The sequence below is a fragment of the Mesorhizobium sp. WSM4842 genome (assembly GCF_055901575.1).
In genome coordinates this window covers 6752988-6810658 of record NZ_CM148372.1, presented here as the reverse complement: position 1 = coordinate 6810658, position 57671 = coordinate 6752988, and the positions used below count along the sequence as shown (strand labels likewise).

At 58.1% G+C, this 57671-nt stretch carries 37 protein-coding genes and 19 pseudogenes (1 of these 56 only partly in view); 40 read left to right on the top strand and 16 right to left on the bottom strand.

The genetic code is table 11. The features are described from left to right. The first annotated feature begins 580 nt into the window (after nucleotides 1-580). Both AC0NIE_RS32955 and AC0NIE_RS32950 read left to right on the top strand, forming a co-directional pair. Nucleotides 581-799 carry a helix-turn-helix domain-containing protein gene (locus tag AC0NIE_RS32955; protein WP_473489559.1) on the top strand — a complete coding sequence of 73 codons (219 nt, stop codon included), beginning with the start codon at nucleotides 581-583 and terminating at the stop codon, nucleotides 797-799. Between the two features lie 603 nt (nucleotides 800-1402). Beyond that, a pseudogene (locus AC0NIE_RS32950) lies at nucleotides 1403-1666 on the top strand (transposase); the annotation flags it as partial. Between the two features lie 2 nt (nucleotides 1667-1668). Here the strand turns inward: AC0NIE_RS32950 and AC0NIE_RS32945 are convergent. Both AC0NIE_RS32945 and AC0NIE_RS32940 read right to left on the bottom strand, forming a co-directional pair. After that, a pseudogene (locus AC0NIE_RS32945) lies at nucleotides 1669-1891 on the bottom strand (recombinase family protein); the annotation flags it as partial. A 9-nt stretch (nucleotides 1892-1900) separates the two neighbouring features. Beyond that, nucleotides 1901-2026, bottom strand: coding sequence for a hypothetical protein (locus tag AC0NIE_RS32940; protein ID WP_473489560.1), 126 nt, complete (start codon nucleotides 2024-2026; stop codon nucleotides 1901-1903). A gap of 366 nt (nucleotides 2027-2392) precedes the next feature. On the opposite strand from AC0NIE_RS32940, the gene AC0NIE_RS32935 reads away from it, so the two are divergent. The 12 genes and pseudogenes from AC0NIE_RS32935 to AC0NIE_RS32880 all read left to right on the top strand — a co-directional run. After that, entirely contained in the window at nucleotides 2393-2608 is a 216-nt protein-coding gene (locus AC0NIE_RS32935; protein WP_473489561.1) for a hypothetical protein, read from the top strand. 186 nt (nucleotides 2609-2794) lie between these two features. Further along, the gene (locus AC0NIE_RS32930) at nucleotides 2795-3274 is read left to right on the top strand and encodes a hypothetical protein (RefSeq protein ID WP_473489562.1); all 480 of its coding nucleotides are present in this window, start codon (nucleotides 2795-2797) and stop codon (nucleotides 3272-3274) included. Nucleotides 3275-3685: 411 nt separating this feature from the next. Continuing rightward, nucleotides 3686-4921 (top strand): ATP-grasp domain-containing protein, encoded by a 1236-nt coding sequence (locus tag AC0NIE_RS32925; protein ID WP_473489563.1) that lies wholly within the window; start codon nucleotides 3686-3688, stop codon nucleotides 4919-4921. 693 nt (nucleotides 4922-5614) lie between these two features. Continuing rightward, on the top strand, nucleotides 5615-6955 hold the full coding sequence (locus tag AC0NIE_RS32920; RefSeq protein WP_473489564.1) for a site-specific integrase: 1341 nt from the start codon (nucleotides 5615-5617) through the stop codon (nucleotides 6953-6955). Continuing rightward, the gene (locus tag AC0NIE_RS32915) at nucleotides 6952-7200 is read left to right on the top strand and encodes a hypothetical protein (protein WP_473489565.1); all 249 of its coding nucleotides are present in this window, start codon (nucleotides 6952-6954) and stop codon (nucleotides 7198-7200) included. Before AC0NIE_RS32920 ends, AC0NIE_RS32915 begins: the two co-directional genes overlap by 4 nt. After that, nucleotides 7160-7849 carry a tyrosine-type recombinase/integrase gene (locus AC0NIE_RS32910; RefSeq protein ID WP_473489566.1) on the top strand — a complete coding sequence of 230 codons (690 nt, stop codon included), beginning with the start codon at nucleotides 7160-7162 and terminating at the stop codon, nucleotides 7847-7849. The genes AC0NIE_RS32915 and AC0NIE_RS32910 overlap by 41 nt, the downstream gene beginning before the upstream one ends. 51 nt (nucleotides 7850-7900) lie before the next feature. Further along, nucleotides 7901-8908, top strand: a complete 1008-nt coding sequence (locus tag AC0NIE_RS32905) for a tyrosine-type recombinase/integrase (RefSeq protein ID WP_473489567.1) — start codon at nucleotides 7901-7903, stop codon at nucleotides 8906-8908. A 104-nt stretch (nucleotides 8909-9012) separates the two neighbouring features. Then, nucleotides 9013-9237, top strand: a pseudogene (locus AC0NIE_RS32900) (transposase domain-containing protein); the annotation flags it as partial. Nucleotides 9238-9382: 145 nt separating this feature from the next. Then, nucleotides 9383-10000 (top strand): annotated as a pseudogene (locus AC0NIE_RS32895) (transposase); the annotation flags it as partial. A 435-nt stretch (nucleotides 10001-10435) separates the two neighbouring features. Further along, nucleotides 10436-11464 (top strand): IS110 family RNA-guided transposase, encoded by a 1029-nt coding sequence (locus tag AC0NIE_RS32890; protein ID WP_065012380.1) that lies wholly within the window; start codon nucleotides 10436-10438, stop codon nucleotides 11462-11464. A 251-nt stretch (nucleotides 11465-11715) separates the two neighbouring features. Further along, on the top strand, nucleotides 11716-12495 hold the full coding sequence (locus AC0NIE_RS32885; protein ID WP_473489995.1) for an IS110 family RNA-guided transposase: 780 nt from the start codon (nucleotides 11716-11718) through the stop codon (nucleotides 12493-12495). A gap of 296 nt (nucleotides 12496-12791) precedes the next feature. Continuing rightward, nucleotides 12792-13348: pseudogene (locus tag AC0NIE_RS32880) on the top strand (transposase family protein); the annotation flags it as partial. A gap of 387 nt (nucleotides 13349-13735) precedes the next feature. Here the strand turns inward: AC0NIE_RS32880 and ectB (AC0NIE_RS32875) are convergent. Continuing rightward, nucleotides 13736-15010: a diaminobutyrate--2-oxoglutarate transaminase gene (gene ectB, locus AC0NIE_RS32875; RefSeq protein WP_473489996.1), complete on the bottom strand. Its 1275-nt coding sequence runs from the start codon at nucleotides 15008-15010 to the stop codon at nucleotides 13736-13738. Between the two features lie 325 nt (nucleotides 15011-15335). Continuing rightward, a pseudogene (locus AC0NIE_RS32870) lies at nucleotides 15336-16163 on the bottom strand (IS110 family RNA-guided transposase); the annotation flags it as partial. A gap of 523 nt (nucleotides 16164-16686) precedes the next feature. Here AC0NIE_RS32870 and AC0NIE_RS32865 point away from each other — a divergent pair. Further along, nucleotides 16687-17178: an SET domain-containing protein-lysine N-methyltransferase gene (locus AC0NIE_RS32865; protein WP_473489994.1), complete on the top strand. Its 492-nt coding sequence runs from the start codon at nucleotides 16687-16689 to the stop codon at nucleotides 17176-17178. An 807-nt stretch (nucleotides 17179-17985) separates the two neighbouring features. Here AC0NIE_RS32865 and AC0NIE_RS32860 read toward each other — a convergent pair. Further along, nucleotides 17986-19203, bottom strand: coding sequence for an IS110 family RNA-guided transposase (locus AC0NIE_RS32860; protein ID WP_473489744.1), 1218 nt, complete (start codon nucleotides 19201-19203; stop codon nucleotides 17986-17988). Nucleotides 19204-19466: 263 nt separating this feature from the next. Between AC0NIE_RS32860 and AC0NIE_RS32855 the strand changes: the two are divergent. The 4 genes and pseudogenes from AC0NIE_RS32855 to AC0NIE_RS32840 all read left to right on the top strand — a co-directional run. Continuing rightward, nucleotides 19467-19625, top strand: a pseudogene (locus AC0NIE_RS32855) (transposase); the annotation flags it as partial. 100 nt (nucleotides 19626-19725) lie between these two features. After that, the gene (locus tag AC0NIE_RS32850; RefSeq protein WP_473489745.1) at nucleotides 19726-19872 is read left to right on the top strand and encodes a hypothetical protein; all 147 of its coding nucleotides are present in this window, start codon (nucleotides 19726-19728) and stop codon (nucleotides 19870-19872) included. 377 nt (nucleotides 19873-20249) lie between these two features. Then, nucleotides 20250-21476, top strand: coding sequence for an ATP-grasp domain-containing protein (locus AC0NIE_RS32845; RefSeq protein ID WP_473489742.1), 1227 nt, complete (start codon nucleotides 20250-20252; stop codon nucleotides 21474-21476). A gap of 222 nt (nucleotides 21477-21698) precedes the next feature. Continuing rightward, complete coding sequence (locus AC0NIE_RS32840; RefSeq protein WP_473489740.1) at nucleotides 21699-22220, top strand: GNAT family N-acetyltransferase; 522 nt, start codon at nucleotides 21699-21701, stop codon at nucleotides 22218-22220. A gap of 823 nt (nucleotides 22221-23043) precedes the next feature. Here the strand turns inward: AC0NIE_RS32840 and queC are convergent. The 5 genes and pseudogenes from queC to AC0NIE_RS32815 all read right to left on the bottom strand — a co-directional run bounded on the left by queC (nucleotide 23044) and on the right by AC0NIE_RS32815 (nucleotide 25866). Further along, nucleotides 23044-23832 (bottom strand): annotated as a pseudogene (queC, locus tag AC0NIE_RS32835) (7-cyano-7-deazaguanine synthase QueC). 4 nt (nucleotides 23833-23836) lie between these two features. Further along, a complete protein-coding gene (gene queD, locus AC0NIE_RS32830) occupies nucleotides 23837-24190 on the bottom strand; it encodes a 6-carboxytetrahydropterin synthase QueD (RefSeq protein ID WP_473489739.1) in 354 nt (117 codons plus the stop codon). Continuing rightward, the gene (gene queE, locus AC0NIE_RS32825) at nucleotides 24187-24822 is read right to left on the bottom strand and encodes a 7-carboxy-7-deazaguanine synthase (protein ID WP_473489738.1); all 636 of its coding nucleotides are present in this window, start codon (nucleotides 24820-24822) and stop codon (nucleotides 24187-24189) included. Before queE ends, queD begins: the two co-directional genes overlap by 4 nt. 235 nt (nucleotides 24823-25057) lie before the next feature. Next, a complete protein-coding gene (locus tag AC0NIE_RS32820; RefSeq protein ID WP_473489737.1) occupies nucleotides 25058-25519 on the bottom strand; it encodes an iron-sulfur cluster assembly scaffold protein in 462 nt (153 codons plus the stop codon). A gap of 26 nt (nucleotides 25520-25545) precedes the next feature. Then, entirely contained in the window at nucleotides 25546-25866 is a 321-nt protein-coding gene (locus AC0NIE_RS32815) for a HesB/IscA family protein (RefSeq protein WP_473489736.1), read from the bottom strand. A gap of 995 nt (nucleotides 25867-26861) precedes the next feature. Here AC0NIE_RS32815 and ectB (AC0NIE_RS32810) point away from each other — a divergent pair. From ectB (AC0NIE_RS32810) to AC0NIE_RS32785, 6 genes and pseudogenes are all read left to right on the top strand, one after another. Further along, nucleotides 26862-28121 (top strand): diaminobutyrate--2-oxoglutarate transaminase, encoded by a 1260-nt coding sequence (gene ectB / locus AC0NIE_RS32810; RefSeq protein WP_473489735.1) that lies wholly within the window; start codon nucleotides 26862-26864, stop codon nucleotides 28119-28121. Then, a complete protein-coding gene (locus AC0NIE_RS32805; RefSeq protein WP_473489734.1) occupies nucleotides 28111-28953 on the top strand; it encodes a 2OG-Fe(II)-dependent halogenase WelO5 family protein in 843 nt (280 codons plus the stop codon). The genes ectB (AC0NIE_RS32810) and AC0NIE_RS32805 overlap by 11 nt, the downstream gene beginning before the upstream one ends. 158 nt (nucleotides 28954-29111) lie before the next feature. After that, nucleotides 29112-29624, top strand: coding sequence for a GNAT family N-acetyltransferase (locus AC0NIE_RS32800; protein ID WP_473489733.1), 513 nt, complete (start codon nucleotides 29112-29114; stop codon nucleotides 29622-29624). A 123-nt stretch (nucleotides 29625-29747) separates the two neighbouring features. Further along, nucleotides 29748-29852 (top strand): annotated as a pseudogene (locus AC0NIE_RS32795) (transposase domain-containing protein); the annotation flags it as partial. Nucleotides 29853-30289: 437 nt separating this feature from the next. Continuing rightward, nucleotides 30290-37579, top strand: a complete 7290-nt coding sequence (locus AC0NIE_RS32790; RefSeq protein WP_473489732.1) for an SDR family NAD(P)-dependent oxidoreductase — start codon at nucleotides 30290-30292, stop codon at nucleotides 37577-37579. After that, nucleotides 37576-37905, top strand: a complete 330-nt coding sequence (locus tag AC0NIE_RS32785; RefSeq protein WP_473489731.1) for a hypothetical protein — start codon at nucleotides 37576-37578, stop codon at nucleotides 37903-37905. Before AC0NIE_RS32790 ends, AC0NIE_RS32785 begins: the two co-directional genes overlap by 4 nt. Before the next feature lie 440 nt (nucleotides 37906-38345). Here the strand turns inward: AC0NIE_RS32785 and AC0NIE_RS32780 are convergent. Further along, nucleotides 38346-38542 (bottom strand): annotated as a pseudogene (locus AC0NIE_RS32780) (IS110 family transposase); the annotation flags it as partial. Nucleotides 38543-39002: 460 nt separating this feature from the next. Next, entirely contained in the window at nucleotides 39003-39917 is a 915-nt protein-coding gene (locus tag AC0NIE_RS32775) for a LysR substrate-binding domain-containing protein (protein ID WP_473489730.1), read from the bottom strand. Nucleotides 39918-40901: 984 nt separating this feature from the next. On the opposite strand from AC0NIE_RS32775, the pseudogene AC0NIE_RS32770 reads away from it, so the two are divergent. From AC0NIE_RS32770 to tnpC, 3 genes and pseudogenes are all read left to right on the top strand, one after another. Next, nucleotides 40902-41255 (top strand): annotated as a pseudogene (locus tag AC0NIE_RS32770) (transposase); the annotation flags it as partial. Between the two features lie 59 nt (nucleotides 41256-41314). After that, on the top strand, nucleotides 41315-41623 hold the full coding sequence (tnpB, locus tag AC0NIE_RS32765; protein ID WP_473489729.1) for an IS66 family insertion sequence element accessory protein TnpB: 309 nt from the start codon (nucleotides 41315-41317) through the stop codon (nucleotides 41621-41623). Nucleotides 41624-41653: 30 nt separating this feature from the next. Beyond that, nucleotides 41654-43216: pseudogene (gene tnpC / locus AC0NIE_RS32760) on the top strand (IS66 family transposase). A 372-nt stretch (nucleotides 43217-43588) separates the two neighbouring features. On the opposite strand, the pseudogene AC0NIE_RS32755 reads toward tnpC, so the two are convergent. Beyond that, nucleotides 43589-44534 (bottom strand): annotated as a pseudogene (locus AC0NIE_RS32755) (IS630 family transposase). A gap of 38 nt (nucleotides 44535-44572) precedes the next feature. Between AC0NIE_RS32755 and AC0NIE_RS32750 the strand changes: the two are divergent. From AC0NIE_RS32750 to AC0NIE_RS32735, 4 genes are all read left to right on the top strand, one after another. Continuing rightward, nucleotides 44573-44875, top strand: a complete 303-nt coding sequence (locus AC0NIE_RS32750) for a LexA family protein (protein ID WP_473490060.1) — start codon at nucleotides 44573-44575, stop codon at nucleotides 44873-44875. Nucleotides 44876-45339: 464 nt separating this feature from the next. Then, nucleotides 45340-46182, top strand: a complete 843-nt coding sequence (locus AC0NIE_RS32745; RefSeq protein ID WP_473489650.1) for an enoyl-CoA hydratase/isomerase family protein — start codon at nucleotides 45340-45342, stop codon at nucleotides 46180-46182. Nucleotides 46183-46454: 272 nt separating this feature from the next. Next, nucleotides 46455-47651 (top strand): acyl-CoA dehydrogenase family protein, encoded by a 1197-nt coding sequence (locus AC0NIE_RS32740; protein WP_473489649.1) that lies wholly within the window; start codon nucleotides 46455-46457, stop codon nucleotides 47649-47651. Nucleotides 47652-47697: 46 nt separating this feature from the next. Next, a complete protein-coding gene (locus AC0NIE_RS32735; protein WP_473489648.1) occupies nucleotides 47698-48843 on the top strand; it encodes an acyl-CoA dehydrogenase family protein in 1146 nt (381 codons plus the stop codon). 733 nt (nucleotides 48844-49576) lie between these two features. Here AC0NIE_RS32735 and AC0NIE_RS32730 read toward each other — a convergent pair. Next, nucleotides 49577-49974: pseudogene (locus AC0NIE_RS32730) on the bottom strand (thioesterase family protein). A gap of 473 nt (nucleotides 49975-50447) precedes the next feature. On the opposite strand from AC0NIE_RS32730, the gene betB reads away from it, so the two are divergent. From betB to AC0NIE_RS32695, 7 genes and pseudogenes are all read left to right on the top strand, one after another. Next, nucleotides 50448-51902 (top strand): betaine-aldehyde dehydrogenase, encoded by a 1455-nt coding sequence (betB, locus tag AC0NIE_RS32725; RefSeq protein WP_473489647.1) that lies wholly within the window; start codon nucleotides 50448-50450, stop codon nucleotides 51900-51902. A 249-nt stretch (nucleotides 51903-52151) separates the two neighbouring features. Beyond that, nucleotides 52152-52268 (top strand): annotated as a pseudogene (locus AC0NIE_RS32720) (3-methyl-2-oxobutanoate hydroxymethyltransferase); the annotation flags it as partial. Beyond that, a complete protein-coding gene (locus AC0NIE_RS32715) occupies nucleotides 52252-52473 on the top strand; it encodes a tyrosine-type recombinase/integrase (RefSeq protein ID WP_473489646.1) in 222 nt (73 codons plus the stop codon). The pseudogene AC0NIE_RS32720 and the gene AC0NIE_RS32715, both read left to right, overlap by 17 nt. Then, a pseudogene (locus AC0NIE_RS32710) lies at nucleotides 52422-52816 on the top strand (transposase); the annotation flags it as partial. The gene AC0NIE_RS32715 and the pseudogene AC0NIE_RS32710, both read left to right, overlap by 52 nt. Before the next feature lie 406 nt (nucleotides 52817-53222). Beyond that, nucleotides 53223-54701: pseudogene (ltrA, locus tag AC0NIE_RS32705) on the top strand (group II intron reverse transcriptase/maturase). Nucleotides 54702-54838: 137 nt separating this feature from the next. Beyond that, a pseudogene (locus AC0NIE_RS32700) lies at nucleotides 54839-55121 on the top strand (hypothetical protein). A gap of 360 nt (nucleotides 55122-55481) precedes the next feature. Further along, nucleotides 55482-56507, top strand: coding sequence for an NAD(P)H-dependent flavin oxidoreductase (locus AC0NIE_RS32695; RefSeq protein ID WP_473489645.1), 1026 nt, complete (start codon nucleotides 55482-55484; stop codon nucleotides 56505-56507). Here the strand turns inward: AC0NIE_RS32695 and AC0NIE_RS32690 are convergent. Further along, on the bottom strand, nucleotides 56482-56751 hold the full coding sequence (locus AC0NIE_RS32690) for a hypothetical protein (protein ID WP_473489644.1): 270 nt from the start codon (nucleotides 56749-56751) through the stop codon (nucleotides 56482-56484). The genes AC0NIE_RS32695 and AC0NIE_RS32690 overlap by 26 nt on opposite strands. A 203-nt stretch (nucleotides 56752-56954) precedes the next feature. Next, nucleotides 56955-57084 (bottom strand): annotated as a pseudogene (locus AC0NIE_RS32685) (IS3 family transposase); the annotation flags it as partial. A 311-nt stretch (nucleotides 57085-57395) separates the two neighbouring features. Between AC0NIE_RS32685 and AC0NIE_RS32680 the strand changes: the two are divergent. Then, on the top strand, nucleotides 57396-57671 hold the 5' portion of the coding sequence (locus tag AC0NIE_RS32680) for a MaoC family dehydratase (RefSeq protein WP_473489643.1). Its footprint extends 597 nt past the window's final position; the window shows 276 of its 873 coding nt (coding positions 1-276); the start codon lies at nucleotides 57396-57398; the stop codon falls past the right edge of the window.

Below are 57671 nucleotides of genomic sequence, written 5' to 3'. Positions count from 1 at the left end.
CTTAACACGTTCTATTTTCTTGTAATTTCCACGAAACGCAAAAAACATAAAATTAACACAAGATAATTCTTGTCCGAAGTTAATGTGATATAGCTTGGCGACCCCGTATAGCAACATTGCCGCTTGTGCATACCTTTGGCAATAATCCAAAAATGACGTGATGAGTAAACTAATGAGATGCGCAACGTGTAGTTTCGGGGTAATAGTGATTAGAACCTGAAATGATCCGACTGCCTTTGTTTTGAGCAAGCCGACGCATGTTTCTGGCGCAGAGGCGCTCGCGTAGCATTGTTCGATGACTCGATAAGACATGGAATGTCGTGCACAACAGTTATTCATGCATTTGGACCGTCCATGGGACCCTTATACACGCGGACAAGAAACTTAAAAGTCGGTCTGGCCCATCCGAGCTCATGCTGGATTCCCGGTGAACGACAGGAGCGTTCAGATGTATGCCATTAAAACACGGGACCTCCAGAAAAAGCACCCGCTATTTCGATCGATAGGATACGCGCTAGTTCAAACGTAGAAACCAAAGATATGCGCTTCTTTCATAAGACGGATTGTTGGTTGGGAAAAGATGGATGACAACGAAAAGACGGTTAGTCTATCTGTGAGGGAAAAGGAATGTATTCTGTGGGCGGCGAGAGGGAAATCATCCTGGGAAATAGGAATGATTCTCGGAATTTCCCTAAACACTGTGAACTTCCACATGAAAAATGTGATGCGAAAATTGGATGCGCCCAGCAGAACGGTTGCTGCGATAAAAGCGGTAAACTGCGGAATTATCCATTTGTGAAAGTGCTGGCAGTGAATGCGCAAGGCCAAAAGTGCGACGAGCTAGGCAGCTCGAAAAGCCTCCCTATTCGAGCGCCCCTGTGATTTCATGTGTGCGCCCCCCCGCCCGGTTCTGCAAGTGGGTTTTGAACAGCGCAGAGCATGGGATCGAGTGCGGTCATCTGTCAGGCCGCACAACTCTGCCCGTTCGCATGGCTGCGGGCCGGTATGAGATGGGCGGATCAGGTTCCAAATCACTGTGGGCGAGCTAGTCTCTCCTGTTCCCTGTCAAGGTTGAAGGCAAGAAGGCTCGCCTGCTTGGCAGGTTTGCCATGCAGTCGAAATCGGCTGAAGCTGGATAGGGCTGGGGTGGAGCTCAGAGACAACGGTCGATCAGACTCTCATCCGCGGGTTGGGCACCGGCCTTCCGTGTCTTCGTCTCGGGGCTGTCCTCGGTCTAGAGGGCGGGGATATATCCTGAAGGTTCTGCAAAAAGTTCTGAAGAGAGAACGGCGGCTGCTCTGAGGTAGGGGCGGCCATGGCACGCTGGTGACGTTGCGATTCACCGATCCCGTGGAAAGGGAAGTGCCATGACCAAGCAAGAAGTTAAGCTCAACGGCCAGAGTTGAAAGCGCTGCTGCTGTCGGACGCGGACGGCTTTCGGCGGGTTTTGCAGAGTGTGGTGCACGAGGTTCTGGAAGCCGAGATGACGGAGGCGCTGGGGACTGAGAAGGGCGAGCGGACCGCGGAGCGGGTCGGCTACCGGTCCGGCTACTACGAACGCCGGCTTGTGACACGGATTGGCGTGCTGGAGCTACGCAAACCGCAGGACCGAGCCGGCCGGTTCTCGACGGAGCTGTTTGAGCGCTATCAGCGCTCGGAGAAGGCATGACCGGTGCACAGATCGTCGACGAGTCGTTCGAAACCGGGGCGCTCGACGGCGCCGCTCGCGCTGCGGCCCAGATCCTCGTCGATCACCTCTACATTTGGAACCCCCACCCCGCGCAACGTCGACCAGCTCATATTGCCGGCGTTGACTCTCAAGGTTGGCATGAACCTGTTGGGCCGTCGACTGTCTGACGTAGACGACGGCCTTGCGCCTCAGGAGGGCCAAGGGAAGAGATTACCGCCCGTCATCGGTCATCTCCTTCTCCGCGACGCCTGCAGCCGCCGTCAGCAGCTTGGCGAGGCTCGCGACTGTGCGCTGCGCTTTCGTCAGCCCGTCCTGGGCTCCGGAGTTGAGTGGCATGATCAATTGCCACGATGCTGGCAGCCGCTTGGTGGGGCAGTCTCTTCATCGATGACCTCCTGAGCGTTCGAACCGCCCTCAAGGCCACTACGAAATCCCCATGGATCAAGAGGTTGTGAAGCTCAGTCAGCGCATCCACGGTAACCCGAGTGCTACCCAAGCTGAACGCTTCGCAAACGTCGCGGTCCAACATCCATGCGGGAACGACAATGTAAAGTCCGGTCGGGGCGGGAAGGCTCTCCTGGCCGGCATGCTCATCTGTTGTTATTGCGGCCGCCGCCTGTGCGTCGTTTATGTAGGCCGCCGCATCGGGTACATATCTATCGTTGCGACCGTTCGAACCTTGCGCTGGCGCGACCCCGATGCATGACCGCCAATGGCGGTCGAGCCGACGCCGCGATCTCGCAAGAGGTTTTGCGTGCCGTGGCATCCATGGCGATCGAATCAGCTTTGGAGGCGGAGCGGATCCATCTTGAAGGCGAAGCGCAGCGACGGCAGATGATCGAACTGGATTTGCAGCAGGCCCGCTACGAAGGCCTCGCTTGCCGAACGGCGCTATGCGGCCTGCGGTCCCGACAATAGGCTCATAGCTGCTCAGCTTGAGAAGAGCTGGGAGGCGACGCCTCGCCGTGTCGAAGCCTGCGAAGCCCGGCTCAACAATCGGCCAGTTCGCGATGACCCCGCCACGCCGGATTTTGCCGGCCTGGCTCAGGATCTGAGGGCTGCATGGGACGCTCCCAACGTCGACATGCGTTTTCGGCAGCGCTCGTGCGCGCACTGATCAAGGATATCGTCGTTATTGTGGACGATAATGCGAGACAGGTCGAACTCACCATATACCGGCAAGGCGGACAGCATTCGCAGGCTCACATTCGCAAGCCAAAATCCGGCGAGCACACCAAACGCACGCCCGAGGAGGCGATGGCCATCATCCGATCGATGGCGACGCGCTGGTCCGACGCAGATGTCTCCGCCACGCTCAACCGCATGGGGGTGCGGACCGGTCAGGGAAAGACCTGGATAGGGCATCGCGTCAGCTCATTGCGCCGGGTGCACAAGATCGAGAGCCACCGGTCGGCCTGCAACACCGGCGGAGAGTGGCTCACCATGTCTGAAGCCGTCACCAACCATAAAATCCGGCGTGCCGTCGAAGCCGGCTCTTGCCCACCGAGCAAATCATGCCCGGCGCCCCCCATCAAGTCCGCGCAGCGGACCTCGAAAAGCCCGCCGTCGCCAACAGTCCATTGAGTCCAAGCTACTACAATTTACACCGCGCCATTCAAGACATCGTCACAGCGCACTGCCACCATGGCGCTTGCCTCTGGGATTATGACAGCCGAGGACCGCCGCCATGCTTTCGAGCGACACGGCAGCTAGGATTGCAAAAAACAACGTCGCGAAACCGTACGCAATAGGCTCAGTCGAAGCAGGATCACTGACGTGTCGACACTCCTTTCCAATAATCATCCAGGCTCATGCTACACGGCTAGCATCAAACGTCGTAACACGCCCTTCAACTATATTTACAAAATGTTTGCGACTGTCGATTGCTGATAATGGTACCTTCGCCGCAAAGTGTGAGGTCAGGCACGTATTAAAGAGCTGACGCCGATTCACGCTCAGGCCACCGCACTGCACGAAACATTGGAGTTGGCAGCAATGGCAAAAAGAGCACTCATCCTCGTTGAGGGTCATCGCCGCATGGGCCTGCAATATGTCCAAGCTGTCCAGCGTCTGGGTGTGCTACCAATCACTCTGTGTGCCGATCCGTCCCGCTACGACTATCTCGCGGCGGAAGTCATTGAGGCAATCCGTGTCGATACAGACAATCTCGATGCCCTGATCCATGAATCTTCCCGGTTGTGTGCAACCTACGACGTTGCTGGCATTACCGGCATTTCGGACGTCGAGGAGTCGGTCTATGCGACAGCTGCCAAGCTTTCTTGTCATTTTGACCTACCGGGACCGAACCCCGCAGCGATTGAACGATGCTGCGACAAATTCACTCAACGTCAGTTCCTCAAGGAGGCCGGCGTTCCAATGCCGGCTTATCGCCTGGCAGCGAATGCGACAGAAGTAGAAAGCTCTGCCGCGGAGATCGGATTGCCGGTGGTTCTTAAGCCAGCCGTAGGCAGCGGCAGCGTCGGCGTCCGATTGTGCCGCAACGGCGATGAGTTGGCCGAGCATACGACCTATCTATTGGGCGGGAGCCACATTTGGCCGTCTTCGCCGAGGATACTCGTCGAAGAATTCGCACAAGGCCCGCTTTATTGGGCCGACATAATGGGAGATCAGATCATTGGAATTGGCATCGCTGACTGCGGCCCTCCACCGCATTTTGTCTTTCGTGAGGGCACCATTCCGGCCCCTCTGAACGATGACGAGCAGGAGCGTATCGCCGTTGTTTCGCTGAGCTGTTTGCGAGCTCTGGGCCTTGGCTGGGGGCCAACGGGCATAGAATTCCGATGGACGAAGCGTGGTCCAGTCGTCATTGAAGTCAATCCGCGGCTTCATGGCGCGCCCACTCCCCAACTGATTCAGCTGGCTTACGGTGTCGATCTCATCACCGAGCACATCAAACTTGTCATCGGGGATGAATGCGATTTACGCAGAAAGCGTTCGCAGGCTGCGGCCGCGCGATGTCTAAATCCTGATCGCGATGGCTCCCTCGATTGGATTGGGGGCGTTAGCCAGGCAGCTGCCATACCTGGTGTCGCCGAGGTCAATTTTTTTGTTGAACCCAAGACCCCGATCGTCAGGAAAGGCGATCTTCGAGACATTGTGGGACATATCATCGCCGTTTCACCTACCCGCGCTGAGACCGAGGCGATACTTCAGCGCGCCGTCGCGTCGATCGATTGGATGATCACCCCATTTCCGACCCTAGGCGAATAGAAGTGGCAAGAAGCCGCTGCTGGCCACCAAGCGGGGTCACCCTCGATCGTTGCTGGAGCAGCGCGCCTTTGGGCAGATCCGCTGGCAGACGAGGTGCGTGCGCGGGGTGTGGCGGCGCGATGACTTGGAGACGACCAAGAAGTGTCCAAGGCGCTCTGGGCCAAGATCGCGCAGGAAGGCAGCTGATGCTCACCGCTAACCACTGCGGCGCTGGAAAGCAAGACCGAAATGGAGGGCGTGGCGAGATCGCGAGTTGAATGTCCCGGCTATCGCGGCGGCCAGCGCTTCCCCAAGACCGGTGCTGGAGAGTTCTAATGGCTTTGGGCAGGGACGGTGACCTTGCACTCTGATCTAATCTGGCTTGAAGTTCGTCATGGCCCATCGCTGGCCAGCAAGCACGTAACGCCCCCGCGCTGCTTGAGCCCGGCCGCGAATTCACGCCAGCTCGAATGGCTTTCCCGGTTGGCCAGCTGACGCCCAGAGCCCGGCGCCGGCCCCCCAGTCCACCCGATCGCCACCAGCACCGGCTGGCTGGCGATCACGCCGGCGCCGAACGGTCCGCTCGAAATGGGAATGCCATCGACCAAACGACAACCTCGCGCTCCGACATGGGCAGAATGTCTGCGAGATGGCTATCGGCAGAAATTATGCTCAGGCCCGGATTATGCGCAGTTTGTGTGCGCGACGTTCGGGATGCGAGCGGATGCCGGGCATCCCCCAGCAGGCCGGGCGACCGTAGGTTTACATAATCCTGATCTCCTCTGCGCGCCAACCGTAGAGGAGATCGTCATGAACCAAATCAAACTGCAGCCGGCGCCCCGTCAGTGGCTTGAGAACAGCCCGTTGGGGCCATTCTCGGAGCGCTATCTTGAGCATCTGGGCCGTGCCCGCTATGCGCCCAGCACCGCACGTGTTTATCTGTGCTGCATTGCCCATTTCGCCCACTGGATCTCGACCGAACGGCTCGCGTTAGAGTCCATAGGCGAAGCCGCGCGAGTTCGGTTTATCAGCGAGCATCTTCCCGTCTGTGACTGCCCTTATCCGGCCCGTCGCTTGCCGCACGAACTCAGGGCGGCCATCACGCATTTGCTTGCAGTGCTGCGTGCCGAAGGCGCCATTCCCGCAACTACCGCACACACCACACATGGCGGGGAATTGGCGGCATTCCGGGCCTACATGCGCGATGTCGGCGGGTTAGCCGTCAGCACACGAGCGAGGCGCGAGCGGATTCTTCGACGCTTTCTTGAGGAACAGTTTCCGGAAGAGGAGATCTCTATCGCCGGCCTTGAGCCGGCGCGTGTGAGACGCTTCATCCTCGGCGAACTGCAGGGCTGGACGACCGCCACCATTCGCATTGTTGGGGGTGCGATCAGCCGCTATCTCCGGTTTCGGCAGATGATGGGCGACGACGTTCAGCATCTACTCGGCGCAATCCCTCGCGTTGCATGCTGGCGGCTGAGCAGCTTGCCGGATGTGCTTTCCGACACGCAGATTGAGATTCTGCTCGCTTCATTCGACAAGGATTTCCCATCGCGCCGGAGGGCCTACGCCATGGTCCGGTGCCTGACCGATCTTGGGCTCCGAACCAGTGAGGTTGTGCAACTGCAGCTCGGCGACATCGATTGGCGGCAGGGTACGATACGCATTTCCCGGTCAAAGGGCCGGCGTTTCGACGTCCTTCCCTTGCCGCCCGAGACGGGTGACGCGATCGCTGCGTATCTGCGGCATGAACGTCCACCGAGCACGAACCGCGCAATATTCGTACGCCACGTCGCGCCCTATGACCTGCCGATCCAAAAAGACGTTGTAAGGCGCGCCGTTTTCGCCGCCTACAAACGTTGCGGCTGGTCCCAGACACGCGTTCATATCCTCCGGCACACCGTCGCCAGCCGCATGCTGAACGCTGGTGTGCCCATGAAGCAGATCGCCGATATCCTGCGCCATCGGAGCATCGACACCTCCATGATCTACACGAAGGTCGACCTTCAGCGGCTCGCGGCGGTCGCTATGCCGTGGTCGGGGAGTGTGGCATGAGCCGGTCGCTGACCATGCAGGCGCGGATCGACGCCTATCTTTTGGAGCGACGTCGCCTTGGATTCTCGCTCGAGACCTCTGGCATAATGCTGCGGTCGTTCGCTCGCTTCGCCGATCTGTCCGGCCATCGCGGCCCGCTGACGACGACGCTCGTGGTCGCTTGGGTTCAGGGGGAGGCGCGGAACGCGACGCACAACCTCCTGGGTGCGCCGCCTCGAAGTGCTGCGGCCCTTTGCCGAGCATGAGAGACGTCTCGACCCACGGAACGAGCTTCCCGCAAGCAGCATATTCGGCAAAGCGCACCAACGCCGGACGCCACATATCTACACCGACCAGGAGATCGTCGCGCTGCTGCAGGCGGCGCGGCGGCTGCAGCCGCAACACTCCATTCGACCGGCAACATACGAGACCATGTTGGGGCTGATCGCAGCCACGGGATTGCGGATTTCCGAGGCACTCAAGCTCCGATGCGGCGACGTCGACATTGCCGGCCGATGTCTGACCGTGCGCATGACCAAGTTCACCAAGTCAAGGCACGTACCATTTGATGCCAGCGTCGCCGCTGCGCTCTCGCGCTATGTGGCACTCCGCGCCCGCTACGCTCCGGCCGAGTCGGATGCATCTTTCTTCGTCGGCGCCTCAGGGCAAGTGCCGTCCAAGCGGCAGGTCCATTGGACATTCCAGCAGTTGCGTCGGGACGCAAATATTGTTGCTCGTGGGGCCTATGACGAGGTTCGCATTCACGATCTGCGCCACACCTTCATCTGCCGGCGAGTGCAGCGCTGGCAGAACGAAGGCGCGGATATCGACAATGCCATCGCCGCGCTGGCCACCTATGTCGGCCATGCCAAGGTCTCCGATACCTATTGGTACCTGACCGGCATCCCGACCTGATGGTCGCGGCCGGCGATCGCTTCGAAGCATTTGCGGCGGAGGAGCGCTTTCATGGGTGAGCAGACAACACCGTCGTTCGCCGCGCTGGTGCAGCGCTTCTTCGTCGAGCATCTGGGCCAACATCGCGCCGTCAGCCCGCGGACCATCTCGGCTTACCGCGATACGTTCCGACTGCTTCTGGCGTTTGCCGAGACGTCAATCGGCAAGCCTCCGAGCAAACTCGCGCTCACCGATCTGAACGCGCGACTGCTGCTCGATTTCCTCGACCATCTGGAGAAGGTTCGCGGCAACAGCGTACGGAGCCGGAACGCGCGGCTTGCCGCGCTGCGAACATTCCTCAAATACGCGGGACATCATGATCTTGACGCCCTCGGGATCATAGAGCAGGCGCTCGCCATTCCGATGAAGAGGGCCGATCGCCCGCTGATCGGCTTCCTGACGCGATCGGAGATCCAGGCCATCCTCGACGCTCCCGACGATGCGACATGGGCGGGGCGGCGGGATCGGGTGCTGTTCAGTCTCATGTACAACACCGGCGCACGCGTCTCCGAGATCATCGGAATCCGCTGCCGTGATATTGTTCTTGAAGGCCAGCCCGCCGTGCACCTGCATGGCAAGGGGCGCAAGGAGCGGTGCGTTCCCTTATGGCGCCCGACAGCCGCCCTTGTTCGGCGATGGCAGCGATCGCTGGGAGCAAACGCACAGGACGGCTTCCTGCTGCCAAACCGCGCAGGCGCGAAGATGACCCGCTCCAACGTCACGCAACGGCTGGATCTCGCCGTCGCTGCAGCACGGCGCCATCTTCCCTCTCTCGCTGGCCGCTTGATCTCGCCCCATGTGATCCGGCACACGACAGCAATGCATCTGCTGCAGTCCGGTGTCGACATCACCGTCATCGCGCTTTGGTTGGGGCATGAAGACACCGCGACCACGCACATGTATGTGGAGGCCGATCTATCCATGAAAGAGCTGGTGCTCGGGAAGTTGCAGCCCCAGGAGGCCAGGCTTAGACGCTACCGACCGCCCGACAATTTGATGCGCTTCCTCGAAGCCCTCTGATTATGTCAAGGTCACCGAGGTGGAAACGGCGACTGGCCCACATCCGCCTCGGCCAACTGCGCATAATCCGGGCCTGAGCATAATTGCGCTTATGCATACCTTTTCTTAGGCGCAAGTCCTGGCTGTTCTGCGCGTCCGATCGCGGCGGACAACGCGCTGCCGTTCTCTACAGCCTGATCGCCAGCGCCAAGTTGAATGACATCGACCCTCAGGCCTGGCTCGCCGATATCCTGGCGCGCATCGCGGCCCACCCAGCACAGCGGATCGATGATTTGCTGCCGTGGAATTGGCGATCCGCAAAACTGCGGACCCACCCAGCGGCGGCCTGATCATGCAGAGCAATAAGGTGCATCACGTCTCCACCGTCGAGCGTGTCGCCAGGAACCTTGGCGTCGGCGGAGCGCTCATCCAGGACCTGACCCTCGGTCTCGAGGATTCACTCGGTACGGCGGCGGCGAATCGAGGGGACGGCGAATGTCCAGGCTACGGGAGAAGCGCGAGACGGGAGAGCAGGACCGGTTCCGCTCCAGGCTCGACCAGATCATCAACATGAAGCACGAGCTGGTGCGGCTGGCGCAGGCGATCGACTGGCCGGTTCTGGAGGAGGGTTTCGGCGCCGTCTATTCGGACGGCCCTGGCATGCCGCCGCTGCCGACCCGGCCGATGGCGGGGTTGGCGATCCTCAAGCACACCTTCAACCTGTCCGACGAGGTGCTGTGCTAGCGCTGGGTGGAGAACCCCTATTTCCAGTATCTCACCGGCGAGGTGTTCTTCTGCCATGCGCTGCCGTTCGACCGCTCGCCGATGACGCGCTGGCGCAGCCGCATGGGCGAGGAGCGGATCATGGCGCTGTTGCAGGAGAGCCTGAGCCTTGCGGTCAAGACGGGGCGATGAAGCCGGTCGACACGCGCCAGGTGATTGTCGACACCACCGTGCAGCCGAAGAACGTCATGTTCCCGACCGACGCCAAGCTCCTCCACCGGGCACGCGAGCGGCTGGTCAAGAGGAAGGGGGCTCCATTTGCGCCAGAGCTATGTGCGGGTCTCCAAGCTGGCGCTGATCAGCCCCCAGCGCTATGCCCAAGCCAAGCAGATGGGGTGGATGCCAGCCTTCTCCGACGGCATCGCGATGTGCCAAGTTTGTGGTGTTACAGCCACGCAAAGGAGAGGCAGGCATCCATGGAAAAGGTTACCATCATCGGGGTCGATCTGGCAAAGAACGCCTTTCAGCTGCACGGGGCGGCAGCTGATGGACCGGTTGTATTCCGCAAGAAGCTGTCGCGCCTGCAGTTTTGTAGGTTCATGGCGGTCATCCGACATGTATATCGTGGCGATGGAGGCGTGCGGCAGTTCCCACTATTGGTCTGGCGAGATGGCCCGGCTTGGCCATCAGCCGAAGCTGATTGCTCCTGGCTATGTCAAACCGTCATCAAGCGGCAGAAGATGGGATGGTTGCCGCCCTCCCCAGACGGCATCGCAATGTGCCAAGGTCGTGGTGTTCAACGCCACATGAAGGAGAGGACGGCAAATGAAAGATACTATGATCGGGGTGGACCTGGCAAAGAACGTTTTCCAGCTTCACGGCGCGACAATGACGGGGCATCTGAGATTCCGTAAGAAGCTGACGCGGTCACGGTTCCGGCAGTTCATGGCATGCCAGCCGCCTGCTGTGGTTGTGATGGAAGCATGCGGCAGCGCGAGCTACTGGGCTCGAGAAATGGTCAAGCTTGGCCACGAGGTGAAGCTGATCGCACCTCAATATGTGCGGCCCTTTGTCAAACGGCAGAAAAACGATGCTGCCGATGCTGAAGCAATCGTCGTTGCAGCACAGCGCCCGGAGATGCGTTTTGTACAGCCGAAGTCGGAAGATCAGCAGGCATGCGCTGTGTTGTTCCGAGGTCGGGAGCGCCTCCTCCATCAGCGCACCGAGCTTGTGAACGCTCTGCGTTCGGTGCTGTACGAATATGGTCACATCATTCCGAAAGGGATCGCCCATATCAAGCGGATTGAGACTATTCTGGAGGAGCCGAACAGTGACCTGCCTGCTCTGGTGCGCGAGGAATGCTTTGATCTGCTCGAACAGATTGCTGAAAAGACGGCCCGGATCGACGTCAAAACGGCAAAGGCCAAAGCCCTTTCCCTGGCGACCGATACAGCGCGGCGCCTGCAGACAATGCCTGGTGTCGGGCCCCAGACCGCGTTGGCGATCAGCGGCTTTGCTCCGCCGATGGAGAGCTTCAAACGCGGGCGGGACTTTGCGGCCTGGCTTGGGCTCGTGCCACGTCAATACACCTCCGGCGGCAAGGAGCGACTTGGACGCGTGTCGAAGGCTGGCCAGACCGATATCCGGTCTTTGTTGATCATCGGCGCCATGTCACGCCTGACAGTGCTGGCCCGCAAATCCATCGTCGAGGGTTCATGGCTGGCACGGATGCTGCGTCGCAAGCCGCTCATGCTGGTCGCGATCGCGCTTGCGAACAAGATGGCGCGGGCGATCTGGGCGATGATGACAAAGAAAGAGGATTATCGAAATCCGGCGCGAGTTGTGGCTGCATGACGCATATGCATCACCACACAAACTGGCGCCGGTGAAAAAGGTGTAGGAAGTCGATGACCTGAATGGGCACAATGATCGAAAAGATCTGGATTGGGAAAACCAGCCGTCGTTCCCGAGCTTGAAAGCTCTTGCAGAAGATTTGGACCCGATCCGCAGATCACCATACCGGCCCGCGGCTTCTTGAAAGGCCGCAACGACAGGCCTGAGAGAAGAACGCACTCGATCACCGGCACATCAGGTTGGAAGGCTTCTTGCATCAAGGGCGGCAACCAGAGAAGAACGACGCAGCGGATGCGGAGGCGATCGTCGAGGCGGCGCAGCGGCGCTTCGTCGAGACCAAGAGCGAGGAGCAGCAGTCCCGGGCATTGTGTTTCGCACCCGCGAACAGCTGGTCAATCAGCGCACCGAGGGTCAACGCCTTGCGCGCGCACCTTTACGAGTTCGGCCATGTTGCTCCGCAAGGCATCGGCCACCTGAGGCGTCTGGGAGAGGTCGTTGAGGACGAGAACACGGAACTGCCGGATCTGGTCCGCGAGATCTGCGGCGATCTGTTGGACCAGATCGACCAGCTGACCGGTCGGCTCGACGCACTGAAGAAGACGATCGACGCGCTGTCCAGGAAAGGTGAAACATCGCAACGCTTGCAGACCATGGCTGGTATCGGCCCCATCGCCGCCCTTGCCATCGAAATCTTCGCGCCGCCGATGGCGACCTTCAAATGCGGGCGTGACTTTGCCGCCTGGCTTGGGCTGGTCCCGCTGCAGAAGTCGACCGGCGGCAAGCAACGACTAGGCAAGACCTCGAAGATGGGCCAGCGCGACATTCGCCGTCTGCTCATCGTCGGCGCCATGGCTGTGGTGCAATGGGCATCCCGGAAGGGTGCGCCCGAGGGGTCCTGGCTTGCCCGCATGATGGCGAAGAAGCCGCGCATGCTGGTGGCGATTGCGCTGGCCAACAAGATGGCGCGTGGCATCTGGGCGATGCTGACGAAACAAGAGGATTACCGGAATCCGGCGATGGTGCGGGCATGATCATTCAGCAGCACACCTGAAGCCGGGACGTCGGGGATGTGATGAAGGCAAGAACCGCATTGGCAAACGATCGATCAGATCGGGGTCAGGAAAACCAGTGTTTGAACGAGAGCCGCATGAGCTCGCCAAGCAGATTTGGACCTGATCCGCGCATCACCATACCGGCCCGCGGCATGGGAAATGGCCGCACCCGAAAGGCCTGACACAAGTCCGCTCTCGATCACGCGTTCAAAGGTTCAAATCTTCCTTGCAAAACGGCTGGCATCCACACAGTGGGCCAACAAGGCGCTGCACAGCTCAAGACCTATCTCGGCCGGACCATTCGCGACATCGCTCGCCAGATCGCCGGCGATGCGGGGCTGGACGCGCTCTTCAAATGGCCGCTCTACCAGGCCGCCACCGTTCTCGAGCAACGTCAGCGCCAGCGCGGCCGCAAGATCTACAGCCTGCACGCGCACGAGGTGGAATGCATCGGCAAGGGCAAGGCGCATGCGCCTTACGAATTCGGGGTGAAGGTGTCGGTGGCCACCACGCTGAAGCGCTCCAGGGGCGGCCAGTTCGCCCTGCATGCAAAAGCGCTATGACGGCCACACGCTTGCAAGCGTCATCCCCGACATGGAAAGACCGTCGGCAACGAGATCGGCCGCGTCCTCGCCGACACCGGCTATCGCGGCCACAACGCACCGCAGAGCCACAAGTCAGGGTCTTCACCAGCGGCCAGAAACGCCGCGTCACCCCAGCCATCAAGCGCCAGATGCGCCGCCGCTCCGCCATCGAGCCCGTCATCGGCCACATCAAGGCCGAGCATCGGATGGGCCGCAACTACCTCGCCGGCCAGCAGGGCGACGCCCTCAGACACCGGCCGAGTTCGCCGCCACCTTCAATCCGCGACGGTCGCTCGCGCTTCCCTATGCCAAAGGCTCCGCGTCAGCGCCCGTCGCTTCACCCGCCCAGCAGGGCACAACTCACGCCGGAAACGAACTCGAAACTGGATAGAAACTGGGGGCAAGGTCAGCCTCTATCTGGTCCCGTCCGAGATCAGGCACGGCGTCCACAGATATCAAAACTTACATCGAAGCCGTCAATGCCGATCCAAAGCCCTTCAGATGATGTAGGTGTGCGCTCACAGTTATTCGGAAGAGAGCTTCCCTGCCTTCACCGACCGGATTCTGGCTCACCGGCGGTCCAACAGGCCTGCCCGACGGTGTGAGGCGGCGTCGCGAGGCATCCCCTATCCAGATCAATCCTGAAGCTCAACAGGTCCTATCTGTTTCAGTGTCCCGGCCAACGACTCCTCAAATATGTCGAGCCCGTGATTTAGTGTCTCAAAGTCGATCGTAAGTGCAGGTAAGAATTTCACGACCCGACCAACGGGTCCGCATCGTTCAATAAGCAATCCTTTCTCGAATGCCGATCTTGCCGTCTCCCACGCGATTTCGGCCATTTGGCAATCAAACCCAAACGCCATGCCTCGCCCTCGAACAGCAAATCTGTTCCCATAGTTGAGTGAAATGGCTTCCAGACGGCGGTGCATAAATTCTCCTGTTCGCTGTACTCCCTGCGAGAACGTCTGATCTCGCCAATAGAGATTTATCGCTGCAGTTGCAGACACAAGTGCAAGGTTATTTCCTCGAAACGTGCCCGTGTGTTCTCCTGGCTGCCACGCGTCGACCTCCTCTTTGATCAACAAAACCGATAGTGGCAGACCGTACCCACTTAGCGATTTCGATAACACGACAACATCAGGCGACAGGCCTGCAACTTCGAAGCTAAAGAATTCACCTGTACGACCGCAGCCCATCTGGACGTCGTCGACTATGAAAACAGCGCCAAGATCTTTTGCTATCTCCTGAATTGATTGCAACCACTCGCTACTTGCAACGTTTATACCACCCTCACCTTGTATAGACTCAACTAGAACGGCAGCCGGTAAGTTGATTCCGCTGCTCTTGTCCTCCAAAATTTTACGGATGTAAACGGATGTATCCACGGACGGACCTAGATAACCATCATATGGCATAAATGTAACGCCAGGCAAAGCAACACCGCTTGCGTCTCGATAAAAACGGCTACCAGTTGCAGCAACCGCTCCTAGACTTAACCCATGAAATCCACGCGTGAAAGAAATTATATTCTCACGGCCTGTGACTTTGCGTGAGAGCTTTAAGGCCGCCTCAATAGCGTTCGCACCTGTTGGCCCGGTGAATTGGAACCGGTAGCTCAGCCCTCGTTCTTGCAGAATAACAGAGCTAAATGTCTCCATAAACTCGAGTTTCTCAGGAGTAGCGACATCAAGCCCATGGACGACGGCATCGGACGCCAGGTAGTCCGTAATGGCCGCTTTGATCTGATGATTGTTGTGTCCGTAATTCAGTGCTCCAGCGCCAGACAGGAAATCAATGAGACTTCGACCATCCTCCGTCAACATAATAGAGCCGCGCGCCCGACTGAAAACGGTTGGAAAGGAACGTGAGTACAACCGGACGTTCGATTCCAGAGCTTCCAAGGCCTGCATATTGCTAACCCCACCAATCACTTCACTCATGGTCATCTCATCCTCAAGTAACTGGTCAAGGAGAACACAGCAGAAGCATGCCCACCTGGCCGAGCGGGGTTACCTCCCGGAACGGCCATGCTAACCTACGTGACAGTCGGAAAAGTCGAACCTACTAACGCTAGTAGTGCTCCGCGATTCAGATGATCGACGTGAACGGTCCGGCTCCTGGGTGGGCTGGCTGGATCCTCACCGAACAAGGTGGGCAACACAGCCGGGCCGAGCAGTGGTGCGACGGCGATGACGTTGTGTGGTCTTCATCAGAAGATCGGCCGCCCAGTGAGTTGATCGGCGCTTTCGGGGTGAAGCGGAGTACAGGATGGGCACTGACCAGGACAAGGCGGGTCCTGCCAAGATGGTCCTTGCCGCCCGATGAGTTCTGACGCGGCACCAGATCTATCCAGGCCGGCAGCCTCCGGCCGGATTTGAAGAGCGCTACGTCTGTCATGGTTGCGGCGATAGCGCTTGCAGTGATCGGGCCGATTCCCGGAACTGTCTCTAGGTGTCTGCTCAGATTATTCGAGCGATGCCAGGCACGAATCTGGGGATCCATCCCGCTGACCTTCTCGTGCACTTCCCGCAATTGCCCGATAGCGGAAGAAGCGCCGATCGCGCAACCGGCAGGATGAGTGCGTGGTCATCTTCAGCCATCGCGATCACATTTCCGACGCCAGCAACACCCTGGCGGTTCACGATATCGAACCCCGCCAGATGGCCGTTCACCGGGATTGCCATTGGCCGGATCAGGAGCTCGCGCAACCCGATACAGCACCAGTACGCTCTGTTGCTCCTCGCTCTTCACCGGAACAAGCTCATCATCGGCCGCGCCACCGCCTCGCAGATCGCCTCGCATTCCTCCCATAAATTCTTCTGCCGCTTCATAGGGCGTGATGTAGGATGCAGACACCAGCCGAACGTCGTGACCCAGCGACATGAGAGGCCGAGCCCAGTGCTGCTCCGTCGCGCAAGCCTAATGCCGATCAGGCACGGCGGCAATGATTGAGCATCATTGCGGCGGAGCATGCGACGGACATGTTGCATCAGCGCCATCGACCCCGTGGACCTGAAACAGCCCGCTTGGCGTATCCAGGCCAATTTTCGTAATCCTCTCCAGGTACGGTTCTCCCTCATCTGACTCTCGACAGCCACACCTGGTACCCTGCGATGCCGGGAGTGGGGGCCGTCCCTCGCATCAAATCAGGAGGTCTGAAGTACTCCCGGTCCATCCGCTCAGCGCCTTCAGCCTCTCGGCGATCGGTGGCAGGACCGGCGCAACACCACTATTGACCTCAACCTCGTTCACCCACTCATTGATCATCGCCGCTGAGAAGCCGATTTCCGCCGCGATCGAGGATACCAATCATCACAATGAATTGTCGCCTTCGCGATCCAAACCTTCCATCGGTGCGCGCCCTCAGATGACTCCAAGTTTGCAGCCTCCACGAACCCTGCCTGGCTCACTCAAACCGAGTGGCTAAAGTGCCCCACCCTTCCTGGTAGGTGATGACGAGCTTGAGAATGGAGTAGTTTAGCTCTCGAAACTAAGTTTGGAAACGAGGTCTGCGCCAAGAATGACGGACAGGTTGCAGGTGAGCGGAACTGATGCCCTCGTTGGCCGATTATAGGCAGAATTACCGGTGAATATTACCCTGGAATTCAACGGCGGCTACTCGGCTTGTGAATACGACGCGCCATGCTCAGCAACGAGAGAGGCCACAATGGTCGACCGGACCTTTGATCGAAGCAACGCAGTGTATGTCAAAAATGTGACCCAAAAAGGTCGGAGCGTATTTGCAAACGTTCCATTCAAGGCCGGAGAGCTAATAGAGCGTGCTCCAACATGGGCATTCGACGATGGGACAGCAAGTTTGATAGATAAGACGGAATTATTACAGTATTACTTCGTGCGGAAACTCGAAGTGGATCTTATGACAAGATACGTTGTCTTCGGCTTTATCTCGATCGTGAATCACTCGTCAGACCCAAATGCAAAAGTCGTTTGGGTAGATTCCGACTGCGGCGCGTGGGCAAGCATTGTTGCAATAAAGGATATAAAAGTGAATGAAGAGATAACGCACAGGTATGCGAACGTCTCTGCTTATCCTAGCTCTATAAAATTCGTCGAATGAGTTAGACGGATCGCCTAAACTCAAACATCATCGTCTGTTGTATCTGGCGCAATTTGCAGGCGTGGCACACTCTGAACTGCGCAGGGGCGTTTCGCTGTAGCCACTGCCTCGCTCATCGGCCAGCCTTTCGGCTTCCGTGATGTGGATCGGAGATGTAGCCGTTCTTCGCTGGCGAGGCGTCGTTCTTTTTGGGCCGATAAGCCGCGTGGCCCTCAGCGTCGAGCCGGTGTTGCGAAGCTGCGCCACCATTGTCTTCAGTCCCTCTCAATGCGGAAGTTCCGACCCGGGGCGATCTAAAGAAGGTACCTTCCCGAAGGAACATCGCCAAGCTCCACTCGACGGATGACATCGACAAGCCTAACTTCGGCTTTTTGGCTTTTTCGACGGATGACATCGACAAGCCTACTTCGGCTTTTTGGCTTTTTCGACGGATGACATCGACAAGCCTAACTTCGGCTTTTTGGCTTTTTCGACGGATGACATCGACAAGCCTACTTCGGCTTTTTGGCTTTTTCGATTCCTGTTCGTTTCTTTGCTCGGCTCCAGGGTGAGCTGTTTCTTCGCCCCGGCCTGCAGGATTTCCCGTGCGAGCGTGTCGAGACGCAGTCAAGGCTGGCCGGTGCGATGCCGCCACGGCCGGCTGCGAGGTTTCCAGGCCACGCTTTGACGGCGTCGAGCACGGCGCCATTCTGGAGCGGACCGAGGCGTCGGTCGTGCCGCCACATTTCCTTGTGCTATATTTGTCCGGCACGGACGACCACGTGGCAAAGAGTGGTGCGAGAGGATGAGAGTGCCGCCACGCAGCCGTTATAGTCGTTCCTCGTTTGTGGCGTCCGTGCGCCGCTTCGGCCCGCGTGACCGCCAATGCCGAACCATCAGCTCGTAGGCACGTTCGGCATTCTCGGCCGCGGCTTTCTCGCTGTTTCGCAACTCCTTCACGTTGTAGGCGTAAGCCGAACCGCGGCGACCGACACCGCGCTCGCCTGGCGCGCCAGCCTTGAGAGCGAGCTGCCTCTGCTTTGCCGCCACCAGCGCCGGGCGAGCCCAGAAGTAGTCCTGCTCCTTTGTCAGCAGATGCCAGATCAACACGGCGAGCTTGCGGGCGACCGCCACGGCTGCGACCTGATGGCCGCGCTTGTTGCGAATGCGCAGGAAGAAGGCCCTGAGCGGTCCGGGCGCCTTCGCCGCCGCCCAGGCGGCCTCGACCAGCATGGCGCGGGCATGGGAACGCCCATGTTTGCTGATCCGGCCATATTGCGCCAAGCCAAGACCGGATTGGCGCACACGCGGATTGAGGCCGAAGTAGCTCACCAGCTTCTGCGGCTCGCGGAACCGCCGGATGTCGCCGACGGCGGCGATGATACCGCTCGCGACGATGGCATTGACGCCGGTGATCGTCTGAAGCCGCCGGACTTGCCTATCATCAACCGCTTCCCGGGCGATTTCCCGATCGAGGTCAGCCAGATCCTCGGCCAGGCGGTCGATCTCGCGGATGTGGCGGGCGATAGCGGCCCGCTCGTCGTCGGGAAGCACCTGCCGCTCGAGCCAGGCGCGACCCCGACGGTTGAACAGATCGGCATGCGGGCACTTCGGCACGAGGTGCGCCTGCAGGATGCCATGCACCTCGTTCTTCACGCGTGTGCGATGCCGCACGACCTGGTTGCGCCGCGCGACGAGGCGGCGAAGCCGCTCAGTCCGCTCATCGGGAATCCAGACCTCAGGCAGAAAGCCGCTAGCATGGAGCTGCGCCAGAACGCCGGCATCGATCTTGTCGGTCTTGATCCTGGCATGGGCGATCGCCTTCACCTGCATCGGGTTGGCGACAATCACCCGGTCGACATAGGGCGACAGAACCCGCACCACCGCCATGGCGTTGCCCGTAGCCTCGATGACAATCTCATCCGTCCGTCGCAAACTGCGGCCAAACCCTTCCAGTCCGGAGCGGGTCATGTCGACCCGTCCGTGATGGCGCAACCGGCCGTCTTCCCAAACCACCACCTCCGCAAAGGTGCGGTGGATGTCCATTCCAATCACACATCTCATCGGCTCCCTCCTCAAACAGTCGGGAGCCTGCGGGCGACGCGACACCTACGGATCCGCGCTCTCGGCGCAACCGGGCAGGTCGCAGGGGCGGCCAGCTACTAACGCGAGCTCGCAGCTCATCGAATACATCGGCCTGCCCGCACTTGGCGTGCTCCCGGTGCCCCTGTCCCGGATGGTCGCACCATACGCCGAAAATCGATCATCTCCAGCGGGGATAGGATGGCACCGTCATGATCATACCGGTTACCAATCCGATCGAGCGTCTCAACGGCGAGATCAAGCGGCGCACCGAGGTCGTCGGAATCTTCCCGAACGACGACGCCATCGTCCGCCTGGTTGGCGCAATCCTGCTCGAACAGAACGACGAATGGACAGTGCAGCAGGCCAGATACATGACTCTGGAAAAATCGATCGCAACCGAGCCGGCCTGTGGGGCGGCATCCAGTCCGGAAGATGGAAGGTCCCGCCGTACGGCTGCCGAATCAAAAGTTGGCGGATGCCGTCATGCTCATGCTCACCGACAACGACAACGGTCTGCCCAGCCAGCGGATGGAATGGATAGGTGACGACAACGTCGAAGCCCGGATTCCCGGCATTATGACGCTGCTTCCGATGAAGGCGACCGTAATTGGGCCCGTTTCGCCAGCCTGATCGGCACATGCAAGATGAACCGCGTTGAACCATACGCCGATCCGCCGAGGCATAGATGATTGGCTTCTAAACGCCGCTGATTGACCTGGTGCGACACGGGGAGCACAAGTTCCTCAGCTTGGCGTGGTGGGGAGGTTGGCCACGTGGCTATTTCCGCCGGCGGGCGCGCGGCTTCACGCCGAGATCAGGCTGAACGGGCATGCACTGCAATGCCCTTTTCACCACCGCGTTAGGAGGTCGGTGCAACAAAATAGGAAACAAATTTAAAGAATATTTTGCGATATAAGGCCCACGGAAATGATAAGTTACTTCTGGTACGAATCGAGTCACGGCAACATACGTAAACACGTAGCAAGGCATCGTGGGCGTCAAAGAAAATGTTAAAACGCGCTATCATATTTCTCGAAGGTGCAAGTAATAGTCCTCTATACAACAAAGCGGCTAGAAGCATTGATCTTAACCCAATTACCATCTCTGCTGATCCGGAGATATTTGAGTATCTCGCGGCGTTAGGAATTGAGGCGATCCGTGTCAATAGCAACGACTTCGATTCGATGATCCGAGAATGTATCCGGCTGCGCTCGACCTATGAAATAGCTGGTATTACCAGCGCCCAGGAGTCGGTCTATGCGATGGTTGGCCACCTCTGTCAGTACTTCGATCTGCCGGGACCGAACGCCATGGCGGTTGAACGGTGTTGCGACAAATTCGTTCAACGTCAGCTGCTCGCTGAGGCTGGCCTTCGAGTACCTGCATATCGTGTGGTAGCGAATGCGACGGAGGTTGAACGCTCTGCCACCGAGATCGGCCTGCCGGTAATTCTTAAGCCAGCCATCGGAATTGGCAGCAGTGGTGTCCGATTGTGCCGCACTCTTGATGAGATAGCCGAACATACGGTCTATCTGTTAGGCGGGAAGCACAAATGGCGGTCCTCACCAAGGATACTTGTTGAAGAGTTCGCAGAAGGCCCGCAGTATAATGTAGAAATTATGGGAGATAAGGTTATAGCGATTGGCGCTGCGAACTACGACCCACCCAACTTCTTCTGTCGTGGGCACCTATATCCGGCCCCTTTGACTGACAAAGAGTGCAAGCGTATCTCAGATCTTTCGCTGAGCTGTTTGCGAGCTCTCGGGCTCGGTTGGGGGCCCACAAACATTGAACTTAGGTGGACGAACCACGGTCCAACCGTCATTGAAGTCAATCCGCGTCTTGCGGGTTCGCCCGTTCCTAACATGGTCCAACTGGCTTACGGTGTCGATCTCATCACCAACCACATCAGGCTCGTTGTTGGTCAGAAATTGGATTTGCGCGAAAGGCAGTCACACGCTGCGGCCTCGCGGTACCTACTTCCCGAGTGCGATGGCACTCTCGACTGGATCGATGGCGGGAGACGGGCGGCTGCCGTATCGGGTATTGCCGAGGTAAAATTGTACGTTGAACCCAAGACGCCGATAATCATGAACGGCGATTCCGGAGACCGCATCGCACATGTCGTCGCTACTTCGCCCAGCCGTGCTCGGACAGAGGCGATACTGCAGGATGCCGTCGACTTCATCGATTGGTCGATAACTCCATTTCCGACCCTATCTGGAGCGGATTAAGCGTGAACCATTCGGGCTGTGTTGTTGTAGGCCGAGATGAAGCGCCGACGATCCGCCGAGACACGCTCGTCCTCCGCCTGCAACGTCGCGACGCAGCAGTGGCGCAGCCCTGCAGGCAACTGATGGAATTCGATCCACATTGCCCCTCTTGGCACTTCGAAAGTCCATGGTCATCGTTAATGCGGGTTAGGCGCTTGCAAAGCGTTCAGATTGGAAATATTCATGATCACGTATCAGACTGAACGTTTAATTCTCACCTCCATCCGACCCGAACACACGGCGGAATTGTTCCAGTTGCATGCCGACCCCGTGGTTCAGAAGATAGTCTATGATAATACTCCGCAAAGGATTGAGGATGTACGCAAGTGGGTCGAAAGGTCTTTGGCCCAGTGGCGCAAGAACGGCTTCGGCACCTGGATCTTATACGAGAAATGCAGTGACAGTCCGGTTTTCATCGGTCGCTGTGGCCTTCGCGACCACGCAGACACAAATAATATCGAACTCTCTACTTCATTGCTCGGACGCGGAGTTGGACGAGGTTTGGGGCTGGAGGCCGCACGATTCGCCATCACGCACGCTTTGCGAAGTTCGGCCAAGGAAAAGGTAGTCGGCCTCATCAGGCATTGTAATTTGCGGTCGCAGCGAGCAGCCGCAAAGCTTGGGCTGCGGTATATTGACGACCGCTGGCATGACGGCAGATTCTACCAGTATTACGAAATGACCCGCGAGGAGTATTTTTCCTAGCCGCGGCACGGGGTCCCACGGTAAGTAGATACACTTAGGGGTAACGTTTACTGCGATTTGGCATGTGATTGAGGACGTCGGTTCCGGAGAGGGCGTCAATCGGGAACCGAGTCAAGCAACTTTGCTGTTCCTTCGCGGTTGATATTGCCGGACCATTCTTGCGTCCGGCGGTAGAGTTCCCCGGCTTTCTCGGGATTGCGGGCTGGCTTGCGCCACTGGAGCAACGAGATCACCTTGCGAAGCCGGAGCGGGTAACCATGCCATCACCAGGCGCGCTGCAAAGCAGAAGCGTGTCACGGTCGAGCCAGTCAATGCTGCCCTTGGCCCTCCAGGAGATTGAAACCGTGGGCGACAAAGCTCAGAGAGCTCGTCGAATTCGCGATGCACGACCCGCGTCGCTGCCGCCGCGCGACAGGCGCAGAACGGCTCTTTCCCGTCGCTCCGGTTCGATCCTCTCCATCGTTAGCCGCGAGGTCATCCAGATCGAACATGAGCTCCCATTGGGGATCCGCGTCCATGTAGGCGGCAAAAGTGGTCCGGCGCCACAGCCCGCGCTTATTTCCGGCATCTTACCAGAAATTGTAAAGGTACTGACCGCGGCGCGTGACCAGGGGAACCCTGTCGGGACAGTCGGAAATCGCTGTCGGTCCGCCCGGTGGCGCTCGGACTGCGCTCCACCGAAGTGCTTCAGGGTCTTTGCCGACTGGCCGGCGGTCCATGCAAGTGCACGTTCACCTTCTACATCTTCAAGCAAAAGATTGGGGGTCATCGTCGGGTGCATTCAGCGTTGGACGGAAATCGAATTCGTTCATGGCCGAACGACCTAAGGAATGAAAGTGGAATGGCTTCCGTCTGCTCGGGAGCGCTCAGTGTTTGCGGCGGTTTCATGTGCGGCCACGGGTGCCTCTTTGCAGAATCGGAATTGCTCCCATCCTGCTGCGCGAAGATTACATTCGACGCAGGTCCCGCAACCGAAACCCCAGCTATGTCTATGCTCGCGGTTTCCGCTATAGCAGGTGTGGCTTGCTTCACAGATGAGCTCCACTAGCGCCTCGCCGCCCAACCAATCGGCCAGCGCCCAGGTCTGCGCTTTGTCGAGCCGCATGAGGGGTGTGTGAATGACGAAACGCGTTTCCATTGCAAGGTTCAGGGCAAGTTGCATCGCTTTAATTGCGTCATCTCGACAATCCGGGTAGCTGAAACGATCCGTCTCGGACACGCCGATCACGAGGTGTTTCGCGCCCACCCTGTAAGCTATCGCGGCCGCAAATCCGAGGAACAGAAGGTTGCGGCCGGGCACGAAGGTATTTGTTAGACCATTCGCGTTCAATGCGATCTCGACGTCGCGCGTGAGCGCGGTATCACTGATTTGGCCGAGCACGGCCATGTCAATCATGTGGTCCTCGCCTATTCGACCACGCCAGGCCGGAAAGTCTGTTCGAATGCGCTCGATCAAGTAAGGCCGCACATCGAGCTCGATCCGATGCCGCTGCCCATAGTCGAAGCCGATTGTCTCGACGCGCTCGAAGTTCTCCAGCGCCTAAGCCAGGCAGGTTGTCGAATCCTGGCCGCCGGAGAAAAGGACGAGTGCGGTTCCCGGACCTCGTTGCATCGGGTCAACCCTCGTATTCAGCCCAACACTGCGGTGTCTCATAGACTGTCACCGAGCACATTTGGCCAAGAAGCGGCTTGGTTTGGTTCCAGGTCCAGACCGCAGTGTTTTCCGCTGTCGGATTGTCGAGACCCTCAACCTCATTCAGATACTGATGGTCGAGACGTTGCAGAAGCGGTCCGAACACAGCCTCGACATCGAAGAAATCGATGACAAAGCCTGTGTCTGGATCGACGGGCCCTTCCAGACACAGTTCTACACGGTATGAGTGGCCATGCATGCGGTGACAGCGGTGGGTCTCTGGCACGCGCGGAAGACGGTGCGCTGCCTCGAAGGTGAAAGCTTGCGTAATTTTCATGGGATCCCGAGAAGCTTGTGGGTTTGCAGGCTCAAGCGCCAACGTGGGTTGGTAAGACAATAGGCCACTGCGGCGGCTGTATTCGCATCGCGCTCGGGCCCATCCATCGGCTGAAGCAAAAGGTGCTCAAACGCGAGAACTTCGAAACGTGCTGGCTCCTCGCCAATCTGAGGATATACAAGCTTTAGCTCGTCCCCTGCCATGACCACGAGGCGTGCATTGCATTTAGGACTGACGCACAGCCAGTCGATGCCGTCGGGTGTGGGGATGGTACCGTTGGTCTCCACGGCAATTTCAAACGCCAAGGAATGCAGCGCTTCCAGGAGTTCTTCATCGATCTGGAGAAGGGGTTCCCCTCCGGTGAGCACGACAAGACGCTGCCCAGTTCCCGACCCGCGCCAGGCTTGCTCGACCGCCAACACAAGCTCCCGTGCGGTGGCAAAATGTCCGCCACCGGGGCCATCTATCCCAACGAAATCGGTGTCGCAGAATCCGCAGAATGCGCTTTCCCGGTCGCCTTCACGTCCCGACCAAAGGTTACAGCCGGCGAAACGACAAAATATGGCAGCCCGCCCGGCATTTCGTCCTTCACCTTGAAGGGTGTAGAAAATTTCCTTGACGGCATATGACATTGCTTAAGCGGCCTTCGAGTGAGCAAGGGAGCATCTCTGCTGGCTTACGAGACACGGCAATAGGTGGGAAATCTCCACTGCAGGTTTTGCAGGTCGTTCCACCTTCGAGGGTCGTTACCGAAAACCCACTCGCCCGAACTCCTTGCAGAATTAGGTCTCAGTGGGAGGAAGGCTGCGGGGAAGGCCTCTCGATCCTCGAAGCCTATCACCTCGAGAAACGCCTCGATCACATCGCTCATGCCGATGATGCCTTGACGAGGACGAGGCGTGAGAATCCTGGCGTCTCCTCGAAAGCCTGCCTCACAGCACGGAAGAACTCGCTCATCAGCCGCAAGCCGCGTTCCAGGATGAGGCGGTCGAGCGATGAGTATGTCGTGTGCGGCGGCAGGGCGCCGAGAAAATCCGCCATGTCTTGATCGGTGATCTGAAGGGCTACATCGATGGTCTTGCCGACGATGAATTCGGCAAGCGGCGAGGAAGCGGTTATGTCCAAGCCGCGGCCGAAGGTCTGGAACATTGCGGCGGAGATCGTCTGCGTCTTACGGTCGAAAGCCATCGTCAATTTAAGCCCATCGCCGTAGGCTACGGCGCCGACCTCGCCGGCCGCTTTGGGGATGTCCAAAGCGCCGACATTGTTCGGGTTGATGAAATACACCTTGTCGCTGATGAGGTAGACGTTGTCGGTGTCACCCCGCATGGCTCCGCTCCTTGTCGTTACGGCGGCTAGCCGAAGGACTTGCCGCAGGCACATTTGTCCCGCGCATTGGGATTGTCGAAAACAAAGCCCGAGGACTCCAGGTCCGTGACAAAGTCAACGGTCATGCCGGCGAGATGGGGCTGGGAGCTTGCGTCGACGAACACCTTGACCCCATCCGTCTCCATGACGGCATCCCCTTCGCGCGAGACGCTTTCCAGACCCATCAGATATTTGAGGCCGGCGCAGCCGCCCGCCTCGACCATGATGCGAAAGCCTTCCGCCGGTTCATCTGCGCGGGAAAGCTCGGCCTTAACGGCGGCGACGGCGTTTTCAGTGAGTGTGATCATGGGACTATTTTCTTGCTGATGCGTTCGCAAGCCACGCTGCACAGAACGTGCCAGCGAGGAAAATTCGATTAAAACCTCGGGTTAGCGGATTTGGCACCCTGTCTTACATCCAACAATTGTCGGATGTCGGACAGAGTGAAACCTTGTGTACAAAAAGCGGCATCGGACAAATCGCCAGTGTCGTCGCCTGAGCTAGCGTTTCGATCATATGAATGTGGACCGGTGTAAGGATGGGAACTCTTGGTCGTGCTGCGGTCCAAAAGCCGCGCCATCTTCACCACACGGCGCGGTGGCGAACACCGGGTGGTCGATAGCCGCGTCGATCGCGCCTTCTCGAAGCAGGCGCCGTCTGCGTCGGCTCTTGGCTGCCGAACACCACTCGCCTGCTCGGCCGTGGCCTGTAGGTGCGGCCGCCATTTCGCGAGGGCCGACTGAGGCATTCTATGAAGCGTGAGGGTAGGCCAAGACGCGCCCAGGGAACAGCGCAATCACGGCCAGGGCGGTCACGGCCACGATTAGAGGCCGCGGTCAGTTCCGCTTCTGTTGCCAATTCGCGGTCTGGCTCGTCCGCGTTCTAAAAAGAAACTCGAGCGAGCACCGGTCTCGCCGTCACATCGAAGGAAAGAAATCGCTATCTGCCACAGCTACTCGTCGGCAAGGATCCCGTCACGACCGACCTAGAGAAATACCAAAGCATCGTGGTTGCAGCCATGCTGGAAAAACCGGTACGGTTATGTTAGTGACACTCGCCAACAACGCCGCCGATAGCGTTGCCGCAAAGCGGGTACTGACTGTCAGGCTACCGCTACCCAAAGCGTTGCAACAGATTCGTCAAACAACTTTATAGACTCTTTGCGAATCCAAGTCGCCGACCATGGTACGTTCGCTTTAGGTCCGAAATTGGCCGACCCTAATCGTCGAAGTCAATGGGTTGGATGCGTAAACATAGAACCTGCAGCGTTGATCTCGCGAGCCGAATACAGAGAGGCCCTTTAATGGATATCGACGTTTTCGAAACTTATGAGTCTAACGTTCGTCGCTATGGACGATCGTTTCCAACAGTCTTTAAAAAGTCACTTGGGGCGACAATCTGGGACGAGTCCGGCAAACCATACATTGATTTCCTTGTTGGGTCCGGTGCGCTCAACTACGGTCATAATAACCCAGATATTATTGCGCCGGCAATTAAATATCTCACCGATAAAAATATTATTTTGTCGCTTGATATGTATACAGCTGCAAAGCGTGAGTTCATCGAAGTGTTTGTCGAGTCGATCCTGAAGCCCCGGGGCCTTTCTTACAAGATACAGTTTCCTGGGCCGACCGGGACAAACGCTAACGAAGCGGCGTTGGCGCTGGCGCGAAAATATACCGGCCGCTCGAGTGTCATGGCCTTCACAAATTCGTACCATGGCATGTCGCTTGGCTCCTTGGCGGTATCGGGTTCAGCGTCAACCAGACAGCTTGGCGGCGTTGCTCGCCACGATGTGATTCGTATCCCTTACGAGAACTATCCGAACCAAACTTTCGATTCCGCGAGCTACATTGATCACTTGTTGAGCGACCCAGGCAGCGGCATAGAAAAGCCGGCCGCAATTATCGTGGAGCCCATCCAGGCAGAAGGCGGCATGAACACCGCATCCGCACCATGGCTCTCAGAAATTCAGCGCATCTGCCGCAAGCATGACGTTGTTTTCATCGTCGATGACATTCAGGCAGGTTCGGGACGAACGGGCGATTTCTTCTCATTCGAGTTCGCGAAAATCGAGCCCGACATCGTGTGTCTATCGAAATCGCTAAGCGGTTCAGGCAATCCGTTGTCCATAGTTCTGATTCGCCCCGACATGGACATATGGAATCCTGGAGAACATAGCGGGACCTTTAGAGGCAATAATCTCGCCTTTGTGACTTCCGCGGCCATGTGCAAAATGTGGTCCGATAGGCGGTTTACTACAGCCGTCGAGCGGACGGCCGTTAAACTGCAAGAACACCTTGATCGCCTCGTTGCGAAATTCCCCAAGTGCATCGAACAAAAGCGCGGCCGTGGTCTGATGGCCGGCCTCAAGTGCCGTTCACAGGCCGTTGTTGGCCGTGTGCACGATGTCGCGTTCGAAAACGGGCTGCTGATCGAATCCTCAGGGCCAAATCGCGACGTCATCAAAGTCCTTCCACCGATAACCATCTCAGATGACGAACTCGATGGTGGCATTGCCATCCTCGATCAGGCACTACAGGAGAAAACCAATGGCGACTAACCAAGTATCTCAAACGCCGGCCATCTCGCCTCTTACCATCAAAGAACGAACCGGCTCGATCAGCACTGCGGAGATCATCTCGGTCCTCAAAGGTGAGATCACGGCTCTGCACATCAAGCAAGCCTTCAGCGCCGAAGTAGCCGAGGACATCACCACGAGGTTTTTTGGCAGTCCGGGTCTCAACGAGCGCAAAGATGGCGTCCCCGGACAATATGTCGGCGCATCCCACTACAGGAAGGATGCAGCCACCTATTTCGAGGAGGCGGAAAATGCGCGGCCGCACGTTGACGCCCTTTTTGGCAATTTAGTTGACCCGGTCCGAGCCCTATTCGACGCGTTGAAGCGCGAGCTTCACAAACAGGGCGTTGAATTGCGGCTAGCCCGTTCAGAACATGGCCAGGCCAATGTTTGTCGCGGTCTCAGTTGGTCTGGCAGCGGCATGTTTTCCTTGGACCCCCACGACGATGTCGCTCAAGTGTTACGTGCTGGGAACGATTACGAGGTTTCTGCGGTGGCCCACAACACCGTCGCAGCACTAAACTTTTATCCCAGCATGCCTGAGGAAGGTGGAAATTTGAGGCTATGGAGTCACAAGCCGACAGTCGCAGATCGGAAGTCGCAGGGTGTGGAGACCACGGGATATCCCTACTCCGCAGCTTATCTCGAGGCCGTGCCTAGTCGCGAAATCCAGCTCAAGGCCGGGGACATCGCACTAATCGACGGCGGTTTCGTTCACGGGGTCACCGGTCAATCAGGTAATGGAAAGCGTCGTCTGGTGCTGAACAGCTTTTTCGGGTTTGCGCGGCCGGATCTCGTTCTCTGGTGGACTTAGCATCGGGCCCGCGGCGGGCCGCTGTCTTCCGCCGGGCAGGCATCACATCCTTCGTAACCTGCTGCTGCGCCGCAGCGTGACGCCGAGAACCTCCAAGCCGCCGGAACTTGAACCCGCCAGGCGGTTCATACTAAGCGAGCACTGAGCGATTGGATCCAATGTGCGACCATCCAGAAACAATAACTTTGAGGCGGGCCGCCGCCGCCGACATCCCATTCATCATGCGCACGGAGCGGCTGGAAGGATACGACGCGCTGGTAGGTCGCTGGGAGGAAACTAAACATATGGAAGCTCTTGCGGATTCGCGTTATGCCTACTTTGTGTCCGAGGCATACGGAACGCCGCTCGGCTTCGCCATACTGCGCGATTGGGCTTCGCCCGAAAACGCAACGCTTATAGAGCGCGTTGCTGTCGCCGAGCCGGGCAGGGGACTCGGTAGGGCAATGATGCGCGCCGTAGTAGATGCGGCGTTCACCGAAACTGACGTCCACAGGCTCTGGATTTGCTGCTTCCCCGACAATCTCAGGGCGCGGCGCAGCTACGAGGCCGTTGGCTTTGTTGCAGAAGGCGTGGCGCGTAGCAGCGCCTTCTTCCGGGGCGCGCATCGCGACGAGCTGGTCCTGTCGCTACTGAGGCCGGAATGGGATGTGCGGGCGCGCAGGAATTCCTGAACGCCCTTTGAGAATGAGAACTATGCCGAGTGTCAACGACTGGGCTGCGTCCAAAATGGCAGGAAAAGCACGCTCTGACCGCCATGGCGAAAGAGGCGCTCGGCATAGCGACGGTCGGCATAGACCTGCAAGCTCAACGGTGTCGAGCCGCTCGGTTATCTCGCCGATGTCCTCAGCAGGATCATCAACGGCCAGCCCAACACCCAGATCGACGATCTCCTGCCTTGGCCTACGTCACAAAGCCAGACCTCAAGGCCGTGGCCTGAGAACGGCGGTTACAAAAATAGATTGAGCGAACTGAGAGTTCTCACAAACCCCTGCCGCTGACCGCAGCGATCAACGAGCGCCGATCTTGGCCGAGACAAGCAGCAGGCGTTTTGGCGGCCGCGGTGCTAACTTGCAGCCGGTATCAGACTCAGGATCATTTTGAAATAGCTTGTGCCGCCCTTGACCGCCAATCAACAGTAAACTGGATGAATCTGAATTATTATAGAAAACACGCCTCAATAGAACCTTCTTGAAACCGCGCCATAACCTAAGCTTCACGAATATTCTCTTTCTGCATTCACCTGACATTGCTATGTTCTCTTGACTCGTGGATGGCAGATGAAGCGCCTTGGGTTTCAACGGTGGAAAGATTAATCACAGTGGAGGTGGTTTGAGAAATGGAACAAATTTGCGAGCAAGCCGCAGCATTGCTGGACATCGTAAAGGGCTCACTTGACCCATCGTATCGGATATTCTGCTTCCCGCATGGTGGTGGCAGCGTCCAATCGTTCCGTACTTGGTCTGACTATCTCCCCGAAGACGTTGAGCTGATTTGCCTGGATCTTCCCGGGCGCGGCAAACGGTCGGCCGAGACCGTAATCCGCAGCATGGACGTACTGGTGCCCTTGGTCACTGAGGCGCTCCGCGGGTACGGCGATCTGCCTTTTGTTTTCTTCGGTCATAGCGTCGGTGCGCTCGTGGCTTACGAGATCGCCCGCTCCCTGGAGAAGGCCGGTCGGCCATCTCCCTTCCATGTTGTCGTGTCTGCTCACCCATCAGCGGATGTGCCGGTGGAGGGGCCGCCCATGTATAGATACGCGGATGACAAATTAACCGATGTGGTCCGGCGCCTTGGCATGGTCCCTGAGGAAGCGCTGACAAATGATGAACTCCTGCATAACTTCATTTTGCCGCCGCTGCGGGCTGACTTCGAACTTGCGGACACTTACGACCGGAATTTGCCGACACCTCTCACCGCGGCAATCACCGCAATGGGGGGAGTTCGGGACGAAATGTTCAATGCCAATGACCTGGATGAATGGCGTCGGCTCACGACGTCGCGCTTCGCCCGGATTATGTTTGATGGAGATCATTTTTACACCCATTCCATGACGGCGGAAGTGGTGTCTACCCTCCTGCGTGAAGTTGGGGAAGTAAAGGCACAGCTCCCAGCCTCCATTCGATTTGGCGAGGTCCTACCCTATCCCGAACTACCTCTGCATGATCAATTCCGTAAACAAGCGGCCCTCAATCCGGACGCCCCTGCCGTCGTCTCCGAGAGTCGGAGCTTGACGTTTAGTGAGCTCGATCACCTGAGCGAGATTCTATCCAGACACCTCTTCGGGCATGGTCAGAGCCGAGGTTCGCGCGTCGGTATCCTGATGGATACTTCACCTGAATACGCCGTCGCATTGTTAGGCATTCTTAAGACCGGGGCGGCCTACGTCGTGCTTGACAAAGCTCAGCCCGTTGCCGCGCTAAAGCGGATGCTTGAGAAGGCATGCGTTGAAATCGTTGTCACCAATAACCGTTTCGCAGCGAACCTTCCACCTGACTGGTCGGGTTTTGCGCTGTCGCTCGACGACGGTTGGGAAGCGGAACTCGGCAAGGCCAGTCCGGCCAATCCCCAAGCAGTGGATCTCGATGCGACGGCCCAGATTGTATTTTCGTCTGGAACGACTGGTGAACCGAAAGGGGTCATCTGCCCCCACCGAAGCGCTGTGCGCTCTTACCAGTGGCGCTATCACGCACTGCCATACACGCCTAATGAGCGCGAAGCGGTTAACCTCTTCCTGGTCTGGGAGATAATGCGGCCGATCCTCGCGGGTATGCCGGCCTATTTGATCCCGGACGACGTTATCTACGATCCGCACCGGCTGGTCGAGTACTTGGAACGAAATCGCATTTCCAGAACATCATTTACCCCTTCGCTGCTGGATGTGCTTCTCGGCAGCGAAGGCCTCGACGTCCGACACCGCCTGCCGGATCTCCGATTGATTTACGTGTCAGGGGAGGTGTTAACAGCAGCGTTGCTGGCGCGTGTGAGGGATGCGCTGCCGCAAGTCAAGATTATCAATCACTACGGCGCAACGGAGGTCCATGATGTCTCGCATGTTGACTTGAACGAGATCGATCCTGCGACAACACAAAAGGTCGTCCCGGTCGGTCCACCTCAGCACAATGTCAGTGTCTACATCCTCGGGGAACAAAGCGACCCCGTACCGCTGGGGTTCCTGGGCGAGGTTTTCGTCGGCGGCGATGCATCGAGTCATGGATATCTCGACAGCCCAGAGATGACACGGGAAAGGTTCTTTCCCGACCCGTTCCGTGCTGATGGCACAATGTTCCGCACTGGCGATCTTGGCCGCATGCTGCCCGGCGGCCAGTTGGAGATTGTCGGGCGCTGCGCATTCATGCTGAAAATCCGAGGTTATAGCGTTGTCCCGGGCTCCGTAGAAGCTGCATTGCTTCGAGATTCCGTCGTCCGCTCCGCCGCCGTTGTGCCAGAGCTCGATCCGACGACCGGTCAGCCTGATCGACTGATCGCCTATGTGGTCTTGCGGAACGGGTGCAAGGGCTGGGAGGCAGCTTTGCGGGCGCACTTGAAGTCTGAGCTGCCGCACTACGCAATTCCGTCAAACTTTATCGCCGTGAGGGAATTGCCCATTGCAGCCAACGGGAAACTTGATCGGTCGCGCCTCCGCAACCTCGCGAAAGAGACGTGCGCTCCAGTGACAGATGCCGACGAGGTCGAATCGGCACTTCGAGCAGCTTGGCGCGACCTTCTTCAGGCAGATGCTGCCGATCCGAATGACAACTTTTTCGACTGCGGCGGACACTCCCTTCTGGCTGCCCGTCTCTGCACGCGGCTTCGTGAGAGTCTGAAGGTGGAGCTCCGCGTCGTGGAGGTCTTTCTCAATCCGACTTTTAAAGAACTCGCGGCTCTTCTCCGCAAGCGCGGCGGCAAGCAGGGCCGTCTTCCCCAAAACCGGAAACTCCCCAAAACACCGCCAGTCTCGGCGGGCAGGGCGAATAGTAAGGCGTTCGAAGGGCGACGAGGCCCCGGTATAGACATTGCGGTGATTGGTATGGCCGCGCGTTTCCCCGGTGCGGAGACAGTCGATGAGCTCTGGCAGAACCTCTGCCAAGGGGTCTGCTCGATCACCCCGCTGCACGAGCAGGAGCTCAAGGCCCGGGGCATTCCGGAGGCTGTCCTGAAGCGCTCCGATTATGTGCGCGTGGGCGCCCATCTCAACGACGTGGGCCTTTTCGATCCGGATTTCTGGAACCTCTCGCGGCGTGAGGCTACGTTAATGGATCCGCAGCATCGCCTGTTCCTCGAATGCTGCTGGAAGGCCCTCGAGTCAGCCGGATATGCGCCAACTCAGCATGAGGGTCGGACCGGGGTATTCGCAGGTTCGTCCCTCCCTCTCTATCTCCTAAACCATTTGAAGGGGGGCGGCCTCATTGATCCCACCAACGCGCCGCTCGCTTTCCTGACGGAGCTCGGCAACGATAAGGACTATCTTGCCTCGCGCGTGTCCTACATGCTGAATCTCGACGGCCCAAGCATTGCGGTGCAAACCGCATGCTCAACTGGGCTGGTGGCAATCGCGGTCGCCACTCAGTCACTCGCGGCTGGCTATTGTGACATGGCGCTGGCGGGCGCGGCGGGCATCACCTTCCCTCAAGCGGGGTATCAGTATGTAGAAGGTTTTATCAATTCCTCGGACGGCGTATGCCACGCCTTTGACGCTGATGGCAGCGGCACGGTGCTCGGAGATGGGGTAGGGGTCGTCGTTCTCAAGCGCCTCGAAGAGGCCCTCGCCGCGGCCGACCCTATCCACGCAGTGATAAAAGGATGTGCCATCAACAACGATGGTGGCACGAAATCCTCCTACTCAGCACCTAGCGCGCGGGGCCAGGCCGCTGTTGTGCGCCAGGCACTTGCCTCCGCGGCACTCGACCCTGAAGACGTGGAATATATCGAGACCCACGGGACCGGCACCAAAATTGGTGATCCAATTGAAGTCCGCGCGCTGGCAGAGGTTTTCGCGGGGCAAGAGGACATGGACAAAACCTGTGCGCTCGGGTCGATCAAACCAAATATCGGCCATGCCGGCGTGGCCGCCGGGGTGGCGGCCTTTATCAAGACGGTTCTCGCCCTTCAGCACGGGGTAATCCCCCCGACAATCAACATTAGACGGCTAAACGAGGACCTCGGTTTGGAGAACACGCCCTTCTTCGTCAATGAGGAACTTAGACCCTGGTCCCGCCCGCAGGGACGCCCACGAACTGCCGGCGTCACTGGCCTCGGTATCGGGGGGACCAACTGCCATGTCGTGCTGCAGGAATGGACTGGCGAGAACGCAAGGGATTGGCCCGGCTCGGTCGAGCGGGGGTCCTATGTCCTTTGTCTAACTGCAAAGACGCCATCGGCGTTAAGCCGGGCCTGCCGGAATATGGCCACGTTTCTGCGGCGCAACAGGGATATCAATCTCGGTGATGTCGCTCACACGCTACGGGTGGCGCGATGCCAGTTCGATCATCGGACGGTCGTTGTGGCGCGCAGCGTGGACATGGCTATCATGAGACTAGAGGAAGAGGCGGATCGCGCAACTAATCGAATCTTTTCCTCGCCCTCGGTTGCGTTCATGCTGCCGGGCGGTGGAGTGCAGCATGCGGGAATGTTCAAGGACCTGTTTGATCACGTGTCGGATTTTCGCCAACCGTTTCTGACTTGTGCCGCGACTAGTCGCTCCATCCTGGATCGTGATCTGGTGTCCCTCGTGTTTGGGGAAAACGACGGCCACTTGGCCGCATCCTTCGAAGAAATCAACGTCATGATCTTCTCCGTACAGTACGCTATGGCAAGTTTGCTGGAAGCGTGTGGGGTGCATCCCGATTTCCTTGTCGGACACAGCATGAGCGAATACGTCGTGGCCACCCTAGCTGGCATTCTGAAACTGGACGACGCACTCGGCCTTATGGCCGCTCGTGGTCGCGCGATGGCAAATCTTGGTGTTGACGGTGCTATGCTTTCGGTCAAATGCAGCCCGGAGGAGGCTGAACGCATTCTCGAGGAGGATGTCTGGCGGGGCCGAGCTGAAGCCGGCGAGATCAGTGTCGGTGTCGTGAATTCCAAAACGAGTATCGTATTCACCGGAAAAAGGGAACTGATTGAAAGGCTTCAGGAGGGGCTCGTAAAAGCAGAGATTCCCAACCAGATCCTCAACACAGCCGGCGTCCCCAGCCATTCTCCGCTAATGAAACCGGCGGCTGTTATTATCGACGCACAGGTCCGGGCGCTCGAGCAGCGAGTACCGGATTTGGCCATCGCTCTGAATTCAGGAGGATATCTGCACCCGGCGAAAGTCCCTCTACCTGAGACCTACTGGAGCAGGCAAGCAAGCGGAATGATCCGATTCGATCGGTCTCTCGAGGCTATCGTCGCGGCGGGCGCTGGCGCAACTGCGCTCATTGACCTTGGCCCCTCGCGCAACCTGGCGCGTTTCGCACATGAAGCAATCGATTCAGCGGATAGTAAGACCAGGATTCCAGCGATCGTCTCAGCCGCGCGCGGGAAGGACGATCTGGAGTTCACCGACCGTCATGTTCTTCTGGAATGTCTTGGGGACCTTTGGTCCTTGGGTGTTGCGGTGGATTGGAAACGAGCCAGTGATCAATTGGAACCGTTCGGTTCTCACCGGCGGATATCTCTTCCGACGTACTCGTTTGATCGTCACCGTTGCTGGCCGGACAGCCAGCCGGCTGGCTTGACGGTTCTGCCGCAGACCGAGGAGCGAGAGCGGCGCAGGGGAGAGGCGTTCATCTATGCGCAGAGTTGGACAGAGAAAATACTTCCCCGCGCGGTTCCCGGGAACGGAAGCACAAAGTCGCTTCGTTGGCTGGTGTTGGCCGATCGGCCGTTTGGCGAGGCAGAGCGTGCGGGAGACAGGCTGGCGAATAGCATCACGCGACAGTTGGAGGATGCGGGTCATGAGGTTGTTCGGGTTTGCCGACGAGCCAAATCCTCGAACCCACCCATGAAGGTCAAAGGGTCTATCATCATGATCGACCCCACCCGAGAGGGCCTGAAGGCGCTCTTCGACGCCGAGATCGCCTCGGGCCGTCCCGTTGATCGGATTCTCTGCCTCTGGCACCTGAGCGGCTGCGCCGAGGCGTCCGGGGACCCGGGCACGGTGCAGACCGATCTTTTGCGCAGCTACGAAGCGATACTCGATTTGGCACGAGTTCTCTCAACACCGACAATCCAGACTCCGGTCGATGTCTGGATTGTTGGTGACCGGATGGTTCAGGTCGGCGAGGAACCTGTGGATCCCGAAAAGGCGTGCGTCTTCGGCCCCGCCATCGTGCTGCCACAGGAGAACCCGATCGTCGATTGTCGGGTTGTGGACCTGAACATTGACGACCCGGGGGTCACCGATCGGCTCGTTGCTGAAATTGGGCGGGACGTGCCAAGTTCGGATGGGGTGGTCGCCCTCCGCGGGAACCGACGGTGGGTGCCCCATTTTCCCGAGATAGCCCTCGCCGCACGAGTTCCCGGTGAGGAGATCCTCCGACCCGAAGGTGTCTATCTTATCACAGGAGCTCTCGGGCGAATCGGACTTTCCTTGACCGAACATCTGGTAAAGTTTGGAGCGACGGTCATCGCGATAACCCGCCGCGCGTTACCCGCCTCTTTGAGTTCAGGTCGGGTTGATCTCCATGAGGATGGCTGGATGCGCCGACTGGCCGCGCTTGAGGATGCGAAGGGCCGAGTGATCCTTCGCCAGGCGGACGTATCTAATTTCGAAAGCTTATCGAGCGTTCTCGACGTTACTATTCGGGAATGCGGCCGGATCGACGGTATCTTCCACGCGGCTACATTATCTGATCCGAAGTTTCTTTCTGAGATAGAGGACACGACCTCTGCCAATGAGTTTGCGTCCAAAGTGATGGGAACACGCAATCTCTATAATGCGGTGAAACGAATTCACTCTACCCACACCCGAGTCCCGGAATTCGTTTTCCTTTTCTCCTCGCTTGCTTCAATTCTCGGCGGACCGGCAACGGCCGCTTATGCGGCGGCGAACAGGTTCATGGACGCCTTTGCAAGCCAAGTGTCAGGCAAACTCGGCATCCGGTGGATCAATTCCAACTGGGATGACTGGGACTACGACTACGGGTGTCAGGTGACTGCCGCATACCAGACATCTCAGGCAAAAGCATTGGCACTCACTCCCGACGAAGGGATCGACATTATTGAGCGCATACTGGCAACCGTCGATAATGGTCAGGCCATCGTAGCCACGCGCCCCTTGCCTGCGCGCATAAGGCAATGGGTCGACCAGATCCGAACAATCACGCCCCACAAGCTGCCGGATGAAAAGAAAATATCTTCGGGCGAAGGAGGCACAAAAGGCAAGGACAACACGCTGGGGGAAGGCGATTCGAGGAACCTCTTCCTTGAAGAAGTCAAGTCGCTTTTGAGCGCAAAAGAATTACGTTTGGACGACAACTTCTTCGACGTCGGTGGAGACAGCCTTCTCGCAACGGCACTTCAAGTTCGTTTGATGAAAAGCGATCGCTGGAGGTCGCCGCGACTGGATGAGATATTCAAGGCAGGGACGTTCGGCGACCTCTATGATCGAATTTCGAGAAACAACGGTCACAAGTCGCAATGACCGCGAAGAACTGGCGCACCATAGCCTGCCTCGCTTCCCCCTCGTCTGGGGAGGACGATGCGGGCGGTTGCTCTTGCCAATTGGAAGACGATAACGGTGAAGTGGACATTGGTGGAGAGGGCCACGCCCGGGTCAATCGTGAGCTTTTTGGGGCCGCCAAGATCGAAGAAGAAACGATCGAACCCTTCATTCTTGAGCTGTTTTATTTCGGACGCAAGGCATCATTCAAGCGCTTGTTCTCTTACGCCCGATTTACCACAAGGTCGCGACGTACGGGCTTCGTGAGTTCAGAACGGACAGTGCCGAGCAGTTACGGCGCGAGGTAGGATTCGCTGCCGCATGAGGATCGGCCCGCGGTCGCGAATAAGCCTAGCGATACCCTTGACAGAGAGGCAGAGCCCAATGGAACAGCGAAACGAACCCATCCTCCCTAACAGTGGGCGAACTGCGACGTCTGTAGCGGAGGCGGTCTCCTCGGGGCTTTGTATCGGCTGCGGACTCTGTGAGGCCGTTACAGTCGGCCGAGTCCCCATGCACATGACACGATATGGGGGACTCCGTCCGTCGAGCGTCAACGCGTTCACTAAACAAGAAGAGTACAAGATCTTGGCAGCTTGTGCAGGGGTCGTCGCAGAGTCACGGCCGGGCATTGCACCCCACACAGATTTAATTTGGGGTCGTATTTCTCATGAACTACGGGTGGGCACATGGACCTGCCACTTCCGCAGACTCGCACCACTATGGCATCGAGCCAGACCTCATCACGATCGTGGACCAAGTCCGGCACCCATACCCCGGTTAGCTCGCCCGCCCGATGCAGCCGCGCCAGCGTGACCGCGTCCCGCCGGTTGGGCTTGACGCGCTCGCCTACCCGCTTCGGGATCAGGCCGGCGCAACCACCATGCAGTCGTGTCCAAGATCGCGGACCGGCCGGCACAACCCATAACCGGTCGGCCCGGCATCGCCACCGCGTGCTTCTTCTTGGCTACATCAAACGCAACAAATGCTTCGCTATACTCTCCCAAGGCTCGCTCTCCGTGCGTGAGGATCGGCTCGGCCCCTCGAGCAACCCTCGGCTTTTAATCGCACGAAAGGGCGGGCCACCGATCTCCGCTTCGGAACATGACGTCTAGCACCTCGCCCCGACTAGCAAACTTAGCGGCCGCGTATGGCGGCACGTCATTGGGAAGAAGAATCTCGCCTATGACCGCTGGCCAACTGCGCTGCGCACATCACAACCGGCCTGACGCCCATACCCGTGTAGAGCCCTATGATAAGTCTCTTGTGGGGACGATCGACGCTACGGATGCAAGCGAAATCGGCGTGCTTCTGACACGTGCCGGACGCGGGGCCGACCTTTCGCGCAACCGGGATTGATACAACATTCGTCTCGGAAAATACAAAGTATGACGGCGTGAGGTGCCTAATTAGTCCTCTCCTTAGCAGAAGTTTCCAGCAACCATGAGCGCATCAACTTCGCTTCTGGAGAGAGCGCTTTATTGTCGCTCCACGTCACAAACCAATCTCCCGGTGCAGGCAGCTCAAGATCGGTGATCCTGCATAGCTTGCCCTCATCTATCGAGGTCTTCACCAAGCTATGCAATCCGATAGCGATACCCTGGTCAGCTAGGGCGGCTTGGATTGTCCCGAACATCTTGCTAAACTTTGGGCCTCGCAGTGTTCCATAAGGTATTCCAGTTCGTCGGAACACCTCATCCCAGCCGTTCCAGTCTGCATCTACCCAATTGACGTGCAGAAGGGGAAGCTCAGGTAGGGATCCAGATGTAATATCGCGGTGCTTCTGCAAGTAGCCCGGCCCACACACAGGATATATAGTATCGTGAAACAACAGTTCCGCAAGTTGGCCCTGCCATGAGCCTAAACCGTAGCGGATACACAGATCAACCTCCGAACGCTTGTAATCACGCGTATCATTGGACACGAGGTGGTCCACGGAGATTTCCGGAAATCTCGTCCAAAAGTCAGGCATACGCGGCATAAGCCACATCGATCCGAACCCATCTGGTGAAGCAATTGTTACGTTTTTGGGACGATCACCTCGCTTGATCGTTCTGACAATTTGGGACACCGTGGAAAAGCCGCTTGCGAGCACCGCGTAAAGATCTTCGCCCGGACTGGTGAGCGAGATCCCGGATGATTTTTTCCTCAAAAAAAGCGCAACTCCAAGTTCTGCTTCAAGTACCTTGATCTGGTGGCTAACAGCGCTCGGCGTGACGTTGAGCTCGGAAGCTGCGAGCTTGAATGACAGATGTCTCGCGGAGGCCTCAAAAATAGCGAGGGCTGTCAAAGAAGGGAGATCATAATATCGACGAACCATTGCCTTCCCCAAGCACGCCGTGTCCCTCGCGCCAACGCGACCGATCCAGATTAGCATCCGTGTGAGATTTTTGCACGAGTTCGAATCCCCACGTTGGCGCTTGCGAATCCTCCGCCTACTCCTGCGACATTGCTGCCGAGCAGATTGCCGGTCATCCGCACCTGGATTCTCGCATCCGTTAACCGTGTTGACCAGACTTAAGCAGTCTCCGCAGCGAGCTGCCGCGCTCAGCAGATTTGTCAGCCGGAGCGTCGAAATTGTTCAATGCGTCGGTGGAATCAGTTTGAACTTGCGCGTTTAGCGCGGCTGCCTTGTCGGCGATTTCAACCAGGCTCGCTGTCATTGCCGCCTGCAGCCGCTGAACGATCCCCAAGATATTGGATTGGGTCGCAAAGTCGAACGAAGCTCCCCTTCGATAGGGTGAGAGCCACCGCATAAAACGGATCGTACTCCCGCCGCGGTGAGGCCGGGGACCCCATAGTATCTTGGTTTAATGGGTTGCTCGATCAGATGTCCCTCGACGAAATGGTCGATGGCGTTTTATGACTGTCACGGCGTCGCCAAAGGATGTGAGGTCTCTTTGGACCTTTACGCGCTTGCGTCGTGACTACGGGTGGCCCATAGACCGCCGGCACGAACTGTGCTTGACAGGCATTTTCCAAGCCTCCTACGTTTCGGATCATGACGTTTGCGTGATACTCAGAGCCGACCTGGCAAGAGGAGATCGGCAGCGCAAGACGATGAAGACGGACTGGAATGACGCGATTGGGATTGCGCAAATTGTCCGCACAGGGTGGTTCAGATAGTGCATCTGAAGTCTGCGGCCGGGCCGGCTGCGCACCTGACAGCGACTTTCAAGACTGCTATGAGGGCGGTCACTTCCAACGAGCAGGTTATCCGCGGCCTGTTGCGTCCGCTTGGTACGCCTCCGAGGAGGGCCGTCTTGCGAGCGAAGGGAGGATGTAGCTGACTGTCGGTAGGCATATCACTACTGACTGTCGCCAAGTCACTCGTCTCGAGATTGTTGACACTGGCCGCCGGCGCCGCTGGTCGGAAGAGGAGATGCTGCGGATCGTCGAGGAGAGCTATTCGGCTCCGCGGCAAGCATCCGCGACAGCGCGACGTCACGGGATTTCCAACCCACTGCTGTTCGCTTGGCGCAAGTCGCATCGCGAGGGTCGGCTCGGCGAAGGTGGCGTCTGCGGTTTCGTGCCGGCGATGATTCGTCCAGAACCGGCTGGCGGGCGCATGGAAGTGGTGAACGTGAATGGCCGCAGGGTCATCGTCGAGCCCGACGTGGAGGTGGAAGCGCGGCTTCGGATCATGCGCGGCCTGAAACGCTGCGATGATCCCGATTCCGACGGGTTTGGGTGTGGCTGGCGACGGGACACACCGACATGCGCTGCGGCTTTCCCAGCCTTGCACTACGCGTGCAGGAGATCTTGAAGAAGGATCCAGTGAGTAGTCGTCTTTTTTGCTTTCGCGGTAAAAGAGGTGATCTCCTGGAGGTTATTTGGCATGATGGACAGGGGTCATGCCTGTTCGCCAGGCGTCTTGAGCGCGGCCGCTACATCTGGCCTTCTCTGGCAGACGGAAGCGTTACGATCTCGACGGCGCAGTTGAGCTATCTCCTGTCCGGGATCGATTGGCGCAACCCTCAAAAAACCTGGCGTCCGACGCGGGTCGGCCAGCATTTACATTTTTAAATTGCGGGCAAAATCTGATTCACTGGCCTCATGACGTTGAAGCCGAATGATCTTCCTTCGGACCTCGGCGGCGCTGCGGGCTGAACGTGAAGGGCGGCGGCAAGCCGCGGCGGTGGCCGCCAGCGCGCAGGCTAAATTATCGACACCGAGACGCTGATCGCAAATCTTATGATCGAGAAGCTGAAGCGCGAGAAATACGGCCAGCGTTCCGAGCGCACGGCGGAGCAGATGGAATTTCAGCTCGAAGACCTTGTGTCCGCGGCGAGCGAGGATGAGCTTGCCGCGGCTGCTGCGGCTGCGAAGACCCAGAGCGTGCGTTCCTTCACGCGCAAACGGCCGGTGCGCAAGCCATGGCCGGCCGACATCGAGGGCGAGGCATTATGATCGAGCCACCCACCTGCGCCTGCTGCGGCGGATCCCGGCTGTCCAAGCTGGGCGAGGACGTGACCGAGACGCTGGAGGAGATCCCGCGCCGGTTCAAGGTGATTGAGACGGTGCGCGAGAAGTTCACCTGCCGCGATTGCGAGAAGATCAGCCAGCCGTCGGCGCCGTTCCATGCCACGCCACGCGGCTTCATCGGTCCGCAGCTGCTGGCGACGATCCTGTTCGACAGGTCCGGCATGCACACTCCACTCAACCGTCAGAGCACGCGCTTCAAGGCCGAGGGGATCGACCTGCCGCTGTCGACGCTGGCCGATCAGGTCGGCCACGGAACCTTCGCCATCATGCCGCTCTTCCAACTGATCGAGCGCCATGTGCTCGCGGCCGAGCGTCTTCATGGCGACGACACCACCATCCGCATCCTGGCGAAAGGCAAGTGCGCGACCGGGCGCATCTGGACCTATACGCGCGATGACCGTCCCTTCGCCGGGCCTGCGCCGCCAGCGGCGATCTACTACGCCTCGAGCAACCGGCGCGGCGAGGGTCCTCAGAAGCATCTGGCCGGGTTCGCGGGCATCCTTCAGTGCGACTGTTACAGTGGCTTCGAGCCGCCGTTCGACCCGCAGCGGAAGGAGCAGCCGATCACGCCGGCTTTTTGCTACGCCCATGCGCGGCGAGGATTCTTCGAAAACCGATCTCCCCGATCGCGCTGGAGGCGGTCAAGCGTCTCGACGCGCTGTTCGAGATCGAGCGCGCCATCAACGGCCGCAGCGCTGACGAGCGATATGCCGTGCGGCAGGAGAAGAGCAAACCACTTCTCGACGACATGCATTCCCTGGTTGCTCCGCTAGCGCGATACCCTCTCGCGCTCTTCCGAGGTCCTGAAGCCAATCAACTACATGCTCAGGCCCTGGGCCGACTTCGGCCGCTTCGTCGACGACGGCAGAATCTGCCTCAGCAACAACGCGGCCTAAAGAGCCGGGAAGGCGCAACTGGACCTTCGCCGGTTCCCAGCGCGGCGCCGAACGCGCCGCCGTCATGCTTACCCTCATCACCGTGGCACGCCTCAACGACGTCGACCCGAAAGCCTGGCTCGCCGACGTCCTGGCCCGCATTGCTGATCTTCCCGCCTCGCGTCTGCACGAACTACTGCCCTGGGAGTGGAAGCGCCTGCGCCAAGCCGACAAGCCCGCCGATCAGCAGGCCGCCTGATCTTTACGCATCGCAATCATAGATCCCGCCGCGCGCACGCGCATGTGCCAATCATGCGGCCTTCGTCGTATGCGAACTCCGCTTGAGCAAAGAGCGTCGAAAACGAACACACGCTCGACTTCCTGGACGACAATACGCCACCATTCGTTCGTCTGGCGGAGCTCCCATTAGGAGACGAAGCGCTGTCGCGATCCGGCTTGGTCACCACGGACCAGCTTCGCTTACCGAGCTTGAGCCGAATGGCGAATCTGCGGAGACACTTTCCGTCAGGCCGACGATCGTGCTTGCTAAGCGCAACAATCTAAGCGCAATCATAGCCCCAAGGTCCATCATAGCCCCAAGGTCCATCGCCTCGACGTTCCTAGTACCTTTTCACAGTGGTTCTGACTCTTTGACCACTTGCGGATAGGCCCGACCCATTTTGGCTCGGGCCTTGTCGGTTGTGAACATCCAATCGATACGAGCTCCGGCAGCGTTTCGCTGGCGCTCCCATGCGGCGATCTCGCTGGTGAGACGCTCGGCATTGTCGATACGTCGATCCAGGCACTGGCCGTTGAGGACGCCGATCTCGATCTCGACCATGTTGAGCCAACTGGCGTGCTTGGGCGTGTAGTGGAATTCCAGACGGCGCAGGATGCGGCGGGCTTCGGCCGGCGGGAAGGCTTCGTAGAGGGCGCCCGCCGTGTGGGTCGACAAATTGTCCTGCACGACGCGAATGCAGCTTGCGTCGGAATAATGGACATCGACGAGGTCGCGCATGCAGTGGGCATAATCTCGTGCGGTGCGCCGCGCGGTGACCTTGACCCTTCGCCAAGGCCGGTTCACGTCAAGAAAGACGAACAGATTGACGGTGCCATTGCGGCGGTACTCATAGTCGTAGCGCTCCAGCTGGCCGGTTCTCGGCCAGCCGGCGGCGCACCGTCTCGTGCGACAGACTATCGTGATCGGTCAGCTTGACCATGGCGTCGGCAAGCAGTTCCAGCGTCCAGCGGCGTCGGCCCGCAGGCGGGTTCGCGCACGCCGTCGCCACCAGCAAGGCTTCCTCCTTGCCGGTCAGCTTGCGCTCGGCCCCCGGACGCGGCAGTTCGCTCATTGCGTATTCCAGATTGCCCTCCACAAAACGGCGCTTGGTGCGATAGACGGTCGAGCCGCCCACCGCCGCCACCCGGGCAATCTCCTCGTCGCTGCTTCCGGCATTCGCGGCAAGCAGGATTTGGGCTCGCTTGAGCTTACGGGCAGCATGCCTGCCTCCCTTCAGCATGGTGTTCAACTCGTCGCGTTCGGCTTGGCTCAGTTCCACTCGATAACGTATGTTCATTGCGGCCTCCTCGTCGGAGGCACCGGACGAATCCAAAGATGAGTCAAAAATCAGACGCTGCACAGCGGCCCGCCGACAAGGGCTTCACCGAAAAGCAGGGTCAGTACCTGGCCTTCATCTACACCTATTCGTACATGTTTCGGTGCTCGCCCGCCGAAGCCGACATCCAACGCCATTTCCAGGTCAGTCCGCCGTCGGTCCATCAGATGATCGTCACCCTCGAACGCAACGGCCTCATTCGCCGTCAACCCCGCGTTCCAAGAAGCATCGAGATCCTTGTCCCTCCGCCACGCCTGCCCATTCTCGAATGGCTGGAAATCAACCAGTCAACATCACTGTGAAAAGGTACTAGCGGCCCAGGTCCCAGACGCCCAAGGAGCGACCGACATGGCCATCAAGAATCAGGTCCATCTGGTCGTCAAGTGTCTTCCAGCAGGGCACATGGTCGTTGTGCCACATCTTTGCAATGCCCCTGCCAATCATCGATCTGATAAAGGGCATGTTGCGCAACCGGTGAGCGAAGACGCACGGTCTTGCCTTCGCGGTACCGGAGCTCGCCGCCGCAATTCTGAATTGCCGACGGAGGAGAACTCGCCAATAAAGCCTTTATAGGTGACATGGGGATAGATTGCATAGCGGTTAGAATTCGCTAGGAACTCACCAGGTAGGTGACTTTTTTGTCGGCCCCCTCCTAGAGGAAAGCTGGTATCGGTACGCGACCGTGCTGCGTACTCGGTTTGGGGGGCGCTCGCCACAGCGGGTACTCCTAGCGCGCCGGCTGAAAACCACTTCCAACGAGGTTCCCATGAACTCTGAAATCGCGAATTTCGCAGACTACCAGCATCTCTTGTACGAGGTGGATGCCGACCACATTTGCTGGTTGACGCTAAATCGGCCAGAAAGAATTAACGCAATGAATAAGCGCCTCATTGCTGAACTCAGGGACGCTCTGCTCAAGGCGGATGAAGACGAGAATATAAACGTCATCGTTATCCGCGGAAGTGGGAGGGGGTTTTGTTCCGGACATGACCTTAAAGAAGATGCTGATGATACCTGGTCATCCGTCTTCGAGTGGCGAACATACGGTTTTAGACAGTTTGACGAATTCACGACGCCCTGGCGGATAACCAAGCCTGTTATTGCATCTGTTCATAGCGTCGCTATCGGCAAGGGTTTCGAGCTTTCATTGTTTTGCGACATTACTATTGCCAGCTCAGATACTAAAATGGGTTACAATGAGTTTCGCTACGGAATTAGCGGGATGTGCATGTTCTTGCCCTGGCTTGTGAACATGAGAACAGCAAAAGACATAATGCTCACAGGGGGTGAAGTTTCTGCGCACCGAGCCAAAGAAATCGGCTTGGTAACCGAGGTAGTTGAGCCCGATGAACTGCACGAAGCTACAAAGCGTAAGGCCAAACTGATGGCCGCAATGCCGCGTGAAATGCAACAGATGCACAAAATGTATCTAAACCGCGTCTATGAGATGCAAGGTTTGAAAACTGCAACGGACTATTATTTGGAGCAGATTGCAATTATGTCGCCTCAAGCAATGCCAGAATACGGCAAAATGCAGAAGGCGATAAAAGAACACGGCCTTCGGAGTGCTCTTGATAAAGCTCAGGAGCGTTACAAGGGTCTCGACTGACTAGTAATCAGTTGCTTTGTTTAGCGAGTCATTAAAAACAGCCGCTCTCCCCAGTCCGCTGCGTGGTTCATTGCTTCCGATCAGACTCGGTGGAGATGGTGAGCGGCGACTGGGGAGTTGTTTAGCGACGCCGCGCTCGAGGCGGGTGCGGCATCCGCTGCAGGCGAACCGTACGATCGCGGACGACGCCAATCTTCAGTGGACGCGACCTTGCGGTGTATTCTCGCCGACCTGCCAGCAACCAGTGCGGTCTAACCTAGTTGGAGATGATAATGGACCTCGCGTTTGCAGAAGAAGAACAAGCGTTCCGCGAAGAAGTGCGCCAGCTCCTACGGGACGGTGTACCACCTGAGACACGCCGCGCACTCTCAGAAGGCCGCCAACTATCAAAGGACGAAATTGCGGCGGGAACGAGGATCCTTCATTCGAAGGGTGTTCCAAGCTGGCCAAGAGAATATGGAGGAGCAGAGTGGTCTCCTATCCAGCAGTATATTTTCGAAGAAGAGGTGCAGGCATTTCCCGCTCGGATGTTGTTCGGCTACGGCGCTTCCATTGTCGGTCCCCTCATTTACACATTTGGGAATGAGGGGCAGAGAGAATACTTTCTGCCGCGTATCATCAACGCGGAGGATTGGTGGTGCCAAGGCTTCTCAGAGCCGGGAGCGGGCTCTGACCTTGCATCGCTGAAAACACGGGCGGTGCGCGATGGCGATCATTATGTTGTTAATGGTCAAAAGATCTGGACGACCGGGGCGCAATATGCCGATTGGATCGTTTGCCTGGTCAGGACCAACCTCGACGTGAAGAAGCAGGAGGGCATATCATTCCTGTTAATCGACATGAAGACGCCTGGTATCACTGTACGTCCGATCAAGATGATCGATGGCAGTTACGATGTGAATGAGGTCTTCTTTTCTAATGTTCGTGTTCCGATCGAGAACCTGATCGGTGAAGAGAACAAGGGATGGACCTATGCCAAGGTTGTCCTCGGCAATGAACGGGTCATCGACGCCGGCGTGGGCATTACGAAAGAACGCATTAAGTGGATCAAAGAGCTTGCTGCACGGTGTTGTGAGGGAGGGACGCGACTGATGGATCAACCGACCTTCCGAAAGAAGCTTGCCACACTCGAAGTTGAGCTGAAGGCCTTCGAAATCACGTATCTGCGAGTAGTCGCAAACGCGTCGAAGCAAAAGGTGGGCGAGCAAGACCCAACCAGCTCAATTCTAAAGTTGAGGGGCTCGGAAGTCGAGCAGGATGCTACGTCGCTTCTGATGGATGTTCTCGGCCCTTACGCACTTCCTGAATTGTCGGAAGATGACAATGAGAGCTGTGTCGGGTCGCCGTTCGGTGTCTACGGGGCAAAAACAATCGTGCCCGCCTGTTTTTACAGCCGCGCGGCGACAATCTACGCAGGTTCAAGCGAGATTCAAAAGAACATCATCGCGAAGGCGATCCTCGACCTCTAGCTTCTGAGGTCGCCGGTATCTCCCCTTGGTTCAGGAGACATATGCTATGAATTTTGATCTTACGGAAGAGCAGCGGCTGCTGAAGGACAGTGTCGCTCGACTGATGCTCGACAAGTATGGCTTCGGAGATCGCGGCGGGTATCGGGCTCAGAGCCACGGCTATAGCGAGTCGATGTGGTCAAGCTATGCCGAACTCGGACTTCTTGCGATGCCGTTTGCGGAAGAATATGGCGGTTTCGGCGGGGGACCGGTTGAGACAATGATCTTGATGGAGGCCTTTGGCGAGGCGCTGATCCTTGAGCCTTATTTCGCGACGGTCGTGCTTGCTGGCGGCATCCTCCATCACGGAGCAAGCCACACGCAAAAGGCGGCGCTTATTCCCGCCATCGCCCAGGGCCAGCTAAAGTTTGCTTTCGCTTACCTGGAGCCCCAGTCTCGTTATGACCTTTTCGATGTTAAGACGCTTGCAACGAAGGATGAAAACGGCTGGATCCTGAGCGGCACAAAGGGGCTCGTGCTGCACGGCGATACGGCCGATAAGATCATCGTATCTGCTCGAACTAACGGTGATACCAGGCAAGAGCATGGTATCGGCCTTTTTCTTGTTGAAGCTGATGCCCCAGGCCTTAAGTGTCGCGGTTATCCGACGCACAGCGGTCCGCGTGCGGCTGATATCACACTCGAACATGTACGGGTTGATGCGGCCAATGTCATCGGCGACCCGGCTAATGCCTTCCCGGTTATCTCCCGCGTCGCCGAGGAGGCAATTGCAGCGTTGTGCGCAGAAGCTGTCGGCGCATTTAGCAGAATGCAGGCGATCACGCTTGACTACCTAAAAATGCGAGAACAGTTTGGTAAGAAAATCGGCAGCTTTCAGGTGTTGCAGCATCGGGCCGTGGACATGCTTGTCGAATTGGAGCAGTCGCGCTCGATGGCCATATACGCTGCGCTTATGCTCGGCGAAAGTGATGAGACCGAGCGCGAGCGCGCGATTTCGGCGGCTAAGGTCCAGATTTGCCGGTCGGCGAAGGCGATCGGGCATCAATCGATCCAGCTCCACGGCGGCATCGGAATGACAATGGAGTACAGCATCGGTCACTACTTTAAGCATGTGAGCATGATCGACAAATTGCTTGGCGATGCGGATCACCACTTAGGGCGTCTGGCTGCCCTTGGAGGACAAAGCAGCTAGCAAGAGGCTAGTTACAGATGGTGTCCTGAAACTGCTTCCGGATCCGCAGAAGATTGAGCAGGTTGCCCACCTTCGTCATAGATGACAGCGAAACAGTCGAATCAATCGGTAATTCGGTCAGCTGAACGACGGATGAAAAACTTCCGCCGGCATCTCAGCCGCCGTAGCATTCTGGGTTGAGTCCGGCCGCGGGCCTGGCACCAAAGCTCGGGCAATGCCGAACACCCCAGGCGACACGGGCGCTGGCGCGTTCGAGAAGATCCCCAGCCCGAACCAGAGGGCGGGCTGAGACGCTTAGAGGGGCCGCGTCACATGTCGCGGCCGCGATAGCGTCGGCAAGCGGGGCCTTCTTGACCTCTCGCATACAATGGCCACGAGCCAACCCTCTCCGTTCGTGATGTGACCGCGTGAACGAACGTTCTGATACGAATCACGCAATAGACAGATGCGACCTGAAGATGATCCACCTGCTGACTGCGGAACGCAGCATGGACATGCTCGAAATCAAATGAGTGAGTCGGAAATAGTAGAGCTAGTGATCGAGCGTTTGGCTGTGATCGAGATGCCGGCGGCGGCCACTTCGGTGAAGTCTCGGTCCGCGTCAAAAGTAAATCTCCTGCTCCTCGCCATGGACGGCACACCTTCGAATGCCGCAATCGGCGCCCACGTTATCGCCAGCAGAACTTAACCAAAGCCTGCAACACCGTCGATATCGTCCGCGGACCAAGGAGAATCATTCGTGCACCTTGCACTTGATCGCGATCGCTCTACCAGCGCGGACAGGGACATCCTGCAATGCGAGGTCGGCTTGCACCCGTTCCAGGCCGCAAGATGTCAGGGGGAAATGGCCCCACCTTCGGACCTGCCATGTCGACGTGAAGGGACAGCTGTTCTGACGTTGCAGCCAGCCATCCGTCGATGTGGCGAAGCTCTTGGTAGAAGCAAGCGCTTCTCGTCGTGGTCCAGCAACTGGACTTCGGCAGAATAATTCGACAAGGCGCGCGTGCATGCGTACCTGGCGCCAAGCCCGATCTTCTCGAACGCATCCTCTCCGGCCGGGTCGAAGAGGACATTATATTAGGCCATGTTTAAATGGCCGTTGTAATCTACCAAGTCCTTCTCGATTACCATGACAGGCGAAATAACCATGGTTCTAAAAGTATGCTCCCACTTTGGCCGGGCCGGCTATGGCAGACCAAATTGCCTGTCCACGATCTCTCATCCCTTCGCATTTATTAAGTCTCCAAGGCACGTCTTCGGTATGCGCGCCATCATATACAGTTCCGCCGACCCGATGACTGAGAAGCGTGGTGGCGGCGCTGTAGCGTGCTGGGATATGCCGCCAGCCCCTCCAGCGCAAAAACAGAAGATCCGCGAACGTCTAGCGACTGTACGCTCCCCACAATCAAGTCATCGTCACATTCGGCAAACAACATGGGCTGTTCAAAGCACAGGCGAAAGAAAATCATCAACCGCATTACTTTTTTTGCGCTCCCAACCGTGGCCAGGGATGATACCCTGATCTGAACGTAGCAGCAGGTGCGTCTGCATAGGAGAGCCTGAGCCGACCCATGCCAGCACAGTAAACTCGAGGTGCAACAGGAATGAAATTTCAGCCCAAGGCCAGCCACTTCATCGATGGAGATTACGTTGAGAGCGCAGCCGGGGAGCCAATCGAGGTCATATATCCGGCAACGGGTGAGACAATCGCGCGACTTAGCGCTGCCACCCCAGCTATAGTCGAAAAGGCACTGCAATCAGCAAAGGCCGCGCAAAAGAAATGGGCCGCTACCACTGGAGCCGATCGCGGACGCGTTCTGAAACGCGCAGCCGAAATATTGCGTGCCAACAACCACGACCTCTCTGTACTTGAGACGCACGACACGGGTAAGCCCATTCAAGAGACGCTCATAGCAGATGCATCTGTCGGGGCCGATGCACTAGAGTATTTTGGCGGGCTGGCTGCGAGTGTGACGGGTGAGTACGTAACTTTGGCGAATGGAGACTTTGCCTTTACAGTACCGGAGCCACTTGGCGTGTGTGTGGGTATTGGCGCTTGGAATTATCCGATTCAAATCGCCTGTTTCAAGGCGGCGCCGGCGTTAGCTTGCGGCAACGCCATGATTTTCAAGCCCTCCGAAACGACCCCGCTATCTGCGCTGAAGCTTGCGGAAGCGCTTGTGCAAGCCGGTGCTCCGAAGGGCATCTTCAATGTTGTGCAGGGATACGGCGATGTTGGAGCCGCCCTCGTCGCCGATCGGCGCGTCGCCAAAGTGTCCCTGACCGGGTCTGTTCCGACCGGGCGCAAAGTATATGCTGCTGCGGCCGAGGGGATGAAGCACGTCACAATGGAACTTGGCGGAAAATCTCCTCTGATCGTTTTTGACGATGCGAACCTTGAGAGTGCCGTGAGTGGCGCCATAGTCGGCAATTTCTTCTCTTCAGGACAGATTTGCTCCAATGGCTCACGCGTCTTCGTACAAAAGCGAATAAAGACAGCCTTCCTTGAAAAGCTGCGCACTAGGCTTTCATTAGCGAAAATTGGCGACCCGATGGATCCTCAGGTCAACTTCGGACCTATGGTAAGTGAACGCCAATTGGAGATGGTGAAGGCTTATATTGCCCAGGGCGTCGCGGAGGGCGCACGACTTGTCTACGGAGGGCTTCAGCTGAGCAGGCCAGGTTTCTTTTTGCAGCCGACAGTTTTTGCTGATGTGACTGACGAAATGACAATAGCGCGAGAGGAAATCTTTGGTCCCGTCATGTCAGTGCTCGAATTCGAAACCGAAGAGGAGGTAGTTACACGAGCGAATGCCACGGAGTTCGGCCTTGCGGCAGGCGTATTCACTGATGACATTACACGCGCTCATCGCGTGGCAAAAGTATTCGAATCAGGAATCTGCTTTATCAATACATATAACATTATGCCGGTCGAAATTCCGGTTGGTGGCTCGAAATTATCGGGTATTGGCAGGGAAAATTCCAAACTGGCATTGCAACATTATACAGAGATGAAAACAATTTATGTATCATTGAATGGAGTGCGATCCCCCTACTAACTGGCAATCAAAGCCCAGATGCGATCAAGGTCACTCGCTTTTTGCCGCAGAATTGAAATTGATGATGCTTGGGAGGTCCGGGCGAGAGCATGCGATCTTGGGAGCTCGGCTTCGAGCCCAGGGACTAGAGCTGGGAACCTTCAGAGGACATCGCGAACAAACAAACCTGGTGGGCATTTTTCAGCGAGCCCCTTTTTGGCGCTTGGTGCGTCGTTTGATGGGTCGTTGTGAATGTGAGGGAAGGGTGCCATGAGCGCGACGCGAGATGAAAAGGCCGTGACGCCGCCGGAAGTCGCGGCACGCAAGGGTGGCACCCTGCTGGTCTGCCTCACCGCTTACACGACACCGGTTGCCAGGCTTACCGATCGGATTGTTGGCGAGTTCGGGGCTGCGATCGGGGGAAGTAGTCGGGCTTGATCGTTCCGACGTCGATCTCACCAACGGGGTTCTCCTCGTTCGGAAGACAAAGTTCCGCAAGGATCGTCTCGTTCCAGTTCACACGACAACCCAGGGTGCCCTTGCCTGGCACTGGCCGACGGACATGCTGAGCAGGTGGCCGCACTGCACATGATCGAACCTCGAGCGGAGCGGCCACAGGCGATCACGCTCGGCGCCGACAAGGCCCACGACGCGGAAGACTTCGTCAATGAGCTGCGCTCGATGAGGGTGACGCCGCATGTAGCGCAGAACACGAGCGGCCGCAGTTCCGGGCGCATGACGCGACATGGCGGCTATGCCGTCAGCCAGCGCATCAGGAAGCGCATCGAAGAGGCCTTCGGGGTTGGATCAAGGTCGTGGCCGGCCAGCACAAGACCAGGTTCCGCGGCCGCGACCGTGTCGGATGGGCCTTCACCTTGGCAGCCGCTGCCTACAATCTGGTGCGACTGCCAAAGCTCATGGCGGAGACCGGCTGATGGACAAGGTTCCGGCTTCGCCAAGGTATGGCGCGACAATCTGGATGAGGTGCGCCAGGCCAAGCTGGCGAGTTCCAGCCGGTGCAGGTCCGGCCCGGGTAAGGGGTAGCGCCCGCCCGATAGTGAGTGTTGCGACGTGGGAGGTGACGACCACGGCGAAGCGTACACAGCAATCGTGCGGGGTGTGGGAGTGAGCCACGATAGTGATAAGATTGCAGGGGCCGAGACGTTCTCATCCGTCGAAGGCAATATGTGCTGAGCCGCTATGCGAGGTTCCATCGCCCTGCCGGGGTCTAGGGCCACATCACGCACCAAAGGAACGCGTCGGAACCTGGGAGATCTCCTGCCCGGCCGGGCGGCGTCCAGCCACACCGGTCCGCATCGGGAAGGCGAGGAGCCGTAGCCGATGATGAACGGACAGGAGAGGTCTGACTCCGGCATAGTAGCTGTGAAGCCGACGAACAAAGCCGGGCAACCGGCAGCGGAGTTGGGGGAGCCAAGGCCGGAGACCAAGGGGAACGCGGAACAGCAACGCATGCACCGGACACAGAGCCGGGCTCGCATGTCCCAGTCGCTGGACCGCGCACGGCAAGCCGCAAGGCTGAGGAAGAAGGAACGGTTCACCGCGCTCTTCCACCATATCAATGTCGACACGCTGCGGATGGCGTTCTACGCGCTTAAGCGCAAGGCCGCGCCCGGGGTGGATGGCATGACGTGGCAGGATTACGAGGCAGACCTCGAGCCTCGGCTCAGGGATTTGAACAGACGGGTCCAACGGGGAGCGTACCGTCCGCAACCGTCGCGCCGGACGTTTATACCGAAGGCGGATGGGAAGCAGCGGCCGCTGGCGATTGCCGCTCTGGAAGACAAGATCGTCCAAGGGGCAACCGTCATGGTGCTCAATGCCATCTACGAAGGCGACTTCGTTGGCTTCTCCTACGGGTTTCGGCCCGGGCGAGGGCCGCACGATGCGTTGGACGCCCTGTGCGTGGCGATCGACAAGCGGAAGGTGAACTGGATTGTAGACGCCGATATCCAGAACTTTTTCGGGAGCGTCAGCCAGAATTGGCTCGTCCGCTTCGTAGAACACAGGATCGGCGACAAGCGCATCAACCGCCTGATCCAGAACTGGTTGAAGGCGGGCATCCTCGAAGACGGGATCGTGACTGTGGATGACAGGGGAACGGGTCAAGGCTCGGTGATTTCGCCGCTTCTGGCCAACATCTACCTGCACTACGTCTTCGACCTGTGAGCTCAGCGCTGGCGACAGCGCGAGGCCTCCGGCGACATGATCATCGTGCGCTATGCCGATGATGTGATCGTCGGTTTCGAGCATGAGGGCGACGCCCGTCGCTTTCTCGGTGCGATGCGTGCGAGGCTTGAGGAGTTTGCGCTGTCGCTCCACCCGGACAAGACCCGCCTGATTGAGTTTGGCCGCCTCGCGGCGGTCGACCGCAAGCAGCGCGGGCTCAGCAAACCGGAGACCTTCGCCTTTCTGGGGTTCACGCTCATCTGCGGAAAATCACGTCGAGGGCGCTTCCAGCTTAAACGGAAGACCCGCGGCGACCGCATGCGGGCGAAGCTTCAGGACATTAAGGCGGAGCTGCGGCGGCGAATGCACTGGCCGATCCCCAAGCAGGGGAAGTGGCTGGGCCAGACCGTTGGCGGGCACTTCGCATACTTCGCGGTTCCAACGAATATCCGGGCGCTCACGGCGTTCAGGTATCGGGTGATCGACCTTTGGAGGCGTACGCTTCAGCGACGCAGCCAGAAGGACGGCGCTACGTGGGAACGGATCGCGCAGTTAGCCAACGACTACCTTCCCAAGCCTTGTAACCTTCATCCATGGCCGAGCGCCCGCTTCGCCGTCAAACACTCGAGGTAGGAGCCACGTGCGGGAAAGCCGCCCGCGTGGATCTGTGCGGGGGCGCTCAGTAATGAGCGTCCCTACCGCGAAACGGCGTCTCACCTTGTTTGTCGCCGCGCACCAAGGCCTTCGCCGGCCGCTGGCGCATCATCGAGATGGATGTTTGGGATAACGACTTCCTCGATCTCGTCGAGGAAGCCCATCTGACATTCAAAGGCTCGGCGGATGGCGAGATCGTCTTCGGCGCACTCAAGGGCTTTCTCGATGTCCGGCACCCGCGATGGTTCAGCCTGCGCGGAATTCTGGTGGGAGGGCTATGATGAGAACGACCCAGCCTGTGGCCGCGGCTGGGTTGTCTTTGGCACTGCAGGTCGCCTCGTCGGCCACTTCTACATCCACAACGCCGACGATTCCGGCTTCGTTTGCGAAAGAGCCTGACTTCTTCAACGGCCTGCCTAGAACTGATTGAGGAGTGCAGAGGTCAGGAAGCGGCATACAGCAGAAGAGATTGTTGCGAAGCTTCGTCAAGTTGACGTGCTGACATCGCTGGGGCGTGGGTCCGCGCGACGGTCGACCCCGCAAGCCACCAGAAGCAGGTCGCGTCGGCGATAACTCTCGACATCCAGTTCGAGGATTGTTGCTGGATGTACGAGGCGACCCACTGCGGAGAGCGTCACGGCATCGGGGAACCCCTTATTTCATTCGCCGAAGGTGATCGAGATCAGCCGGCGGAAGCGATCGAGCGGTTATGGTGGCTCCCAGCCATTGTTCACAGCTAGCAGAATAGGATAAAGCCAAATGAGCTTGCCTGCCTCAATCACTTCCAGGCTGCGTATACCCCTTATCTCGGCACCGATGCAGCTAGTATCGGGACCCGAACTCGTCTCGGCTGTCTGCCGGAAGGGCGCCATCGGGGCTTTTCCAACCCTCAATGCACGGACGCCGGAAGAACTGGATGAGTGGCTGACGAGGATAGAGCGAGCTTGTGCGAAGTCGGATGATGTTTCGGCACCATGCTGTCCCAACATCGTCATGCGCAGGACACCTGAGGCCCTTCGGGCCGATGTCGATGTTTTGGTCAAGCACAGGGTAAAGATCGTGCTTGCGAGCGTCGGATCTCCGGAGGCGGTCATTCCTCAATTGCATGATGTAGGATGCACAGTCCTGACAGATGTCGCCACGATGCGACATGCGGAAAAAGCGATCAAGGTGGGTGCCGATGGTCTGGTACTTCTGAGCGCAGGCGCAGGAGGAGAGACCGGCTGGCTAAACGGGTTGTCGTTCGTCAGGGCGGTTCGCTCGATCTATGATGGGCCGGTGGGGCTCGCCGGCGGCCTGTCCGACGGTCATGCACTTTGGGCAGCACAGGTGCTGGGGTGTGACTTCGGTGTGATGGGAACACGATTCATCGCAACGCATGAGAGCCTGGCACCGCAGGGTCACAAACAAATGGTGGTCAATTCAGGAATCGACGACATCCATCTAACGAAGGCGATAAACGGATTCGACGCCAATTACCTCCGTCCGTCAATCCTGAAAGCCGGGCTCGATCTCGCCGAACTGGAAATACCGCTGAGCGTTGAAGAAGCACGGAAGAGGTTCAGCGCCGACCTGGCGGGGAAAGGGCCGAAGCGCTGGGTTGATATTTGGAGCGCCGGTCATACCGTCTCCGCCGCTTCCGAAATCCAAGCGGCGGGGAAAATCGTGGACCAGGTTGCCGATGAATATTACACGGCCATGAGCGAAACCACGAAGCTTATTTCCCATATCAGATCAGGTGCTGACACACAAATGAACTTCACACCGAAGATTGTTTCGCGATGAATTCTGCCACAATCCTATTGCCTGCTTCGCGTGTTATTATTCTCGAGGCCTTGCGTAGTCTAAAACTGTTTCCATTGCTTGACGGTTGGCGCGGCAGACCGAAGGCGATATTGGTGCCGTGGGTCGACATTATCGAAAAGTTTGCCCAATTCGCCATCTCAACGAGGAGCATTTCGTCGAAGCCGAAATCAATCCGCTGATCGTGCGCCCCCAGGGCAGGGGCAGCCGCCGTGGATGCGGTCATGCGGCTGGTCCGACATCATCAATAGACCCAGGCTTTGAGGCCGGAACTGCAAGAGGAGATTTGCAAATTGGACGATATGCACGTGTGATTTATGGAGCCGATCGCGGGCGCTGGGCTGGTCTTCGGCGGCTCGGAGATTTCCGATACATGGCGGACCGGACAAACTCACAATGTATTTCGCACCCGCAACCAGTTTGGCGCAGGGCTTTGAACTGACAGCTCACCCGATCTAGGGGGTTCGGAGCCGTCTTGTCTGGAAACGTCGTGCGGGTCGACTTCCCCGAATGATACCTTGTAGGCAAATCGGGACCTAAGCCCGGCGACAGTGCAGCGGGTCCCGCTTCAATTTTCCTATATTGGCCACAAAATAGCAGGAGAAAGCGGAGCCTTGGTCCAGATCACCAAAGTCACGCAAAAAATCACCCAGCGGATGACATTAATTCCGCTTCCTAGAGAAGTCATTTCGCGTAATGCTATCACGCATAAGAGTAGCTGCCGCTGTGCAGTATGCCAATGAATTATAGTCGAATTGGTGCGAAACCCTTCTCAAGGAAGCAAGACGTATGGACGACACAGCAGCGAGGTCAATGGAGCACCGACGTTACCCAAGCGATTATCAAAAATCATCTCGTCGGTGATGTGAAATGACGGATTTCTCCGCAGAGCGCATAGTGAGTCGGCAGTTTGAGCCGGTCGAACACCGCTTTTCCCGAAGAGATACAGCCTTGTACGCCTTAGGTGTAGGGCTAGGGGAGCCTCCCACAGATCCCCGGCAATTGCGCTTTGTCTACGAGCAGCAGATGCTGGCTTTGCCGACGATGTCTACCGTGCTTGCCACGCCTGGATTCTGGCACCAGGACGAATCGCTTGGCATTACATGGGAAAATGTATTGCACGGCGAGCAGGGGTTTGAGCTCCAT

Bases quoted from the DNA above. Each gene is read 5' to 3' on its own strand.
- AC0NIE_RS32800 (WP_473489733.1), top strand. From the start codon at position 29,112: ATGTGCGACCATCCAGAAACAATAACTTTGAGGCGGGCCGCCGCCGCC.
- AC0NIE_RS32845 (WP_473489742.1), top strand. From the start codon at position 20,250: ATGTTAAAACGCGCTATCATATTTCTCGAAGGTGCAAGTAATAGTCCT.
- AC0NIE_RS32840 (WP_473489740.1), top strand. From the start codon at position 21,699: ATGATCACGTATCAGACTGAACGTTTAATTCTCACCTCCATCCGACCC.
- AC0NIE_RS32890 (WP_065012380.1), top strand. From the start codon at position 10,436: ATGAAAGATACTATGATCGGGGTGGACCTGGCAAAGAACGTTTTCCAG.
- AC0NIE_RS32905 (WP_473489567.1), top strand. From the start codon at position 7,901: ATGGGTGAGCAGACAACACCGTCGTTCGCCGCGCTGGTGCAGCGCTTC.
- AC0NIE_RS32815 (WP_473489736.1), bottom strand. From the start codon at position 25,866: ATGATCACACTCACTGAAAACGCCGTCGCCGCCGTTAAGGCCGAGCTT.
- AC0NIE_RS32935 (WP_473489561.1), top strand. From the start codon at position 2,393: ATGACCGCCAATGGCGGTCGAGCCGACGCCGCGATCTCGCAAGAGGTT.
- AC0NIE_RS32735 (WP_473489648.1), top strand. From the start codon at position 47,698: ATGAATTTTGATCTTACGGAAGAGCAGCGGCTGCTGAAGGACAGTGTC.
- AC0NIE_RS32745 (WP_473489650.1), top strand. From the start codon at position 45,340: ATGAACTCTGAAATCGCGAATTTCGCAGACTACCAGCATCTCTTGTAC.
- AC0NIE_RS32925 (WP_473489563.1), top strand. From the start codon at position 3,686: ATGGCAAAAAGAGCACTCATCCTCGTTGAGGGTCATCGCCGCATGGGC.
- ectB (WP_473489996.1), bottom strand. From the start codon at position 15,010: ATGCAGGCCTTGGAAGCTCTGGAATCGAACGTCCGGTTGTACTCACGT.
- AC0NIE_RS32850 (WP_473489745.1), top strand. From the start codon at position 19,726: ATGCTCATGCTCACCGACAACGACAACGGTCTGCCCAGCCAGCGGATG.
- AC0NIE_RS32775 (WP_473489730.1), bottom strand. From the start codon at position 39,917: ATGGTTCGTCGATATTATGATCTCCCTTCTTTGACAGCCCTCGCTATT.
- AC0NIE_RS32785 (WP_473489731.1), top strand. From the start codon at position 37,576: ATGACCGCGAAGAACTGGCGCACCATAGCCTGCCTCGCTTCCCCCTCG.
- queD (WP_473489739.1), bottom strand. From the start codon at position 24,190: ATGAAAATTACGCAAGCTTTCACCTTCGAGGCAGCGCACCGTCTTCCG.
- ectB (WP_473489735.1), top strand. From the start codon at position 26,862: ATGGATATCGACGTTTTCGAAACTTATGAGTCTAACGTTCGTCGCTAT.
- betB (WP_473489647.1), top strand. From the start codon at position 50,448: ATGAAATTTCAGCCCAAGGCCAGCCACTTCATCGATGGAGATTACGTT.
- tnpB (WP_473489729.1), top strand. From the start codon at position 41,315: ATGCGCTGCGGCTTTCCCAGCCTTGCACTACGCGTGCAGGAGATCTTG.
- AC0NIE_RS32805 (WP_473489734.1), top strand. From the start codon at position 28,111: ATGGCGACTAACCAAGTATCTCAAACGCCGGCCATCTCGCCTCTTACC.
- AC0NIE_RS32860 (WP_473489744.1), bottom strand. From the start codon at position 19,203: ATGGACATCCACCGCACCTTTGCGGAGGTGGTGGTTTGGGAAGACGGC.
- AC0NIE_RS32790 (WP_473489732.1), top strand. From the start codon at position 30,290: ATGGAACAAATTTGCGAGCAAGCCGCAGCATTGCTGGACATCGTAAAG.
- AC0NIE_RS32740 (WP_473489649.1), top strand. From the start codon at position 46,455: ATGGACCTCGCGTTTGCAGAAGAAGAACAAGCGTTCCGCGAAGAAGTG.
- queE (WP_473489738.1), bottom strand. From the start codon at position 24,822: ATGTCATATGCCGTCAAGGAAATTTTCTACACCCTTCAAGGTGAAGGA.
- AC0NIE_RS32695 (WP_473489645.1), top strand. From the start codon at position 55,482: ATGAGCTTGCCTGCCTCAATCACTTCCAGGCTGCGTATACCCCTTATC.
- AC0NIE_RS32915 (WP_473489565.1), top strand. From the start codon at position 6,952: ATGAGCCGGTCGCTGACCATGCAGGCGCGGATCGACGCCTATCTTTTG.
- AC0NIE_RS32940 (WP_473489560.1), bottom strand. From the start codon at position 2,026: ATGCCACTCAACTCCGGAGCCCAGGACGGGCTGACGAAAGCGCAGCGC.
- AC0NIE_RS32690 (WP_473489644.1), bottom strand. From the start codon at position 56,751: ATGACCGCATCCACGGCGGCTGCCCCTGCCCTGGGGGCGCACGATCAG.
- AC0NIE_RS32820 (WP_473489737.1), bottom strand. From the start codon at position 25,519: ATGCGGGGTGACACCGACAACGTCTACCTCATCAGCGACAAGGTGTAT.
- AC0NIE_RS32920 (WP_473489564.1), top strand. From the start codon at position 5,615: ATGCGAGCGGATGCCGGGCATCCCCCAGCAGGCCGGGCGACCGTAGGT.
- AC0NIE_RS32750 (WP_473490060.1), top strand. From the start codon at position 44,573: ATGAGTCAAAAATCAGACGCTGCACAGCGGCCCGCCGACAAGGGCTTC.
- AC0NIE_RS32955 (WP_473489559.1), top strand. From the start codon at position 581: ATGGATGACAACGAAAAGACGGTTAGTCTATCTGTGAGGGAAAAGGAA.